Below are 57671 nucleotides of genomic sequence, written 5' to 3' on the forward strand. Positions count from 1 at the left end.
GACGGTTGAAAATGGCGCTGAAGTGATTGCTGCTGGAGCAGATCTTTGTGCTGTCATTAGCGATGTATTGGGTCGGTCTATGTCAACTGTTGGTCAACGTGTTTACGACTGGTCAGAGCTATTTGCTAAACAAGCTTAAATTTTTTACTTTTTCGAGTTGAGTGATTTTCATGAGTTTATCTCCTAAGCAAGAACAATTATTTAAACAAGCCAGTAAACATATTCCTGGTGGTGTGAATTCACCAGTACGTGCTTTTAATGGTGTAGGCGGTACGCCGGTATTTATTGAAAAAGCTCAAGGTGCCTACCTGTACGATGTAGATGGCAAACGCTATGTGGATTATGTTGGTTCATGGGGACCAATGATTTTAGGACATGCACACCCTGCGATCATTAAAGCTGTTCAAGACGCCGCTGTTGATGGTCTAAGTTTTGGTGCACCTACAGTGCATGAAACGACATTGGCAGATATTATCTGTGAAATTATGCCGTCAATTGAATTGGTACGTATGACCAACTCAGGGACAGAAGCAACAATGACTGCGATTCGTCTTGCACGTGGGTATACAGGTCGTGACAAGATTGTTAAGTTTGAGGGCTGTTACCATGGTCACTCAGACTCACTTTTAGTGAAAGCAGGTTCTGGTCTACTCACAAGTGGTGAAGGCGAGGCGACATCAGCGGGTGTTCCTGCTGATTTTGCAAAACATACTTTGACGCTTCCATACAATGATATTGCGACTTTAAAAGAATGCTTTGCTAAGTTTGGTTCCGAAATTGCGGGTGTTATTGTTGAACCTGTTGCAGGTAACATGAACTTGGTTAAACCAATTGATGGATTCTTGCAAGCCATTCGAGATGTGTGTGATGAGCATGGTTCAGTCTTCATTATTGATGAAGTGATGACTGGATTCCGTGTGGGATTAGGTGGAGCTCAAGCACACTACGGCGTTACACCTGATTTAACTACGCTAGGTAAAATTATTGGTGCAGGTCTGCCTGTAGGTGCATTTGGTGGTAAGCGGGAGGTGATGGAATGTATTGCGCCTCTAGGTAAAGTTTACCAAGCAGGAACTTTGTCAGGTAACCCGCTGGCAATGAGAGCTGGGATTGAGATGTTTAAACATCTTCGTCAACCAGGTTTCTATGAAAATCTAACTGCACAGCTCGAAAAGTTATTGGTTGGTTTACAGACTGCCGCAGATGAAGCAGGTATACCATTTAAGACTCAACAGGTTGGAGGTATGTTTGGATTGTATTTCACTGATCAAGAAGACATCACAAGCTTTGATTCAATGTTGAAATGCGATGTTGAAATGTTCCGTAAATTCTTCCATGGCATGTTGGATGAAGGTGTAAATTTAGCGCCTTCTGCTTTTGAAGCCGGCTTTATCTCAAGTGCGCATTCCGATGAAGATATTGCGTTCACTATTCAAGCAGCTAAGAATGTATTTGCGCGTTTAAAATAGAATTTTTTTGAAAATCTATTAACATAAGCCTACAGTGTAAATACTGTAGGCTTTTTTGCACGTATAAAATTCACGGACTTAAAATAGAAATGAAATTAAAACATTATTTAACTTTAGAAGACGCGGAGTTCTTACTGACGCGTGCGCAACAATATGCGATTGATAAAAAGTTGAATGTCAGTATTTCTGTTGTAGATGAAACTGGAAGTTTACTTGCAATGAAACGCATGGATGGTGCATCTCCGATGACTGCGAATTTGTCAGCTGAAAAAGCAAAATGTTCAGCTTTGAGCCGCCACCCATCTCAAATTTTTGAAGAGCTGATCAAAGATGGGCAATTGGGTTTTCTGACTGTTCACTCATTGTCGGGAATGTTAGAAGGTGCGGAACCCATTATTTATCAAGGGCAATTGGTGGGAGCCGTGGGAGTTTCAGGTGCTAAATCTTTTGAAGATGCTGAAATTGCGCTGCATGCCATTGAAGTTTTCTTGGCTTTAGCTGATTAGAGTGGCAATGTCATATTTTTATACACCACCCAAAAAAATTGAACTCAGCGCGAGTTTGGCAAAGTGGTCCATTGAAGCTGAACAATGCGTCTTGGTGGTTTTTGGATTTCAACGTTTAGCTGAATATAGCAATGACCAACATCAAGAATTATTAATTCATTTAAATCGCTTAATTAAAAAAGCGCAGGCTTTAGATATTGAAGTGATTGAAATTGAAGAGCAGCAATCATTTTCTAAAGTAGCGCAGTTGGGTGAATTACTGGCAGAAAAAAAACAACTGATTGTGTCTGGCATGATCAATTCACCTATAAAGCAACTTTTACAGCATATCATTTCGATTACTCCTCAAATTTGTGTGGTGAACGATGCTGTTCATGTAGAAACGAAGAGCCAACATTTACAGTGGATTGAGAACTGTGTAGAACAAGGTATTCATCATATGAACACCTCTGCCATGATTCGAATGCTGGAATTGAGTGCGCCGTCCTCATTTATTCTTTCTGAAAAGGGTATATTGCTGTCTATTGCTGAATACCTCGAATTCGATATTTTAGAAATTGATCCATTTCAAGATTTAAGACGCTATGGCTTAGATTCGGTCGCAATGGTGAGTTTGATTGGCTTGTGGAGAGCCAATGGCGCACATATAGATTTTGAATCATTTGGGCAAAATTGCACACTTTCTCAATTGCTTCCTATCCTGAGAAAAGACAGCTAGATGTCACAAACAAAACTTAATTCATTTGAATCGTTAGATTGATTTAATTTCTATCAGATATCGGAAAAATCGTCACTGTTTGTCCATTTCAAGATTGTAATTTATCGCTAAGCTTTCTATTATTGCCGCCTTGTTTTCACGATCTGCTAGGAATAGAAATTTGAGTCATTTTCTTCAGGAACATCTCATTCATCGTGATCAAGATTTTATGGTGATTCACAAACCAGCTGGATTACTTTCTGTTCCAGGCAAAACGCCTGACCTTCAAGATTGCGTTATCAATCGTCTTCTTCAAGAAGAACCGCGTACACTTCTTATTCATCGTTTAGATCGCGATACATCAGGCTTATTGGTATTTGGACTCAGCAAAGCAGGTCAAAAATCGATCTCGCGCCAATTTCAAGAACGTGAAACGGATAAAACTTATCAAGCACTAGTCGCGGGATGTGTAGAAGGTCAAGGAACTGTAGACATTCCTGTGATTTACGACCCATCGCGTCCGCCATTGCATATCGTAGATGCGCATCACAATAAAGCAGCGTTAACGCATTGGGAAGCAATTGAACAATTTCAAATTCAAGATCAGTGGGTGACACGCGTAAAATTAACGCCAATCACAGGTCGAGCACATCAACTTCGCGTTCACATGCAGCATTTAGGGCATCCCATCGTAGGGGATACTTTGTATGCAACACCAGCGCAACAAGCTTTGAAAGATCGACTCTGTTTGCATGCAGAGCAGTTAAGTTTCAATCATCCTGTTACTGGTGAACGACTGAATTTTCATTGTCCAGTGCCGTTCTAAAAACACATTTTTAAATCAGCATACGAATATTTTATGATCTGATCATGATGAAATCTTGGTTATGATCAATTAAATAGATCGGTGCTAAATATTGCTCACTTTTTGGTGGGCTTTATGTCAAAATATATTGCTTATAGACGTTAAATTTTGCTCAAATCATCTCCTGTTTGAGCATAAGTTTTCAGTCCTAACTTGAGATAAGGTGGAAAAATTGCAGCAGTTTGCTATTGGTCAACGTTGGTTATCAGACACAGAGACAGAGTTAGGTTTAGGGGTTTTGATTGATGTAAATGAACGATCAATTAGTATCCTCTTTCCTAAAAGTGACGAAACCCGTGTCTATGCACGTAGTAACGCACCTTTATCTCGAATTGTGTTCAATGTGAATGATGAGCTTCAAGACCAAGAGGGCATCGTCTGGAAAGTCGAATCATTAGAAGAGCGTGGTGGCGTTATTCGTTACAACGTCATTCGTCAGTTACAAGATGGTACTGATGAACGCAAATCATTAAATGAAACCCGTGTTGGCGCGACGATTCAATTGTCTAAACCACTTGATCGTTTATTGGCAAGCCAAATTGATTATAAAGAATGGTATGACCTGCGTATTGAAGCATTACAAATGCAAGCTAATATGCAAAATAGTCCATTACGTGGCATGGTGGGTGCTCGTGTTGGATTGATTCCTCACCAATTTTATATCGCGCATGAAGTAGGTAAGCGCTTTGCTCCACGTGTCTTATTGGCGGATGAAGTTGGTCTAGGTAAAACCATTGAAGCAGGTTTAATCATACACCAGCAACTTAAAACAGGACGTTCTGAACGCATCCTCGTTTTAGTACCTGATTCGCTGCAATATCAGTGGATGATTGAAATGCGTCGCCGTTTCAATTTGAATTTCTCGTTATTTGATTTAACGCGTACTGCTTCGATCAAAGAACATGATCCAGAATTGAATCCTTTCTTAACTGAACAGTGCATCATTGCGTCTGTTGATCTCATGATCGACCATGAAGATTTACGTGAGCAAGCGCTCGAAGCAGGTTTTGATTTGCTTGTGGTGGATGAAGCACATCATTTGATGTGGTCAGAAGTAGAGGGTGGTAATGACCGCTATGACCTTGTTGAAGAATTTGCTGAAAAAACTGCAGGCGTACTTTTACTGACTGCAACGCCTGAACAGTTAGGGGTCGAGTCTCATTTTGCCCGTTTACGTTTACTCGATCCGCAACGTTTTAGTTCGCTTGATCGTTTCTTAGATGAAGAGGAAAAATATCAGCAAACAGCTCAAATTGCAGAAGTGCTGATGTCGGATCAACCCCTTGAAGCTGATCATTTTCAAGCAATTGAGCAGTTACTGGGTCACAAGATTGAAGATGAGCCAGAACAGCGTTTCCGTGCAATTCATGAATTGTTAGATCGTCACGGTACGGGACGTGTACTATTCCGTAATACACGTGAAGCGATTCAAGGCTTCCCTGGTCGTGATTGTCAGCCTGCACCATTACCTGCGCCAGAAGGATGGTCGATGGATGGTAAACTTCGTGAACAAATGTGGCCAGAAGAAGCGCAATTGGACGGGGCTTGGATGGAAACTGATCCGCGTGTAACGTGGATTATGGAAATGCTCCGTACTCAGTTAAAGCATAAAAAAGTCTTACTCATTGCGCGTAGTGGGCCTGTGGTTGAAGCTTTAGAAAATGCATTACGTATCCATGCAGGGATTCGTACAGCAATGTTCCATGAAGGCATGAGTCTATTAGAGCGTGACCAAGCAGCTGCTTATTTTGCAGAAGATTCATATGGTGCTCAGATTTTATTGTGTTCAGAAATTGGTTCAGAAGGTCGTAACTTCCAGTTTGCTTCAGATTTAATCCTATTTGATTTGCCAGCGAACCCTGATGTTCTTGAACAGCGTATTGGTCGACTTGATCGTATTGGTCAAGAAAACCGTATTCAGATTCATGTGCCATATTTAGTGGGCACTGCACAAGAGCGTATGTTCCGTTGGTACAATGAAGCATTAAATATTTTCAGCAATATTTCTCCAACTGCGCAAACCTTACAAGAAAATTTTATTGTTGATCTTAAAGATTGCTTGTTGGCTGATAAAGGTCAAGCCTTTGAAGATTTGCTTGAAGCCGTGAGTGTGCAACGTGAAGCTTTAGAGCAAGAGCTACAAGCAGGACGTGATCGTTTATTGGAATACAATTCTTGTCGCCCAATGGTTGCGCAAGAAATTGTGCAAGCGCTTGAAGAGTATGATGACAATACGACTTTGCCAATGTTTATGAAACGCTTCATGGCGTCAACCAATATTGATTTTGATGAGCAAAGTAATGGCACGGTGATTATTAAGCCTACTGATCAAATGCAAGTCCAAGGTCTGACTTTGGATGAGGAAGGCATGACCGTGACGTTCTATCGTGATCAGGCTCAGATCCGTGAAGATGCGCAATACATAACGCTTGAGCATCCTTTCACTGAAAGTGTCATGGAAATGATCAATACGCAATCGTTTGGTAGTACCAATGTGGCGTTATTGAAATCTGCAGCTTTACCACAAGGTTCAGTTTTAGTTGAGGTGTGGTTCAAAGTGGATGTGATTGCACCGAAAGCATTGAACTTGCCAGCGAGTTTACCAACACAATTGATTCGTGTGTTATTAAGTGAAAAAGGCCAAGATTTATCAGCTAAAATTGCACCAGATATTTTGAAACCATACTTACATCATCTTGACGGTAATAGTTGTCGCCAAGTGGTGAAAGCACGTCGTGATGTCGTTGAACAACGTTATGCACAAGCTTTAGACATTGCAAAAGGTGCTTTGCCTGAATTAAAACAGCAAGCGAAAGAAATCTATAGCAATAAATGGCAATATGAAATTGATCGTTTAAGTTATTTGAAACAATTTAACCCAAGTATTCGCGAAGATGAAATTGCACGTTTGCAGAAGCTTCAAAAAGAAGGCTTAAGCCTTTTAGAAGGTTTAGCTGTAACGCCTGAAGCGATTCGAGTCTTGGTGGTGGTAAAGCCATAAAATAAAAAAAGCACCCTAGGGTGCTTTTTTTAGGACTGCAGAAATTGATTGAAGTCAGGTTTTCTTTTTTGTAAGAAAGCCATCACGGCTTCAATCATTTCAGGTGATGTTAAACGTTCTGCAACAACCTCAGCTTCCTGAACAATACAATTCTGAATTTGATCTTGCTCGGGTCGAATTTGTTTTTTAATAATTTTTAGCGTGGTCATTGGCAGTTGACTCATCTGTTGAGCTCGCTGCAAAGCTAATTGTTCAGGTTGCTCGCAAATCTGATTGATGATTCGACATTTTAGCGCTTCTTCCGCTGAAAATTTTCGACCTGTGAGCAATAATTCGGCAGCCATATGATAACCAGCCAACTCAGTGAAAAGAAGGCTGGTGCCACCTTCTACAGATAATCCCAAACTTACAAATGGAATTTGAAATTCTGTATCGGGGTGGGCGTATACCATGTCACAGTGAAATAGCATAGTGACGCCAACGCCTATAGTGCAGCCACGTACCGCAGCAATAATAGGTTTAGAAAATCTTGCGATCGCTTTTAGGAAGACAAAGGGTGGTGTAGCATCAGCGGCTAAACCAACATATTTTTGAGCGGCAGACATAAAATCTTTCAGATCATTTCCTGCGGTAAAATCATGTTCGTTACCCTGTAAAATCACAACATTCACTTGTTGAGATTGATCTGCTGCATCCAATATTTTTGCAATGTCATTGTACATTTCCCCAGTTAAAGCATTTTTTTGCTCGGGGTGATCAATTTTGATGGTCAGGATTCTATTCTCAATCGTGACATGAATAAAAGGGTTTAGTGAATCTAAATTTTTTAACATGGCGGCATTCCTTGTCGCAAATTAAAAAAGCTCAGTAGACACGATTGTATACTGAGCTTTTATTCGTGCCTTATTGGCATTAAAGTCGATTTAAAATTTGCTCAGCATCTGAATAATTCATGTATTTTGGTACGGCATAAATTCCATGGGCTTCAGTAAAAGCAGATTTAATCATCTCTGGGAAATCTTGCTTTTTTAAATTCGGAATCTCAGTATTGATTTTCAAATCTTTGAGTAATTGCTTTACGCTTTGAATGAATATATTTGCGGCTTGTTCATCCGAAGTGTGTGACGAGCTTAAACCAATTTTCTTCGCTGCTAGTGCTAAGCGTTTTTCTGATGCTTTACGATTAAATTCTAGAACATGAGGCAAGATAATGGCATTAGCGCGTCCGTGTGGGATTTGATATCGAGTCCCTAATTGATGCGCCAAAGCATGTACATAGCCAATTCCAGCACTATTCATTGCCAAACCAGCATAATGAGAACCGAGCGCCATTGCTTCACGTGCTGCAATATTCTGACCATCTTCAAATGCTTTTTTTAAATTCTCCATGATCAATTTCATGGCTGCACTGGCGTAATAATCTGATTGTTTGTTGGCGAATCCGCTTACCCACGATTCAATTGCATGAGTAAGGGCATCAATGCCAGTGTCAGCAGTGATAGCAGGTGGCATGCCTTTCATGATGACGGGATCTAAAGCAGTTGCTAATGGAACGACTTTGGGATCAATAACTAAGCCTTTAATATGAGTTTCACTGTCTGAAATAACTGCGGCAATGGTAACTTCAGAACCTGTACCTGCGGTGGTCGGAATCACGAACAATGGATATGCAGGTTTACGGCTTTTTAAAATTCCAAAAAGTTGTTTAGGCGATTTATGGTTTGCGGCTGCGAGCGCTAATACTTTTGCTGTATCAATCGTCGAACCACCCCCTATACCCAATACGCTATCGCATGCGGTATTTTTAAACAGTGCTAGAGATTTTTCGACAATTTCACAAGTTGGATCAGGTTTTACATCAGAGAAAATAACAACTTCAATCCCATTGTGCTGTAATTGATCTTGAATGGGTTGTATGACACCTAATTTGACCAATATTGCATCAGTCACAATCATCACTTTTTTCATGCCGAGCTGAGCAATATTGCCACACAATTGCATTGATGAATCTTCACCCGCAAATACGAGAGGATGTGATACTGGGATTGCAAGGGTGAGGGCTTTGACAGCCATGAGTTGAGTTTTTGCACGTAAAATAGTGGCAATCTGAGCCATAATGATCAATCTCTATCCATGAGTTTGATTTAGTTATAGGATAATCATTGACCAAGTACATTGGCGATAATCATCAACACATTGGTCTTAAATTACAATTTTATCAAAAATATAGCGCTATTAAACTGAGCAAAATAATGGTTGGATTTTGATCAGAATTCATGATAGAAAATAGAAAATAATTCGAAAATTTAAATCGTAAAGCTGTAGTTTTTACTCGGCAATCAGGAACTCAGGACGAGTTTAAAACGATTAAATCAGCTTTCGGTTATGAGTCATTACATAACAACAATGATGCGTTATTGGGAGTCATTACACATGGAAGTAAATCAGAACAACAACCAATTTGAGTTTTTACCGACTCATATTCACTATTTAATGTATTGGGAAAAGAAATCGCCAAACCAAGATTTCTTGGTTCAGCCTTTACCAAATGGTCAGGTGATTAAATACACTTGGGGAGAAGTGGCCAGTCAAGTCAAAAAAATGGCTGCTTATTTACAATCTTTGAATTTGCCGGGTCGTTCTCAGATTGCAATTTTTGGTAAGAATAGTGCGCATTGGATTATGGCAGATCTTGCAATTTGGATGGCAGGTCATGTGTCGGTTCCTTTATATACGACTCTCAATGGTGAAGGAACCAAATATGTTCTAGATCATAGTGAAACTAAGGCTTTGTTTATCGGTAAATTGGATGGTATTGGAGACAGTTGGAACGATGTGAAACAAATCATCCCGCAAGATATGCATTGTATTAAATTGCCATTGGCACCTGACTATAATGCGCCAACATGGGATGAAATCACTGCGAAAACAGCACCAACCAGTGAGCCTTATTTTCCAAACGAGGATGAGCTTGCGACCATTATTTATACCTCGGGCAGTACAGGTCTACCTAAGGGCGTTATGCAAAGTTATAAGACCTTGCTCTCACCTGCGAGTGAGCTGAAATCTACGTTTGGTGTTTCAGAAAAAGATCGTGCTTTATCTTACTTGCCGCTAGCTCATGTTGCAGAGCGTGTATTTATTCAATCATCCGTGATGATTTGTGGTTTTACCGTTTATTTTGCCAATTCATTAGATACATTTATTGAAGATCTTAATCGTGCAAAACCAACGATCTTCTTTTCTGTGCCACGTTTATGGACTAAATTTTATTTGGGGATTAATGAAAAAATTCCACTTAATGTACAAAACGTGTTGTTTAAAATCCCATTCTTGGGCAATAAGATTAAGCAAAAACTCTTGGCAAAATTGGGTTTGAATCATGTTCGTTATGCTTTAACGGGTTCTGCACCTTTACCCGTAGATATTATTAAATGGTATCGTAATTTGGGCTTAGAGTTGCTTGAAGTTTATGGAATGACAGAAAACTGTGGATACTCGCATATCACACGTATGGGTGAATATATGAGTGGATATGTCGGACATGTTCAAGCACGAGTAGACTGCAAGATTGATGAAAATGGTGAGATTTTAGTCAGAAGCCCAGGAACCATGTTGGGTTATTACAAAAACCCAGAAAAAACAGCTGAAGATTTGACTGAGGATGGCTATTTAAGAACAGGTGACATGGGTGAAATTGATGCGACTGGCCGTCTAAAAATTACTGGACGTGTAAAGGACATCTTTAAAACTCAGAAAGGTAAGTATGTAATGCCTGTACCAATTGAACAAAAGATTGGTAATAACCAAATGATTGAATCTGTCTGTGTTGGTGGTGCAAGCCATAAACAGCCGATCGCCTTTGTGATGTTGGCAGAAGAAATTCGCAATAAATTACAGCAAGATAATAAACGTGATGATATCGAAGCAAAATTAATTGAGTTGAAGAATGAAGTTAATGAAAAGCTTGAGTCACATGAAAAAATTGCATTCTTTGTGGTCATCATGGATTTGTGGACGATGGATAACGATATGTTGACGCCGACTATGAAGATTAAGCGTAATAAAATTGAGGCGAAGTACGAAGCCCTTATTCCAACTTGGGTTGCTCAAAATAAAGAAGTTATTTGGGAAAAGTAATAAAAAAGCCCTTCAACTGAAGGGCTTTTTTTACACTCAGTATTTATTCTTTCAGATGACGTGCGCCTTCTAAAATCATTCGGATCATCGTCATCGTTTGTTCAGCTACAACTTTTCTTTCATCGTGTGGCATGTTGATTAATTTAGCACCCATAGTGAATACTAATTGGGTAATCGCTTTAGCTGCCAATTCTGGGTGCTTGATTTTATGAGGGTTATTTTGCTCAAGACGAACAAGGTCATCCATGAGTTCTTGCTGAAAGTAATTGAGCTGTTTTTCAACCGCCTCTTTATAAGAGGCAGAACCAGTATAACCTTCACGTAACAACAGGCTTAGATTACCTTCGTCAGCATCTAACTGTTCAATAAATACTTCAACTGAACTACGCACAATACTTGAATTGCGAACTGCTTTTAAGCGAGCTTGATGCAAGATTTGACGTAAAACAATACCTGAGCGATCAATCAATTCAATGGCAAGTTCGTCGATATCTTTAAAATGTCTATAAAAACTGTTTGGCGCAATTCCTGCTTCACGGGCAACTTCGCGCAAGCTTAAAGATGCGATGCTTTTTTGAGGTCCGATAAGGTTGAGAGCAGCTTGGAATAATTCTTCTTTCGTGATTGTGGCTTTTCTTCCGACTGTACGTGCAGTTGGATGCTCCAAAATGGATGCGGATTCACTGGCATGTAGAGGAGAAAGAGTAATCGTAGAGCTGCTCATAAATATCAGAAGTTTACAGTTAGAGTTGCATTATATCGCTCTGTGTCAGGATATGGAAATCAATAGATGATATACAAGTGTCTATACAAATATATATACATGTGTATAATAATTCTAAACCCACTGTGATGAGCCCATAATGCAAGCAGTTAAGCCACCTAAAAATTTGATTAGATCCGCAGTAAATGCTGTATTTGATCCGACTGCTGCCAATTTTTGGTTGCAAAAGATCGATCCAATTTGGTCGGTGAATCAATCATTAGGCAAAATTGTTGAACGTACACAAGTTGCAAATGATACGGTCAGCTTAAAAATTGCGGTTAATCGAAAATTTCAGTTTGGTGAAGCAGGGCAACATCATCCAGTTATTGTCACGACACGAGGTCGTTGTTTTGAACGTACCTATAGTTTGACCAAAATCGACACTCAACATGTATTGTTGACTGCTAAGAAAGTCGATCAGGGTGTAGTCAGTTCTTGGATTAACGATATGGCTGAGGTAGGCGATATTGTTGAGTTTGGTGCACCCTATGGAGATATGACACTTGGAAGTGTAAATACACCTCTATTAATGCTGGCCGCAGGGAGTGGTATTACTCCAATGTACAGCTTAATCAAGGCATTATTGCAGCAAGAAAAAAAATTAGTTCAGCCAGTTAAATTGATGTACTGGGCAAAAAAAACAGAAGATTTAGCATTTCAAACAGAGTTGATTGCTTTGGCGAATCAACACTCAAATTTTAATGTTGAATTTTTTACCACTCAAGATGAAGAGGCTGATTCCCGTTTAGAGGATTCTCATTTAACGGCTATCGAATCCTTAGATCAATATACGGTTTATGCATGCGGTCCAGCAGGATTTGTGCAACTTGCTGAACAACTAACTGATAATCGTGTTCATAAATTTAAAGGTGAAGCATTTAGTGTTGAACCATTCATTAGTGATGAGACTGGTTTTGTTCAGGTCACACTTACGAAATCAAATAAGGTCGTCACGATTCCAAAGGGACAATCAATACTTGCAAGTTTAGAGCAACAAAATATTCGCCCACAGCACGGTTGCCGCATGGGGGTATGTAATAAATGTGCATGCCATAAAGCGCAAGGTGCAACTAAAAACCTCGTCAATGGTGCAGAAAATACTGAGCCTGGAAATCTGCTCAAAATCTGTATCAATTCAGCTCAGTCTGATCTCACTATCGACCTATAAGCGAGAATAATCATGAATATGCCAGTTCAAGCACAATATTTCAAAAACCCAAAAAATCGTGAACTCACTGATGCACAACTTGATGAACTCGCACGTGAACTTGATGCAATTAAGCAGGAAGTTCTTGATGATTTAGGTGAAAAAGACGAAAAGTATATTAAGCGAGTGTATGCAGCGATTCGCTACAGTTCAATCCTTGGACGTGCATGCTTATTTGCTGGCTGGTTTCCTCCAGCATGGCTTTTAGGCACAGGCTTGCTTGGTTTTGCCAAAATCATGGAAAACATGGAGTTGGGCCATAATGTGATGCATGGTCAATATGATTGGATGAACGACCCTAAATTTAAAGGGACAACTTACGAATGGGATATCGTCGGCACATCTGATGATTGGCGCCAAACCCACAACTACAAACACCATACCTATACCAATATTAAAGGTATGGATGATGATATTGGTTATGGAATTCTTCGTTTGTTCCCAGAGCAACGCTGGAAAAAAGGATATTTATTACAACCACTTTACAGTATTCCATTCTGTTTGTTATTCCAGTGGGGTGTAGCGATTCAGAACTTAGAAATTGGTAAGCGCTTAAAAGGGCGCATGACCAAAGAAGAATTTCAACAACGTTTGAACCCGATGAAAAAGAAAATGGGGAAACAGTTATTTAAAGATTATGTTTTCTTCCCACTCATCGCTGGTCCTGCAGCATTACCCGTTTTAACAGGTAATTTAGTCGCTAATGGTATTCGTAATATTTGGACATTCAGTATTATTTTCTGCGGTCATTTCACCAAAGATGTGGAAGTTTTCCCGAAGTCAGTTTTAGAAAATGAAAGCCGTGGCCATTGGTATATGCGTCAAATTCGTGGGTCTTCTAACCTCACAGGTTCAGAAGGATTCCATATTCTGACGGGGCATCTGAGTCATCAGATTGAGCATCATCTTTATCCAGATATTCCTGCTCGACGTTACCGTCAAATGGGGCCTAAAGTGAAAGCGGTGTGTGAAAAATACGGCTTGAATTACAATAATGCGAGTTTATTTAAACAATATGGTCAGGTTTTGGGACGTATTGTGAAATATGCCTTCCCATTTAAAAAGTAAGGAACAAAAAAAGCCACTTATTGAGTGGCTTTTTGAACTTTAATAGCAAACTATTTTAATTGAATTGATCCATTTGCATTGACTGTGATTGTTGATTCTCCAGCAGCCATATTTTGTGAGTCTGCAACGGGTGCACTCTCTACAACCATTGCGGCACGTGCCATGGCCAATGGTCTTGGTGAATAATTATTGGTGTTCATATTCAAGTTAACCAAGTTATAACTAGAACGATTCCAAGCTTTAGTGAGAACCTGAGCGCGCTGTTGGAAATTTTGCGTGGCTTCAGTCAATAACTCATTTTCAACCTGCTTTCGTTTTTCAGTGGAAACAGTGAAATTAATCGATTGTGTTTGAAAATCTTGTTGTAACTCGCTAATTAATTGGCTCGCTGCTTTAAAATCTTTGCTTTCAATATTCACTTCAGCGCGGCCGCGCCATTCCTTCAGTTTTGTTGAATTGTTGTTGTCATAGACAGGGTAAGTGGTCTGAGAACCTGTTTCGACCTTAACTTGGGGGTATTTTTTACTGATGTTGATGGCCTGATTCATCAATTGAGTCATTTGTGTTGAAAGTTGTGCAGGCTGTTTATTACTTTTTTCAATAAATAGAATGGCGTGCATTTCATCATTAGAGACTTGTTTAGAAGCGTCTGCTTGAAGATTAATAATATTAGTTTTAGGTTCTGTGTCAGCAAGTACCGAAAAGCTAATCCCGGTAGCTAAGATCAATAGTGGCAGTTTTAATAATTTCATTGTTATCTCTGTATCTTCACCTGATGAATATTCTACAGAATATTCTAATCTTTTTTGATGGAGAGAAAATGTGATTATTTGGTGATGAGATAGTAGCAATTGTAATATTCAACACCGATTTTACGACTTAAGTCGCCTTAACAAGGCTTTTAAAATGTATTTTAATTGAATTGTAGTTGAACAATAAAAGAATATAACTTGTCTTTGGATTAGTGCATTAATAATTTGTAATTCATGGATAATTCTATTATCAATGGTCTAATAAGTAGTATTAGAAATAGATTAAACATTCTGTATATTTAAATAATAAAATTTTAAAAACATGTAAAACAATAAGATAGTGTCTTCATTTGATAAATTATTTATAGTCTGAAACTATTGTCATAAAGAAAATAAGTATTGGCATATAGGTCAAGATTTTTCCATTCTAGCTCTCATCAGAGATGCAGGTATCTCTCTAAAAGAATTTGTCCTTTAGAAGGTTGTTTTCAAGCAATTTCCTAAGGTCAAATAGATCATCGAATGAAGTTGAAGGAAGTCTTGATGTCTAATTCTGCTGTAGTTGAATCAGTAGCACAAGCGTTACGAACTGCTGAATTATCACAAAGTGCAATCGCACCAATTCGCCCAACGTTGGGTGGTGAAGCTGCTGATGTAGATATCGCTTACGCTGTACAAGAAGTGAATACAGCGCGTGCCTTATCAGAAGGTCGTCGTTTAGTTGGGCGTAAAATCGGTTTGACATCAAAAGTGGTTCAAGCACAACTCGGTGTAGATCAACCTGACTTCGGTATGCTGTTTGCAGACATGGCTTATGGTGATGGAGAGGCGATTCCTGCAGGTCTATTGATCCAACCTAAAGTAGAAGCGGAAATTGCTTTGGTGATCAAACAAGATTTAACGAAAGAAAAACACACTTATGCTGACATTATCAGCGCGACTGATTATGCACTTCCTGCTGTTGAGGTGGTGGATAGTCGAATTGAAAACTGGAAGATCAGTTTGATTGACACTGTCGCAGATAATGCATCTTCAGCTGCATTTGTATTGGGTTCACGTCCTGTAAAACTTGATAACCTTGATCTAGTGAATTGTAAAATGATCATGACACGTGGTGAAGAAGTCGTGTCTCAAGGTGTTGGTAAGGCTTGCTTAGCAAACCCTTTAAATGCAGCTGTCTGGCTTGCTGATGAAATGGTACGTCGTGGTCGTCCATTGTTAGCTGGTGACATTATTTTAACAGGTGCATTAGGCCCTATGGTTGTAGCAAACCCAGGTGATGAATTCAAAGTTGAGATTGAAGGCTTTGGTTCAGTGACTGCTGCTTTCGCTGCTGAATAAGTCGGAATTTTGAGAGAGTACGTTAATGAAAAAGATTAAATGTGCAATGATCGGACCAGGTAACATTGGTACTGATTTGCTTTACAAACTTCAACGTAGCGAATGGTTAGAGCCAGTTTGGATGGTGGGTATCGATCCTACTTCTGAAGGTCTTGCTCGTGCTGCGAAAATGGGTTTAAAAACCACTGCAGAAGGGGTTGATGGTCTTCTTCCTCACGTCATTGAAGATGATATCAAAATTGCTTTTGATGCAACGTCTGCATATGTACATGCTGAAAACAGCCGCAAGTTAAATGAACTTGGTGTACTGATGATTGACTTAACACCTGCTGCAATTGGTCCTTTCTGTGTTCCACCTGTGAACTTAGAAGCTTTACTTGCAGAAGGTGAAGTGCCTAACGTGAATATGGTAACGTGTGGTGGTCAGGCGACAATTCCTATGGTTGCAGCAGTTTCACGTGTTCAACCTGTTGAATATGGTGAGATCATCGCGACTGTGTCTACAAAATCTGTAGGTCCTGGTACACGTAAAAACATCGACGAATTCACACGTACAACTGCGGGTGCTATTGAGAAAGTTGGTGGTGCGAAAAAAGGTAAAGCGATCATCATCATTAACCCTGCTGAGCCACCACTTATGATGCGTGACACAGTACACTGTCTTGTTGAAGGTGAGCCAGATCAAGCTGCGATCACTGAATCAGTTCACGCGATGATTAAAGAAGTGCAAAAATATGTACCAGGTTACAAACTTGTAAATGGTCCAATTTTTGATGGTAACCGTGTTTCTATCTTCTTGGAAGTAGAAGGTTTGGGTGATTTCTTGCCGAAATATGCAGGTAACCTCGACATTATGACAGCTGCAGCTGCTCGTACAGCAGAAATGTTTGCTGAACACGTATTCAACAAAGAAGAAGCTTAAGGAGCAACCGCATGTCTAAGATTATTGTTCATGATATGACTTTACGTGATGGTATGCATCCGCAGCGCCATCAAACGACTGTTGAGCAAATGATTGCAATTTCAACAGCACTTGATGATGCAGGCGTACCATTAATTGAAGTCACTCACGGTGACGGCCTTGGTGGTTCATCAGTAAACTACGGTTTTGCTGCTGCGACTGACGAAGAATACTTGTCTGCTGTTGTACCGCGTATGAAGAATGCAAAAGTTTCTGCACTTCTTCTTCCTGGTATCGGTACGGTTGACCACTTGAAAATGGCACATGAAATCGGTGTATCAACGATTCGTGTTGCAACTCACTGTACTGAAGCTGACTGTTCTGAACAGCACATCACCGCTGCGCGTAAATTAGAAATGGACACAGTGGGCTTCTTAATGTTGGCTCACATGGCATCTCCAGAGCGTCTTTTAGAAGAAGCGAAGAAGATGGTGTCTTACGGTGCAAACTGTATTTATGTGACTGACTCAGCAGGTTACATGCTTCCTCAAGATGTAATTGATCGCGTTGGACACTTACGTCAACACTTGGACCCAAGCATTGAGTTGGGTTTCCACGGTCACCACAACTTAGGTATGGGTGTATCAAATACTGTTGCTGCTGTTGAAGCAGGCGCGGTACGTGTTGACTTGGCATCTGCAGGTCTCGGTGCGGGTGCAGGTAACACACCACTTGAATTGTTCATCGCTGTTGCAAATCGTATGGGTATGGACACAGGCGTTGACTTGTTCAAAGTACAAGATGTTGCTGAAGATCTCGTGATTCCAATGATGCACAACCCAATTCGTGCAGACCGTGATGCAGCTACTTTAGGTTATGCGGGTGTTTACTCTTCATTCCTATTGTTCGCTAAACGTGCTGAAGCGAAATATGGCGTATCTGCGCGTGAAATCTTAATGGAGCTTGGTCGCCGTGGTACTGTTGGTGGTCAGGAAGACATGATTGAAGATCTAGCTTTGACTATGGCTAAAGCAAAAGAACTTAACGCATAATTTAAAAGTGATTTGAAAGAGCACTCTTAGGAGTGCTTTTTTTATGAATTTAGAAAAGATACATATAAAAAAACAATTGCGTGAGATGTTTGGGTGCTTATATTGAGTGATTTGGTGTAGAGCGTATCGTGATTGTTAAACTTAAAAACTATTAAATAAAATGGCAAAATGCTTCTGGGTTAATTTGTAAGATATTAAAATATAATAAATTATCCATAGTAAAAGTTAATTTGCTTAGTTACTGAGCTATTATTAATTGTTTATAACAATGAGAGTTTTTAAAGTATTGTTTTTCATCGGAAAAGTCTAAATTTTTTTTAGACTCTAGTCTGATTTCTTCAGAGTGCACAATTTAGCAATATGCTCATCAACGCTGATTTGAGTATAGGATGAAGCCATGCGTCATCAAAAATTATGGCTAGCAATGATTGCTGCAACAACTCTAGGGACAACTGCTGCTCACGCGAATTTTGTGGCTGATTCAAATGTTCAGCTTAAATTTAAAAATTTCTATTTAGAACGTAATTACGATACAGCACCAAATCTAGATTATGGTAACTGGACGCAAGCAATCACTTTAGATGCTAAATCGGGTTATCACGATATTGGTGCAGGCATTCAAGTGGGTGCAGACCTTTTGGCACAATATGCGGTTGGCTTAAAGTCTCAAGGCACTGTCGATGATATTCACATGCCATATGATTATGCGAACAAAAAAGTTGAAAAAGATAACGCAAAATTAGGCGCAACATTAAAAGTTAAATACGCAAAAACTGAGTTAAAAGTAGGTGATTTATTACCAATGTCACCGGTATTGTTTTTTGATCCATCACGTCAATTACTTACGACATACAGTGGTGCTTGGTTAGAATCAAAAGACATCAAAGATACTAAACTCACTTTAGCTTATATTGATGGGATTAATGCACGTTACGACAACCAATACCAAGACTTTAGCTTATTTCCAAATAATAACTTTGCCACTGCCAAAACAAATAGTGATGGCATATATATTGCGGGTGTAGATCATCAATTTACACCAGAAATTGGTGGTAGCTATTGGTATGCCGATGTAACAGACATCTATCAACAACATTATGCAGCAGCAACATTCAAGACAAACTTAACTGAGAAAACTAAGCTGGATAGCCATGTTCGCTACTTTGATAACAGTGATTCAGGCGACAAGTTATACGGTGAAATCGACAGTCAAGCGGTTTCTGTAGGTACGAAAATTAACCATGGTATGCACACGGTTCAATTGGGCTACCAACAAATGTTTGGTGACATGGGTGGTTCAGGCATGTTCCCAACATTGGGCGGTTGGGTGCCACAGCCGTATTTAGATAACTGGTCTGTTGCAAGCTTTATTCGTAAAGATGAGAAATCTTGGAGCGTTGGTTATACCTATAATTTTAAAGAAATGGGTGTCCCAGGATTATCGGCAACTGTGCGTCATTTCCAAGGTTGGAATATTGATACTACAACACCAGGTCGAGGTCGTGAGAACGAAAATAATGTGATTGTGAACTATGTTGTGCCAGAAGGTAAGTACAAAGGTCTTGGTTTCAACTACATGTTCATTGATACTAATTATAACAACATCAATGCTCCAGGCACCTTGAGTGATTTAGAAGAGCATCGTGTGGCGTTAAGTTATAGTTATAAATTCTGAAGAATGAAATTGATCTCGATATGATGAGTAAGGATTATATCGAGATCTTATTAAGTCATATTCAGAGGGTGAATATTGATTTTAAAAAAATAAGGAAAAACAGCAATTTATTTAATTGGTAAAAAGATGGATGCAATCGTAAATTTATATCAGTTGAAAGGTACAGAGCAGTTAATATAAGCCTGTAAAACTATCATTTGTAAACATCAACTGATGATTGTTTCACAAATATATGATCAGTTATAGACAGTAGAGGACTATGATGAGCACTGTGCAAATCCCAGAATACAAAACGGATTCATTCTTTGGTTTAGAAGATAAATGGATCGAAACTGCTGAAGGTGAGTTAACCCATTATCATGAAATTGGTGAAGGCACGCCTATTTTATTCCTTCATGGTTCTGGTACTGGTGTATCAGCAGCTGCTAACTGGTGGTTGAATTTACCTGCAATTGGTGAGCAAGCGCGTTGTATCGCAATTGATACCATTGGTTATGGTCAAACGGTCGTTGCACCAGGAACTCAATACGGTATCCGTGCATGGGTTGATCATGCAATTCGTACTCTTGATGCACTTGGTATTGAAAAAACATGGTTAGTAGGTAATTCGCTAGGTGGTTGGTTAGCATTCCAATTGGCACTTGATTATCCAGAGCGTGTACTCGGTATTGTTTCAATGGGTACAGGTGGTGCAAAACAAACTGCAGCCCTAAAAGCGCATGCAAACCCAGTTTTAACAGAAGAAGGTATTCGTAAGACACTTTCAATGTTCGTTGTAAATAAAGACTTAATTACAGATGAGCTGGTAAAAGTACGTTTTGATTCTGCGGCGAATGACTACGCATCTGATCGTTTAATGGATGTTGTGGGTGCGCGTGACCGTGATCGTTTCGAGTTCCCATTAGACTTTGAAAAAATGAAAGATATTACAGTTCCTGTATTATTGATTCATGGTACTCAAGATGTGGTGATTCCTGTGTCTCGTACTTGGGACATTTTAAATATCGTTCCTAATGCTGATGCACATATTTTCAGTCAGTGCGGTCACTGGTCACAAGTTGAAAAAGCAGAAGAATTTAATACGTTGATCAAAAATTATCTAGCAGTTCATGGTGTTAAATAATTTCAGATCCTAAAAAACTAAAAAGAGGATGATTTAATCATCCTCTTTTTTAAAACTGAAAATACAGAACATGTGTTTAATACGTTTAAATCTGCATATTGATAATCAATATTGAGCATTGATCTGTTTTAATTTATTAGACTTAAGTGGTAGAGCAAGTCTAGTTAGTTAATGGGTTGTTTAAAAATTAGTCTAATCTAAAGCCTGAATTCATACAATTTATGATGATATTCGTAAAACTTTATTAGACTAAAGTCTAAGACTGATGGTTGAAATAAAAAATAAAAATCACCGCTATGTTTAACGGTGATCATTAATTTGAAAAAAAATTAATTAATTACGATTAATATCAAGGTAAAAAACAGAGCTCAGTAAGTCCATAAATTTTTTGACGCCTTCTGAGTTAGTACTTTTTCTATAGCTTGCAAATAAATCGATTGAAGGTAATTCCACGTCTAGCGGTCGAATCACGGTGTTGTTCATCGTCAGTGGTGCGATATATCCAGGTAGAAAAGTACAGCCCAGGTTCATGCCAATAGAATTAATGTTAAAGAGGATATTGTCTGCAGTTTGAACAATATTTAAATTGATTTGATGGTATTTTGCAAAATCTAGAATGATCTTATTTAGGGTTTGAGATTGCTGTTCAGAAGGAATAATGAAATCGATTCCATCGAGCTCTTTTACTGGAATGCGATCGTATTTAGCGAGTGGATGATCTTTGGGGAGTAAGAAAATCAAAGGTTCTCGTAAAACAAATTGACTTTCGATTTCATCACTAAATAGATTTTGACGAGTAAAAGCGATATCAATTTCGCCTTTTTTTAACATTTTTGACTGATCGGAGTTGTTTAAGCTTAACAATTCAATCTTTAAATCCCGGTTTTGAACACGAAGATTAGGGAGAACGTAAGGAAAAATTTTCATTTCAACGACGGGAACAAAGCCGATACGTAACAATTGCTGTTTAGATTTGGCAATCTGACGAGTCATTGCGACTGCTTTGTCTGCTTGGGCTATCGTGAGGCGAGCTTGTTCAAGGAAGACTTGACCCTCCTCAGTGAGTTCTACCTTACGTTTTGTACGATAAAGCAAAGGGACGCCAATTTCATCTTCAAGATCTTTAATCTGCTGGCTCAATGATGGCTGAGCAGTATAAAGGCGCAAGGCTGCTTTGGTGAAGTTGAGTTCTTCTGCCACAGCAATGAAATATCGTAGGTGTCGTAGTTCCATAAAAAAATCATCCAAAGATTGATTCATATAATGTCTAAATATGATCAAGTGCGAGTATAGTTCACAAATGGATATTCGGTGAAGTGGGGCTGAGCATATTGAAATATCAACGTTATTATTAAAATATGGTAAAATTCACGTATTGAGCGATTGATTAATTTATCGATAAAACATCTTGATTCAAACAAAAAAAATATTTCCCCAAAACTCGTTCAAAACTCATTATCTCTGCAAAGTTGAGTCTATTAGTTTGTGTCTAATTTAGTCACAGGAGAGCTTTTCATGAGTGGGAAAATTGATGTGCGCGAAATCGATGCTTTAGTCGATGCACAAAATGGACGTATCACGCCATCTATTTATACAGATCCAGATATCTATGAACTAGAACTTGAACGTGTGTTCGGTCGTACATGGTTATTCCTTTGCCATGAAAGCCAAATTCCAAAGGCTGGTGATTTCTTCAATACCTATATGGGTGAAGATCCGATCATCGTGGTACGTCAAAAAGACGGTTCAATCAAAGCATTGTTAAACCAATGTCGTCACCGTTCAATGCGCGTGAGCTTTGCTGACTGCGGTAACACTCGTGCATTTACATGTCCATACCATGGTTGGTCTTATGGCGTAGACGGCTCTCTTAAAGATATTCCTCTTGAAGATCGTGCATTCCCTCAAGGCGCATGTAAAGAGAAGTGGAGTTTGATCGAAGTAAACCGTGTGAAGTCTTATAAAGGCTTAATCTTCGGTTGTTGGGATGAAACAACTCCAGATCTTGAAGAATACATGGGTGATATCGCTTGGTACTTAGACGGCGTATTAGATCGTCGTCCAGGTGGTACTGAGATCATCGGTGGTGTTCATAAGTGGGAAATCGAATGTAACTGGAAATTTGCGGCTGAACAGTTTGCATCTGACCAATATCATGCATTGTTCTCTCACGCATCTGCGATTCAAGTATTAGGTGCTAAACCTGATGACGAATCTACTAAGAAATTAGGTGCTGCGCAAACTGCACGTCCTGTATGGGAAACTGCGAAAGACGCAATCCAATATGGTTCACGTGGTCACGGTTCAGGCTTTTTCTTTACAGAGAAACCAGATGCAAACGTATGGGTTGATGGTGAAGTAGCAAACTATTTCCGCGAAACTTACGAAGAAGTTAAAGAGCGTCTTGGTGAAATCCGTGCGTTACGTCTTGCTGGTCACAACACGATGTTCCCAACATTGTCTTGGTTAAACGGTACAGCAACACTTCGCGTATGGCATCCACGTGGTCCAAACAAAACTGAAGTATGGGCGTTCTGTATTGCGGATGCTGAAGCGTCACAAGAAGTGAAAGAAGCGTTTGAACGTTCTGCGACACGTGCATTTGGTCCAGCTGGTTTCTTAGAGCAAGATGACTCTGAAAACTGGATCGAAATTCAAAAAGTCTTACGTGGTTACAAAGCGCGTCAAAATAAACTCATTATGGAAATGGGTCTTGGTAACGAGAAAATTCGTGAAGATGGTATCCCTGGTATCACTAACTATATTTTCTCAGAAACTGCGGCACGCGGCATGTACCGTCGTTGGGCAGACTTGCTAATCCATGAAAAATGGGAAGATGTTGAGAAAGCAGCTGACGAATATGAGAAGGAGCTTATGAAATGAGTCAAGTGAGTTTAGAACTTCACCATCAAATTAGTCAATTCCTCTATCGTGAAGCGAAATTGCTTGACGATTGGAAATTTCGCGATTGGTTAGATACGTTAGCTGAAGATATTTCTTACACGCTACGTACAACACCAAATGCTCAAACGCGTGACCGTCGTCGTTCAATTGAACCACCTACAACTTGGGTGTTCAATGATACGAAAGATCTTTTAGAGCGTCGTGTTGCTCGTCTTGAAACAGGTATGGCGTGGGCTGAAGAGCCTCCATCACGTACAACCCATATGGTGAGTAACGTGATCGTAGAAGCTACTGAAGTTGAAGGCGAATACGATGTATACGTTACATATCTTTTGTACCGTACACAAAAAGAGAAAGATGTCACGATTTACTGTGGTAAACGTCATGACAAGATCCGTAAAGTTGAAGGTGGCTTAGGCTTCCAAATTTTCAACCGTAAGATCACGCTTGATCAAGTTACCTATAACTCTCACAACCTGAGTGTATTCTTCTAATGAATAAGATTTTTGTTTGCCAAGTTGACGAATTAGACGAAGGCGAAGCGTTGAAAGTAGATTGCGGCGTTAACGGTATCGATGCGCTTGCAGTGTTTAACAATGGTGGTGAGTTCTTCGCAATGAATGACCGTTGTTCTCATGGTAATGCTTCAATGTCAGAAGGTTATCTTGAAGACGATGGCACTGTCGAATGCCCATTGCATTCAGCTCGCTTCTGTTTAAAAACCGGTCAAGCATTATGTTTACCAGCGACAGATCCAATTCAAACTTTCCCAGTGATTGTTGAAGATGGTGCGTTATACGTTGAGATGGCAGGAGAGTAATCATGGGTTGGCTTAAAGGCGAAGTTGCACTGATCACAGGTGGTGGTTCTGGTTTAGGTTGGGCTTTAGTTGAACGCTTCCTTGAAGAAGGTGCACACGTTGGTGTGTTACAACGTTCACAATCTAAAGTCGATGCTTTAAAAGAACGCTTTGGTGATCAAATTGTTGCAATCGCTGGTGATGTTGCCAACTATGAAGACAATGTCCGTGCTGTAAAAGCAACTGTTGAGCGTTTTGGTAAGCTTGATTGCTTTATTGGTAATGCAGGAATCTGGGATCACTACGCAGATATCGTCAATACTTCAGGTGAGCAACTTGATAAAGCGTTTGACGAAATCATGGGAATTAATACGAAAGCATTAATTCTAGGTGCTAAAGCTGCACTTGATGAGTTAGTAAAATCTGAAGGTTCGATAATCTTCACACTATCTAACTCAGCATTATATTCTGCGGGTGGTGGTCCAGTTTACACAGCATCTAAGCATGCTGGCGTAGGCATCATGAAGGAATTGGCGTACGAGCTTGCACCCAAAGTTCGTGTGAATGCTGTTGCGCCGTCAGGTATGAATGTAAACATTAAAGGTGCTGCATCATTAGGCCAAGAAAATCTAGGTCTTTTAGATGCGCGTGATCCTGAGAAAATCGCGCGTGGTATGCCGTTGAACTTCTTACCTGAGCCTGAAGAAATGACAGGTTCTTATGTGCTCTTGGCATCTCGTCAAAATAACCGACCTTTAACTGGTGTTCTGATCAATGCAGAATGTGGTTTGGGTATTCGTGGTCTACGTCAACCACGTGCTGGTTTCTTTGACGAATAAAATCTAGTCTAAAAAATGGACTTATCGGCAGCCTGTTCTAAGGCTGCCTTCCTTTTAAGGAGTCTCTCATGGCCGTTAAACTTATTTGTGCTTCGCACAGTCCTTTAATGGAATTTGCTTCACCTCAAGATCAGTCAAAAGAGCAAAAAGTACGTGCTGCTTTTGAACAATTATCTGCTGAAGTAAAAGCTTACGATCCAACACTGATCATTACTTTTGGTCCAGACCATTTTAACGGTTTTTTCTACGACCTTATGCCAAGTTTCTGTGTCGGTATCCGTGCTACGGCTGCTGGTGACTGGGATTACGGTAAAATTGACAATAAAATCGATGTTCCTGAAGACAAGGCTTTGGCGCTTGTGCGTCAAGTTCTAGATGAGGGTGTTGATGTTGCATACTCATATCGTATGCAGGCTGACCATGGTGTGACTCAACCATTACACTTCCTTTGTGATGGAAAACTTGATCGTTATAAAACGATTCCAATATTTATTAATGGCGCTGCCGCTCCAATGCCAACCACAAAGCGTACTATTGCTTTAGGTCGTGCGGTTGGACAATATATAAAGTCACTTAATCTTGAAAATGAGCGTGTACTTGTATTGGGTACAGGTGGTTTGTCTCATGATCCACCAACACCTCAAATGGGTTCAGTGCCACCAGAAGTTGAAGAGTTTTTAATTGCTGGCCGTAATCCAACTGAAGAAGCACGTAATGCGCGTCAAGCGAAAATTATTGCAGTTGGTCAGAAACTTGCTGCTGGAGATACATCAGTTGCAGTACCGCTGAGCCCTGAGTGGGATATCGCATTGCTTGAGAAATTTAAACAAGCAGATTTTGCTGCAATGGAAGCGATGACTGAGGCAGAAATTCGTGTCGAAGGTGGTCGTGGTGGTCAAGAAGTGCGTTGCTGGATGGCAGCATTTGCTGCACTGAGCGAAGTTGGTGAGTATGAAATGACAACTCACTGCTATGAAGATATTAGTGAGTGGATTGCGGGCTTCGGTATCGTATCTGCGGAATTAAAAGGTTAATCCCATGAGCAATGTAAACAACATCGTCATCGTTGGTGCGGGTCAAGCAGGCGCAAGTGCGATCCTTGAGCTTCGTGCAAACAAATATGAAGGTAAAATCACATTAATTGGTGATGAAACGCATCTTCCTTATGAGCGTCCACCACTGTCTAAAGACGTGATTTTAAAACCTGAAGAAACCAAGATTGAAATTTTATCTGAAGAAAAATTAGCAGATCTTGGTGTGACAGCAATTCGCGGTAATGGTGTCGTGAAAATCAACGCTGAAGCCAAAACTGTCGAACTTCAAAATGGTGATGTTGTTGCTTATGACAAATTGCTGATTGCAACTGGCGGTGCAGCACGTCGTCTTCCAAACTTCGATGCACTTGGCAAACATGTTTACACGCTGCGTAATCTTGAAGATTCACAAGCCCTTGTACCAGTGTTACAAAAAGGTCAACGTATCATCCTGATTGGTGGTGGTGTAATCGGTCTTGAGCTTGCATCATCTGCACGTTTCAAAGAATGTGAAGTCACTGTCATTGAAATGGGACCAATGGTGATGGGGCGTTCATCGCCACGCATCTTGAGTGAATTCTTGCTTGAACAGCAAAAATTGGCAGGTGTGGATGTTCGTCTTTCAACTTCAATTGCAGATTGCAAGCTTGATGGCGAAGAAATTGTGGTGACTTTAGCTGATGGCGAAGAACTTCGTGCGGATGCTGTGGTTTACGGTATCGGTATTGTGCCAAATGCACAGTTGGCAGTTGATGCTGGTCTTGACGTTGATCTCGCGATCAAAGTAAACGAAAATTGCCAAACCTCGAATGCCGATATTTATGCGGCAGGTGATGTGGCAACTCAACTTCGTGACTGTGGTAACCACCGTCGTGTTGAGACTTGGGAAAATGCCAATCTTCAAGCAGGTATCTTTGCACGCCATGTGATGGGTGTAGAACATCCTACTCCTAATCCAGCATGGTTCTGGACAGATCAGTTGGACATTAACTACCAATTCGTAGGTGATATGGCAGCAGCTGAGTGGTTAGTACGTGGTGAAATCAATCCTGAGCTACGTGCAGAATCTTCATTTGTATTGTTCGGTGTGACTGACGGTATTATTGTTGGTGGTATTACGGTAAATGCGGCTAAAGAAATGCGTCATCTTAAAAAATTGATTAGCAAACAAGCTGCATTTGAAGCAGATAAATATTTAGATCTTAGCCAAGACCTTCGTAAACTTGTGAAGTAAACTTGGTGAGATTGTGCAACAGACCTAGGGTAACTTAGGTCTGTTTTTTATGTGCCTAAGAAAATATTGATTTAATTTTGAGCAAATTATGAATTCTAGTTCCTCAAATATAATGGTCGTTGCGAGTATATATGCCTTATTGGTATTGATATGGGCTGCAACACCACTTGCCATTGTATGGAGTGTTGCAGAAATTCATCCAATGTGGGTGCTCATCATTCGATACTTTGGTGCATCTATAATTGCTTTGGCGTTGCTCAAAATGATGCGTGATCCACTCCCGTTTGATCATGTATCGCTGAAAAGTTATGTAGCTGGTAGCCTAAATTTAATAGGTGCGCAGTTATTTATCTATTTGGCAGCGAATTATTTAACGTCAGGCTTAATGGCACTGATCTTCGGATTTTCGCCATTGATTGCAGGTCTCATTGGACATCTCATCCTAAAAACACATAAGTTGTCTATTTTACAATGGAGTGGAATGGTCATTGCCGTATTAGGTCTCACATTTGTTTTTGCAGAATCTGCAGATGAGCGAGTCAATCCTTGGGGTGTGGTTTTGATGCTGATCAGTATGGTGTCGTATATCAGTTCGATTTTTTGGGTCAAACAAATTAATGCACCTTTAAGCCCCATGAGTCAGGCGTCTGGTTCATTAATCGTTTCAGCTCTAGGATCACTCTTAATCATTCCATTCATTTGGCAACAAATCCCAACCGTGCTACCAAGTACGCAAGCGATGGTGGGTTTTTTATTCACAATGATCATGTCATCAATTGTTGCGATGCTGTGCTATTTTTGGTTAATTCGCCGCTTAGCAGCGTCGACAGTGTCTTTGAGTAATGTCATGACGCCAGTCATCGCCCTAGTTTTGGGGGCATCCTTAAATAATGAAATTATTCATAATGAAGCCTTGTGGGGAATTGTCGTTGTGATGATGGGGTTGCTGATGTATTTTAATCGAGAGCTCTTGAAACTATTCTTAAAAAAATGAGTGAAAAAAGTGGTTTTAATCACACACGTACAACTACATGAATATATAAGATTCATAATGTTACAAAACTATGCTTTAGCCCAAGCTCGAATTTAGGAATACTGAAAAAGTCAGTTCAAATCAGCAAAAAAAATTGAACATTTTTTGCATAATTTGGACTGTTTTACTTTAGCTCAAGTTCAAACTTATCTAAAATAGAAGTGGTACAGTTTGAAATCTATACAAGTTATCAATTTGTCACATTAATATTTTAGAATCTGCTGGTGAAAACGATAGAAATCTATTTATTTTATTTCAAAATTCGTTATCATCGCGCCCTCTAGTTATAACTCTACACAATAGGCTAACTAGAACTCTATAAAGCACCGAGTCAAAGGACCGCAAGTCACCCGACTTATTTCTATTAACCCATATCAGAGATGGTAATTCGATATGAGCGTTTCTTCTGTAAATCCTGCACCTAATTCTACTAACGAATACTATTTGACTCGCCAAAGTCAGATGGAATCTAATGTTCGTAGCTATCCACGTAAATTGCCGTTAGCGATAGCAAAAGCACAAGGTTGCTGGGTTACTGATGTTGAAGGTACAGAGTACCTCGATTGTTTAGCTGGGGCAGGAACATTGGCTTTGGGCCATAATCATCCTGCGGTCATTCAAAGTATTCAAGACACTTTAGCGAGTGGTCTTCCATTACATACTTTGGATTTAACGACACCTTTAAAAGATGCTTTTACTGAAGCTTTACTTGCTGAATTACCGGGTGGTAAAGAAGAGTACTGCCTACAGTTCTGTGGTCCATCTGGTGCAGATGGTACAGAAGCAGCAATTAAACTTGCAAAAACATATACTGGCCGTGGCACTGTTATCAGCTTCTCTGGTGGCTACCATGGTATGACTCACGGCTCATTAGCAATGACAGGTAATTTGTCTGCTAAAAACGCTGTTAATGGTTTAATGCCAGGCGTTCAATTCATGCCGTATCCACATGAATACCGTTGCCCACTAGGTTTAGGCGGTGAAGCGGGTGTTGACGCGCTTACTTATTTCTTTGAAAACTTCATCGAAGATGTTGAAAGCGGTGTGACTAAGCCTGCTGCAGTTATCCTTGAAGCGATTCAAGGCGAGGGCGGTGTGGTTACAGCACCTGTAAAATGGTTGAAAAAAATTCGTGAAGTGACTGAAAAGCACAACATCGTTTTAATTCTTGATGAAGTACAAGCTGGTTTCGCGCGTTCAGGAAAAATGTTTGCCTTTGAACATGCGGGTATCGAACCTGATGTTGTAGTGATGTCGAAAGCAGTAGGTGGAAGCTTACCACTTGCAGTACTTGGTATTAAGCGTAAGTTTGATGCTTGGCAGCCTGCAGGTCACACGGGTACTTTCCGTGGTAACCAATTGGCTATGGGTACTGGTCTTGCTACGATCAAAACGATTAAAGAGCAAAATCTTGCGCAAAACGCACAAGAGCGCGGTGATTTCCTTCAAGCTGAATTGAAGAAATTAGCTGTAGAATTCCCATGTATCGGTAATGTACGTGGCCGCGGTTTAATGATCGGTATCGAAATCGTTGATGAGCGTAAACCTGCTGACCATATGGGTTCACTTCCTGCAGATGGTCAATTGGCTGCTGCAATCCAAGCAGCGTGTTTCAACAACAAATTGTTGTTAGAAAAGGGTGGGCGTAACGGTACAGTGATTCGTCTACTTTGCCCATTAATTATTAACCAAGCTGAATGTGAAGAAGTAATTGTGCGCTTTAAGAAAGCAATTTCTGAAGCATTAGTTGCGGTACGAGGCGCTTAATTCATGGTAGATTTTGCAGAACACCGTAAAGCTTTGCTCTGTAATGATGCTGCATCCATTGCTGACTATACGTCAGCAATGGATCAGGCAACTCAAGCAGTAGCAGCTTGGTTACAAAATGACAAAATGTACACAGGCGGTAGCATTAAAGAGCTACGCAGTGCAATTGCATTTAATCCTTCTAAAGAAGGATTGGGTGTGGAAAAGTCATTAGAGCGTATGGTTGAGCTATTCCTTAATAAGAGCTTAAAAGTACATCATCCTCATTCTTTAGCGCATTTGCATTGTCCTACTATGGTGACTAGCCAAATCGCAGAAGTACTCATTAACGCAACTAACCAATCGATGGACTCATGGGATCAAAGCCCTGCAGGTTCATTGATGGAAGTTCAGTTGATCGATTGGCTTCGTCAAAAAGTTGGTTATGGTGCAGGTCAAGCAGGTGTGTTCACCTCTGGCGGTACGCAGTCAAACTTGATGGGTGTATTGCTTGCACGTGATGCATGTATCGCGAAAAACTGGAAAGACGAAAACGGCAATCCGTGGTCTGTTCAGCGTGATGGCGTACCTGCGGAAGCGATGCGAAACGTTAAAGTCATTTGTTCTGAAAATGCTCACTTCTCTGTGCAAAAGAACATGGCGATGATGGGAATGGGCTTCCAATCTGTAGTGACTGTGCCTGTCGACGAAAATGCGCGTATGGACATGAATGCACTAGAGAAAACCATGGCACACCTTCAAAATGAAGGCAAAATTGTGGCATGTGTGGTTGCAACTGCAGGGACTACCGATGCGGGTGCAATTGATCCATTGAAGAAAGTCCGTGAAATCACCAACAAGTATGGCGCGTGGATGCATATCGATGCAGCATGGGGCGGTGCTTTAATCCTATCTAATAATCACCGTGATTTGTTAGATGGTATCGAGCTTTCTGATTCAATCACACTTGATTTCCATAAGCATTACTTCCAAACGATTTCTTGTGGTGCATTCTTACTTAAAGATGAAGCGAACTATCGCTTTATGCATTATGAAGCGGAATACTTAAACTCTGCTTATGATGAAGAGCATGGCGTACCAAACCTTGTTTCTAAATCTCTACAAACAACACGTCGTTTTGATGCGTTGAAATTGTGGATGACGATTGAAGCACTCGGTGAAGAGCTTTACGGCTCTATGATTGATCATGGTGTTACTTTAACGCGTGATGTTGCAGATTATATTAAAGCAACAGATGGTTTAGAGTTATTGGTTGAGCCACAATTTGCATCAGTCTTATTCCGTGTAATTCCTGAAGGTTACCCAACAGAATTACTCGATACACTGAACCAAAACGTTGCGGATGAATTGTTTGCACGTGGTGAAGCGAATATTGGTGTGACTAAAGTCGGTCAGGTTCAATCATTGAAAATGACAACTTTAAGTCCAGTAGCAACTTTAGACAATGTGAAGAACTTGCTTGCGCTTGTACTGGCTGAGTCTGATCGCATCAAAGCTTCAATTGCTGATGGTTCATATACGCCACCAATCGATTAATAGATTGTTTTTGAAAAAAAGCGCTCAATTGAGCGCTTTTTTGATATTCAAAATTCATAACTTTGACATATTTTTAAATCATGATTGAAGAAATCTTTATGCGGAATTAGGGGGGTAATTATTAAAGAATAAGTAGGTAATAAAAACATCAGTATTTAACCGTAATTATTATAAAACGTTGAAATATAATTAAAAAATAAATAAGCAGGTTGGTGTAATAAAAATAATAAAATCGTAATAAAGCTGTAACCTTATTGTCATATTATCAAATCAAAATGCATGTATCGAAATAAGTACAATACTTCAATAAAAAGTAGCGTACTCCAAATTTGCATAAATTGAGAGATAACATGATGCGCTTTACAAATATTGCAATTGCATTAGCACTTTCTGGGGCAGCTGTAGCAACAACCGCAAATGCAGCACGTGACACAATTCAAATTGCGGGTTCTTCTACAGTATTGCCATATGCAAGTATTGTGGCTGAAGAATTCGGTAATAACTTCCCTCAATTTAAAACACCAGTAGTTGGTTCAGGCGGTTCGTCGGGTGGTTTAAAACAATTTTGTAATGGTGTTGGCGACAATACGATCGATATTGCTAACTCATCTCGTGCAATTAAATCGAGCGAATTGGCTGAATGTAAGAAAAATGGCGTTAACCAAGTATTAGAAATTAAAATCGGTTACGACGGTATCGTATTTGCTTCAAATGCTAACAAAGCAGCTTATAAATTACGTCCACAACATGTATTTGCAGCTTTGGCAGCTGAATTGCCTTCAAACGGTAAAATGGTAAAAAACCCATATACGCGTTGGAATCAAATTGATAAATCATTACCAAATGAGCCAATCACGCTTGTAATCCCAGCATCGAATCATGGTACACGTGAAGTCTTCCAGGAGAAAATGGTGGACGCTGGTTGTGAATCGTATGCTGCTATTAAAGCTTTAGATAAAGATGGCAAAAAGAAAGCTTGCACAACGTTCCGTAAAGATGGTCGTGTTGTGGAAATTGCGGGTGACTATACAGAAACACTTGCACGCTTAAAAACTTCTCCAAGTGCTGTTGGTGTGTTTGGTTTAGGTTTCTATGATCAAAACCGTGACCGTTTACGCGTTGCAACTGTGAACAATGTGGCACCGTCTGAAAACACGATTTTAAATGGTTCTTACCCTGTATCACGCCCATTATTCTTCTATGTAAAAGGTGAACACTTGAAATCAATCAAAGGTTTAGCACAGTTTACTGAATATTTCTTAAACAAGCGTGTTTCAGGTAAAGGTTCTAAATTAGAAAAAGCGGGCTTAATTTCACTCTCTGACAAAGAGCGCGCATCAATTTTGGCAAACTTTAAAGCAGGTAAAGCTGTTAAGTAATCAAACGACAAACTAATGGCAGGAATTATCCTGCCATTGGTTTTTTCATTGAAAAAAGTTTTTTCAAACCATGAAAATTGAAAAGACAGTGGAGAATACATGAATCTGCTACTTATAGGTGTGTTACTGGCGATCATCGCCATTGCCTATCAAATCGGATTACGCAAAAGCCGTAACTTAGCAGGTCAGGGAAATAACTCTGCCGCTTTGCATTCACGTCCTGGTTACTATGGGGCATTAGTTGCGTTGTGGTGTGGTATCCCTGCATTTTTAATTTTGATTGTTTGGAACTTGGTTGAGCCAACGATCTTGGAGCAGGTGGTGCTTAATCATTTGCCACAGGATATTAAAGCAAGTCTAGATCCAGCAAGCCTAAACGTAGTTGTTGACCGTGTTCAAGCGATTGCATCCGGATTTGGTGTCAGTGATACAGCAACGTCCTATGAAGTTGCAGCTGCAGAGCAACTGAGTAAATTTTCAACTATTGGCTCTTTTGCAAAATTAGCAGTTGTCATTTGCGCTGCATTGGCAGGTTTAGTATGGGCAAAAAAAAGAATTAGCCAAGATTTTAGAGCGCGTAATCAGGTCGAGAAAGTCATCAATGTTGGCTTAGCTTTATGTTCTGGTGTCGCAATTCTTACAACACTTGGAATTGTAATGTCGATGTTTGGAGAAGCGATGCGCTTCTTCAGCTTTGTTAATCCTTTTGATTTCTTCTTTGGAACAGAGTGGAACCCGGGTTTCAGTACTTCGGGAAGTGCAGAAGGAAGCTATGGTTTACTTCCATTGTTGTGGGGTACGCTCATGGTCAGTGGGATCGCACTATTGGTTGCTGTACCAGTAGGTTTAATGATCGCGATTTATTTGGCTGAATATGCTTCTCCTCGCTTCCGTTCTTGGGCAAAACCGACCATTGAAGTTTTAGCTGGTATTCCAACGATCGTTTATGGTGTATTTGCACTCATGATTATTGGCCCATTTATTAAAACTGTAGGGGCAATGGTTGGAATTGATATCAACGCAACGAGTGCGCTCACTGCAGGTTTTGTCATGGGAATCATGATCATTCCTTTTGTGTCTTCTTTATCTGATGACATTATTACTCAAGTGCCTCGAGCATTACGTGATGGATCTTTAGGATTAGGGGCGACCAAATCTGAAACGATTCGTAAAGTGGTCATTCCAGCAGCGTTGCCTGGCATTATTGGTGCATTTTTATTGGCTGCTTCCCGTGCAATTGGCGAAACTATGATCGTAGTTCTAGCAGCTGGTAACAGTCCTCTTTTACACGCAAATCCATTAGAAGCTGTTTCGACCGTAACGATTACGATTGTTAATCAATTAACAGGTGATACTGACTTTGCAAGTCCGCAAGCATTAGTCGCTTTCGCACTAGGACTTACATTGTTTGTGATTACTTTAGGTTTGAACATTGTTGCACTTTACATCGTGCGTAAATACCGTGAGCAATACGACTAATGAGTACTTCTAATCCTAATACTCTCGAGACAGTTGATTCAGCAACAGCTGAGCAGCTTAGAGAAAAGCGTAAGAAGACTATTCAGAATTCTTTAGCTAAACGTCATCGTAAAGAAAAGACGTTCCGTTTCTTCGGTTTTTCAGCAGTGATTGCTGGCTTATTCTTCGTAGTATTGCTATTCGGTAGTATTTTAGCGAAAGGCTTGCCTGCTTTTTGGCAAAGTAGCATGAATTTGCCAATCTATTTCGATCCAAAAATTATTGAAGTTGGTCCAAAACCTGTACTGGCTGAAGGTGAGAATCCAGCTCAGTATGAAGAACGCTTTATTGAGTGGCAGACTGAAGTTGGCATGGTGGATTGGGATGCATTGATCATCAATGCAATGATCAAACAAGATCCTCAACTTGAAGCACAACGTGATGATTTAAGCTATATCTATACGAGCTCTGAAGCATATCGTATCCGTGATATGGTGATGAATGATCCAAGCTTGGTTGGTAAAACAGTCGATGTAAAAGTCCTTGCTGATGCAAATATTGATGTGTGGCTTGCAGGTAATATTGATCGTTCTTTGCCAGATGAACAGCAACAACTTAGTCCTGAGATTCGTCAAATTGCTGATGAACTCAAGGCTAAAGGTGTCATCGAAAATTCATTTAACACGAATATTTTCACGAGTCCTGACTCTCGTAGTTCACCAGCGACATCTGGTTTAGCTGGTGCATTCATGGGCTCATTGTTTATGATGTTGATTGTAATCTTTATTTCGATTCCAATCGGCGTTGCATCTGCGATCTATCTTGAAGAGTTCGCACCAAAGAACTGGATTACAGATATTGTAGAAGTCAACATCAATAATTTGGCTGCTGTTCCATCGATTGTATTTGGTTTGCTTGGTGCTGCAATTTTTATTGGTTGGATGCATTTACCATTATCTGCCCCTTTGGTGGGTGGTCTTGTGTTAAGTTTAATGACATTGCCAACGGTGATTATTACGACACGGGCTTCTTTAAAAGCCGTTCCACCTTCGATTCGCCAAGCTGCATTAGGATTGGGTGCATCAAGACTGCAAACTGTTTTTCATCACGTTCTACCTTTGGCATTACCAGGTATTTTAACAGGTGCAATTATTGGTGTGGCTCAAGCATTGGGTGAGACTGCGCCGTTGTTGTTGATTGGTATGAGTGCTTTTGTAGCCAGTGTTCCAGCAAGTCCATTTGATCAATCTACAGCGCTGCCTGTACAGATTTTCTTGTGGCAGGGTAATGAACTTCGTAACTTCTTTGAAGGTCGTACTGCTGCAGCCATTATTGTTCTCCTTGCGATGATGATTAGCTTAAATAGTTTAGCGATCTGGTTACGTAAGAAATTTGAAGTCCGTTGGTAGTCGGAGCAAAATATGAATACAGTAACTTCGCAAGTAACTCAAAATTCCTTAAAAAAGGATCAATCAGTGAATTCAGATCAAACACAATTTACATCTCAAGATGCAAATCAAAAAACGTCAACTTCGTTTGTTTCACAATTTGACACGCAAAGCGAAAATAAAAAAGAAGCAAAATCGGATGTTGTAAAACTGAGTACAACTGATGTTCATGTTTATTATGGTGAATCTGAAGCGATTAAAGGCATTGATCTTAATATTTACCAAAATGAAGTGATTGCTTTTATTGGTCCATCTGGATGTGGTAAGTCAACATTCCTACGTACTTTAAATCGTATGAACGACACGATAGATAGTTGTCGGGTAACGGGTAAAGTCATGTTGGATAATCAAGACATTTATGATCCTAATCTCGACGTAGTACTACTTCGTGCGCAAGTGGGTATGGTGTTCCAAAAGCCAAACCCATTCCCAAAATCAATTTTTGAAAACGTTGCATACGGACCTAAACTCCATGGTTTAGCACGTGACAAATATGATTTAGAAGAGATCGTTGAAAATAGTTTACGTAAAGCGGGCTTGTGGGATGAAGTTAAGGATCGTTTGAATCAGCCTGGAACTGGTTTATCAGGCGGTCAACAGCAACGTCTATGTATTGCTCGAACTATTGCAGTTTCGCCAGAAGTGATTTTAATGGACGAACCTTGTTCAGCACTTGACCCAATTGCTACGGCTAAAGTTGAAGAGTTAATCGCTGAGCTTTCAACACAATATACTATTGCAATCGTTACGCACTCAATGCAACAAGCTGCACGTGTATCAGACCGTACTGCCTATTTCCATTTAGGTGATTTGATTGAAGTGAATTCGACAGAAAAAGTATTTACTCAACCTGATCATCAATTGACTGAGGCATATATTACGGGTCGATTTGGTTAATTAAAAATTTAGAAACATAAATAAAAAGAGTCTTCGGGCTCTTTTTTTATTACAAAAATCTGTGGATGGAATAAGGTTTTTCTCTAAAATGGAATTCTTAATAAACTGATATCCACATGACAATGAAAAAAATACTTTGTTTAACAGCATTAATGACCAGTATTTTTATGTTGAGTGCTTGCTCACATACACCAAATCAAAATCAACAAGTAACCACGCAAATCAATACTTCGAATTTGATCGAACAACGTCTCATGAGTCATCTTAGTGCCTTAGAAGATATTGCAGCAGCTCATGGCGGTAATCGCGCAGTTGGAACGGATGGTGGTAAGGCAACTGCAACCTATATTATTGAAGAGGCAAAAAAAGCTGGTTTGCACGCTCAGATGTTGCCGTTTGAAAATCGTAATAAGCTCGTAGGTCAGAATATTATTATCGAAATCAAAGGTAAAAATCCTGATTTAGCTACGATAATCGGTGCACATTATGATTCTGTGACCACAGGGCCTGGGATCAATGATAATGGTACAGGTGTAGCCGTTCTATTAGAGCTATTACAACATTATTCAAAATCTGAAAATCATCCTCAAAATACAATTTACCTTGCATTTTGGGATTCTGAAGAAGATGGTATCGGAGGTTCGCAAGATTTTGTTGCTAAAATGACACCTGAACAGCTGAAGGGAATAAAGGCTTATATCAATGTTGATATGGTCGGTACAAAAAATCCGAATATTTTGGTTGCTGATGTAGATAAATCTTCATTAAAAGATTTAGAAGCCCAGTTTAAGTCTGCTGGATTATCTGAATCTGACTATAAACCAATGATTGATGGCTTAAAGTCTTTACCTAGTCATCCAGAAGATACTGCGCTTGAAGAACATTTAAAATCATTCTTTAAAGCAAAGAACTTAACGATCAAAGAAGACATCACCACTTTAACAGCAAGCGACACATCACCATTTCTAGGAAAAGTGCCGGTCACATCGATCATTTTATTTAATGAACAAGAACGTCCAGGTGCAAACGAGGGGGAGATAATTTTAGATTTTGCGCCATGTTATCACCAAGCTTGTGATACCAAGGATTTAGTTGATCCAAAATCTATGATTATGGCTCTAGAGGCGATTCAACATCTGTTAAAAGTCACCAACACTCAATAGTTGAGATGACTGAAGAATTATTTAGGCGTATCTCATTTGAATTGCATCATAGGGTGCAATTCAATTTTTTTTACTGAATAAAAAAGATTTATTCGTAAACTCGATCGAAAATATGTCTTAAAGCAGTTTTGCTATCTAGCTGAATTTTGCAATACACAGTAGAATATGCGCTCTCTTCAAGTCACATTGTGGCATGGTTCAAAAGACCATCCCGTGGAGCCAAAATCAGCATGTTTATCGTGGCCGGTGCACCAGCACACTCTTCTTTTAAGCAAACGCAACTATTAACTCGTTTACAGTCAATTAGTTCGGTTCAATCAATAGAAAGTCAATGGGTTTATTTATTCGACCAAGCGCTCAACGAGCAACAACAGCAATCAGCTTTACAGCTTCTAAATGATGGTGCGTCATTTGAATTACGCCAAGCAGCCACAGATGAGATTCAAATCTTAGTCACTCCACGCGTAGGCACAATTTCGCCGTGGTCTTCAAAAGCGACCGATATTTTCGCGAACTGCAACACACCGGTTCATCGTCTTGAACGCGGTGTTTTGTTTACTTTGAAGGGTGTAAAAGACGTTTCAAATGAAATTAAGCAAATTCTGCATGACCGAATGACAGAAAGTGTTTTCAATCAAATTGACGATGCTGCTGCTTTATTCACTGAAACTGAGCCAAAACCGCTGAACTCGATTGATATTTTAGGTCAAGGTAAAGAAGCGCTCGTAAAAGCAAACTCTGAATTTGGTTTTGCTTTATCGGATGAAGAAATTGATTACTTAACTGATGCATTTATCAAGTTAGGTCGCAATCCGCATGACATTGAACTCATGATGTTTGCACAAGCGAACTCTGAGCATTGTCGTCATAAAATCTTTGGTTCAGAATGGACAATTGATGGAGAAGTCCAACCATTGTCATTGTTCCAAATGATTAAAAATACCTATAAAGAATCACCTACAGATGTATTGTCAGCATATAAAGACAATGCTTCAGTGATTGTTGGTTTTGATACGCAACGTTTTTATCCAAAAAAAGATGAAAATGGTCATTATGTTTATAAATACAAGAGCCAAGCTGCCCACATCTTAATGAAAGTGGAAACCCACAACCATCCTACAGCGATTGCACCATTTGCAGGTGCGGCAACAGGTTCGGGCGGTGAAATCCGTGATGAAGGTGCAACAGGTCGTGGTGGTAAGCCAAAAGCAGGCTTAACAGGTTTCACTACATCTAACTTGAATATTCCAGGCTTTGAACAGCCATGGGAAGAAAACTACGGTAAACCATCTCGTATGGCATCTCCACTTCAAATTATGATTGAAGGTCCATTGGGTGGTGCTGCATTTAACAACGAATTTGGTCGTCCTGCGTTAAATGGTTACTTCCGTACATTTGAGCAAAATGTAAATGGTGATGTAAAAGGTTTCCATAAGCCAATTATGATTGCTGGTGGTTACGGTAACATCCGTCCTGACCACGTTGAAAAAGATGCGATCCAACCGGGCGATTTATTGATCGTGCTTGGTGGTCCTGCAATGCTCATCGGTCTTGGTGGTGGCGCTGCTTCTTCTGTAGATAGCGGTACAATGGGCGAAAGCTTAGACTTTGCTTCTGTACAACGTGAAAACCCTGAAATGGAACGCCGTTGCCAAGAAGTCATTGATACTTGCTGGCGTATGGAAGACCACAACCCAATCGTGTCTGTACATGACGTAGGTGCTGGTGGTATTTCAAATGCGATGCCTGAACTGGTAAATGACCACGAATTAGGTGCAAAACTTGATCTTCGTAAAGTACCATCATTGGAGCCAGGTATGGCGCCAATGGAAATTTGGTCAAATGAAGCGCAAGAGCGTTATGTATTGGCGATCCGTCCATCTTCATTAGAATTATTTGAATCTATCTGTGCGCGTGAACGTTGTCCGTTTGCCGTATTAGGTGAAGCGACTGAAGCGCGTCATTTAACGGTTGAAGATCCATTGTTTGGTAACAACCCAGTTGATGTACCAATGCAAGTGATCTTAGGTGGTACGCCACGTATGAGCCGCGCGTATGACTGTATCGAACGTCACGGTGATGACTTTGATGCTGCACAAGTGACTGATCTTAAAGATGCGATTTACCGTGTGATTAAGAACCCAACAGTTGCGTCTAAATCATTCTTAATTACCATTGGTGACCGTTCAATTACAGGTATGGTTGCACGTGACCAAATGGTTGGTCCATGGCAAGTGCCTGTAGCGGATGCTGCGGTAACAACAACAAGTTTAGTGGGCTACACAGGCGAAGCAATGGCAATGGGTGAACGTCCACCTGTAGCATTGTTAAATCCTGCGGCATCTGCACGTTTAGCAGTGGCTGAGTCAATCACCAACATCATGTCTGCAAAAATCGAGAAAATCAGCGACATTAAATTGTCTGCGAATTGGATGGCTGCAGCAGGTCAAGTAGGCGAAGACCAAGCATTATTTGAAGGTGTAAAAGCCATCGGTATGGAAATGTGTCCTGCGCTTGGCATCGCAATTCCTGTAGGTAAAGATTCTTTATCGATGCGTACGACTTGGAATGACGAAGGTGAAGATAAGTCTGTAACTTCTCCAATGTCAGGTGTGATCACAGCATTTGCACCAGTGACTGATGTGCGTAAGACATTAACACCAGAATTGAAAAACTTAGATTCAGTACTTGTACGTATTGATTTGTCTAAAGGTCAATTCCGTCTAGGTGGTTCGATCCTTGCGCAAGTGTATAAAGCAATTGGTTCTGTGACACCAGATGTAGATAGCTTCGATGACTTCAAAGCATTCTTTGCATTGGTACAAGATTGGAACAACCGTGGCTTAATTAAGGCGTATCATGACATCGGTGATGGTGGTTTAATCGCAACTGTTGCAGAGATGATGTTCGCTTCACGCTTAGGTGTGGCTTTAGAAGATCAGTCTGTAGCAAGCTTATTTGCTGAAGAAATTGGTGCGGTATTACAAATTGCTAAAGCTGATTGGGATGCACTACAAGCTGAAGTCGCAGCATCAAGCTTAAAAGATGCGATCAGTGTCGTTGGTACAGTGAATACTACTGATACGCTAACGATCAATGGTTTAACGCTAGATCGTGTTGAACTGCAACAAGCGTGGACTGAAGTGTCACATCAGATTCAACGTTTACGTGACAACGTGGAAACTGCAGATCAAGAATATAGTCTAATTGCGAATAAAGATCATAAAGGTCTTATTGCAAAAGCGACATTCGATTTGAATGAAGAAATTGAAGCACCGTATATCAATACACGTCGTCCAAATATGGCAATCTTGCGTGAGCAGGGTGTAAATGGTCATGTGGAGATGGCAGCTGCATTCGACAAAGTTGGTTTCAATACGATTGATGTCCATATGAGTGACCTACTCGCTGGTCGTGTAAGCCTTGATGAATTTGAAGGTTTAGTGGCATGTGGTGGTTTCTCTTACGGTGACGTTTTAGGCGCTGGTGGTGGTTGGGCGAAGTCAGTATTGTTCAATCCTAAACTTCGTGATCAATTTGAGAAATTCTTTAACCGTCAAGAAACATTCTCACTCGGTATCTGTAACGGTTGCCAAATGTTGTCTCAATTGGCTCCACTCATTCCAGGTGCTGAAAACTGGCCACGTTTCCATCGTAACGTATCAGAAATGTTTGAAGCGCGAGCTGTAAACGTTCGTGTTGAAAAATCTAAATCTGTACTGTTAGAAGGTATGGAAGGTTCGATTTTACCAATTGCTGTGGCGCATGGTGAAGGTCGCGTTGTTGCAGCGGACAGCTGTATTGCTGCATTGAATGCGGGTAATCAAGTGACTTTACGTTATGTCGATAGCCAAGGTAATCCAACTCAACATTACCCATTGAACCCGAATGGTTCACCTGAAGCAATTACAGGTGTTACATCTACTGATGGTCGTGCAACGATTATGATGCCTCATCCAGAGCGTAACTTCCGTGCGATTCAGCACTCTTGGAAACCTGAAGATTGGGATCAAGATGGTGCATGGTTACGTATGTTCCGTAATGCTCGTAAGTTTATTGGTTGATTAAATCAATAGATTGAAAAAGCCACCATAAGGTGGCTTTTTCATAAGTAAATTATTGTTTTGAAGATGTAGAATTGAGTTGAAAACAAATAAAGAGTTCTCAAATGCCTGGTTTAATTGAAAAAGTATTACACTTGCGTGAATTGCTAATAGCTAGGGCTACAGATAGTTAGGAAAAAGGTGCCTCAGAGGCATTTAAAGAGCTTAGAAAAGAATTGATGATAAAAAAACATTTTATGGCTATATTCCATTTATTGTTAAAGATACAAATACCTTAGATGAGTTTGAAGCGAGAATTAAATGGGATTTTAAATCTTATGTGGAACGTGAGAATTATATTTATTCAGAATTTAAAGAGTTATTGAGTGTTTTAGAAAGACGAAATACTTCTCCCTAAGATCAAGTAGTGGAGTTGAGAATTAAGTTCTGATTATGTTCATCAAATATGGCAGAAATCACTAGAGCGGAGAGTAACTGATCCTGATATTAATCAACTGTATAGATTAGTCAGTAAAAAATTAAATTTAGCGCCTTCTCAACACACAGAACAAACTTTTAAACAGATTCTTGAAAGATGTAGTACAGTGATTGAAGGCTTAGGATCATTGAGAAACTAAGTAGGGGATGCACATGGTTAGGGCAAAAAGAATTTTAAGCCTGCATCGCGTCATGCTGAATTGGCAGTCAATTTAGCTGGAACAATGTCAGTTTTTTTATTTTCAACGTGGAGCTTAAAAGAAAATAATGAATAATTTTATTAATAAAAAGCATTGTTAAATAGTATCTTAAATTTACCTTATGGAAAAATAAATGTAGATTCGCTAACATGAGCTTATTCAGCCACCATTTTGGTGGTTTTTTGTTTTTATAGACTTGGTTTCAAAATCTTTCTCCCACTGGACTTGGTTTGGTTTTTGCTTTTATATAGAGGTTAGGACAAGTGTGTTTATTGGACATATAGCTAACCATAATAAGTAAGAATTTAATGCGGTTCGTTTTTAACTCAGGTATGAGGTGACGATATGACCAAAACAATGATGATACTGAACAAACACGAGTTGAGGCAAAAAGGCTGGAAGCTATTCGCTTTTGTGGCCAGTCTTCAAATCCTATTTTTAATTGCAGGTTATTTCTTAACAGCGTAAAAAAAGCCACCTTACGGTGGCTTTCTTTAAATTCGAATTTAAAGCTCAGTTCATGAATCTTTAAGTTGATGCTGATCGAATAAATGATTACAAGCTACGACATTGTCCTTCTTTGTCCCCCTTAACGCGGTTTTGTCCGCCTTTTGGAGTTTGGCTATTTGACTCACATTTTAAATTACCATCGACCTGATTTGCAGTAACCTGAATGCTTGAACGATTTTCTTTAAGTTCAATATTGCCATCTACACGGTTATTGTGCAGTTGGATCGTTTTGCCTTTTTCAAGTTGAATATTGCCGTCAATGCTATTGTTTTTAGCCGTCACTTGACCGAAATTTCCTTTAGATTCGAGGTTACCGTCAATTGTGCTATTTAAAATAGTTACTTGCGCATTTGAATAGAGCATTACATTGCCTTTGACTGTAACTTGATCAAGCGTACATGGTTGTGTCACTTTTACATTGTCATCAATGGTTTTATTCTTAATTACACCGTTACAATTAAAGTCAGCGAGCGCTGGAACAGATAAACCTAAAAGTAGGGATGATAAAATTAACTTATTCATTTAAACTCCTTTCATTATAATATGTTCATAATTGAACCATGTCATGATATGAAAGAAATGTGACAATCCTTTGAATACTCAGCTAATTTTTTTGCTTTAATGATAATTTGTATAAATAAAACTTAATAATGACTATTTTGTTCAATAACGGAATATATCCAAACAGTCACTCACAAGTAGTGAGGCAGATTTTTATCAAAAGCCCTCTATAAGTTAATTCTACTATTTCAATAAACAATTAAATAAAGCATTTTGTAGAGTAAAATATTTTTTAAATTGTTGAATTATATGAAAAATATATTTGGAGCTTAAAAATACCTGTAAAATTAAACTGAGTAACTATTATTTAACTTTAAAACTCAATCAAGTCATCAGATTGTTCGTGGTTATAATGTTTTATAAATTTTAGATTTTAGAATAGTCACTATGAAAAAAATATTGATCTTAACAGGCTTGGCACTTATGTGCAGTCATGCTTATCCAACAAATATTACAGATGATAAACTGATGAATTTAAATTCTTTAAACTGTCAAGCGTCAGCGCAAATCTTTCAAATTTCAAATGATCTTAATGAACAAAAAAGCGTGGAATTAAGGTAAATCAGACAAACCACGAATTAAAATTAGCCCATAATATTTATAAGGATGTTTATGCTTATCAAAATTATAAAACCAAACATATGGTTCGAGATGATTTTGCTGTGAACTTTAAAAAGTATGGTGTGCGAGTCATCAAAATTGCATTTCAAGCAATTAAAACTTCAGAGAGTGAATCAGGCGCTTATTATTTTATTTTTGAAGGTCACCCATCGACTGTACTGTATCAACTTAAAAAATACTTTGGTGAAAAGTGGGAGAGTGAGCCGAGTTTTGATGAAACATCTCAAAGGAATACCAAGCTAAGCTGCGTTTATATCGGATATAAAGATTCAAATAAACGTATCCAACAAATTTTGACTACCATCATAAAGTCCTTTCTTCACTGATGCTGACATTCGTATGAAATTTCATCCAAGTTAGCAAGCCACCGTTTGGTGGCTTTTATTAGTTAAATGATCAATTGAATCTGTTTCAGAACTGCTCTCAAAGTATTTTCAAAATCAAAAGATTCATTGGTACTGTCTTGATAACGCCAAGCAACATAGCCATCTGGACGTACTAAAACAGCACCAGATTCATGAATTTCAGACTTCGCATTCCATGTACCATAGACATCACGATAATCTCTTGAACCGATTTGAATGACATCTAAATACTCAAGATTAAGCTGTTCAGCAGCTTGTTTCCAGCCTTTGCCTGAGAGGCCTGTGAGTAAGGTAAAACGACCTTTGCCCGTAATATCTAGAGTTGAAACTTTTTGACCTTTAGCATTGATGAGCCAAGTATGCGGTACTTTTGCTCCAGGGCGTGTAGTGGCTTGTAGGTAAAGTTGATCGTCTTGTTTAAATACTTCAGGTTCTGATTCAGAGATGACAGCATTTGAGCTATAACGCTGATTCAGTTCAACACCTTGAGCATTAAATTCAAAATTTTTAATTGCTAATGCATTGTAGAGTTTTGTACGTATTTCAGCGCCTTGTTCATTTTCAGCAAAAATACGCTCCAGCATTTGCTTTTGGGTTGTTACACCTTGATCAAAACCAAAAACATCTTTGAGGTGTTTATAATCAAATCGTGATTGGTTTGCTCGCGCAACAATTTGCTTACCTACAGGCGCACGTTCAACGGTATAAGAATCGAGAAGCGTAGGTTGAGACCAACCTTTAACTGCATATGCAAGTTTCCAACCGAGATTAAAGGCATCTTGCATGCAGGTGTTTGAGCCTAGACCACTTGATGGTGGGTGACGATGCACTGCATCACCACCACAGAATACACGACCTTTCGAATATTCAGTTGCCCATGTTTGGTTCACGTACCAATAAGACAATTTTTGAATTTCAACATCTTCAACATGCTCACCAACGAAAGCATCTAAACGTGCACGAACTTGCTCTGCAGTCACTTGAGGCTCGCCCTTAGAAATATCGAAGCCCCAACCCATAATCCACTCATTCCATGGGGTGATGGCACGCAATAGCCCCATACCTAAATCACCAAAACTTGCTTCAGGATTGACTATCCATTGCAAAATCGCAGGGCGGTGCTGAACATATTTAGATAAGTCCGCCTTAAAGGTCACATACACTGTACCAGCTCGCGCCATCACGCCTTCAAGTGGTAATCCCAATTGTTCGACAACTTTTGAACGTGCACCGTCCATTCCCACCAAGTATTTTGCACGTAAACTAAATTCGGTATTGGTAATATGATTGAGGAATGTTGCAGTCACGCCGTGTTCATCTTGTACGTGAGATAAATATTCAGTATTGAAGTTAAAAATAGCGCCACGCTCTGCCGCATTTTTAACGAGCAGCGCTTCCATTTTAGGTTGGATAAGATCCACTAAAGGGCATGGACTTCCTTTGATATAATCGCCATGACGCTCATCACCTGTGCCCCAAGCACTGATACGGGCAATTTCTTCGCCGACTAAACTGGTTGTGATCAGGCTTTCACCCATGTGTTCCCAAGGTGTTGCGATTTCCTTCACCTGTTCTTCGATACCTAAATCACGGAGGACTTCCATGGCACGTTGATTAGTAATATGTGCACGAGGACTGTTGGCTAACCAATTAAACTGGGTAAACAATTGAACTTTGACGCCATAATTGGCAAGGGCAAGCCCCAGAGTTGAACCAGCAGGACCAGTACCAATGACAAGAACATCAGTGTCAAAATGTTGAGACATGCTTTTTCCTAAATGAATTGAATACATGGGGAGAGTTTTTGAATTGAGTCAGTCTAGAAAAAAAGTGCAGTGATCTATAGTCGTATTCATATAAACTATCGATCTATATAAAATTCAAAGTAATGAACGTGCACTTATGCACGATGGGCTGATTGAGATATGGAATTACGACATTTACGGTATTTTATGACTGTTGCTCAAGAGCAAAGCTTTACTAAAGCTGCCGAAAAGCTCTATACCGCACAACCATCACTCAGTCAGCAAATTAAAGATCTTGAACAGGAAGTCGGTGTTACTTTATTTGATCGGACCACTCGTAAAGTCAAACTGACTGATGAGGGGGAAGCATTTTTAAAATACGCAGCTTTGACGCTGGACAATGCCAAGCAAGCTGTAGCTGCAGCTAGACAGGTCGCTCAGCAAAAGAATAATCAGATTCACATTGGATTTTTGAATGTGGCTGAACTGAAACTGATGCCTAGCATTCTGGTGCAGTTAAGAAAGAATATTCCTAATCTTAAAATTCATTTACACAGTTTGACTTGTACTGAGCAAATACAAAAACTTAGAAATGCTGAACTTGATATATGTTTTACTCGATACAAAATGGATCATTCAGATTATGAAGATATCCATATTTTGACAGAACAAATTTATTTGGTGGCTGCAGACAATCTTCATCCTTCAGAACGGACATTGAAACTACAAGAATTAAAAAATTCATCAGTCATCATGTGTGAACAAAATGCTTCACCAATTTTCTATGACAAATTAAATGTTCTAGTTCCCTTCGAAAAGATGGATGATCAAATGCTGTGGGTGACTAATGTATTACAGCATATCAATCTGATTAATTTGGGAATGGGCTTTAGTTTTGCTCCCGAATACCTCCTGAAGTTTTTAAATCATAATATCAAAATTGTGAAAACAGATGAGCAATTACCACAGCTTGGTCTATATGCGAATTATCATCGTCATTCAAACAATATTGCATTGAAAATGATTACTGAAGCCCTTATGCAAATGACAACAGAGCGGAAAAGAGTGGAAGAGGTTATTCATGCTTAAACTGATCTATTTTGTACCAGAATCACATCTAGAGTTGACGAAACAGGCAGTATTTGAAGCAGGTGCAGGCGGGATCGGTGATTATGAGCAATGCGCTTGGCAGGTCAAGGGCTTAGGTCAATTTAAACCTGTCAATGGGGCTCAACCATTTATAGGTCAAGTCGGAGAGCTTGAACAAGTTGAAGAGTGGCGTGTAGAAACTATTGTGCCTGAAGATAAAGCCATAGAAGTGGCACGTGCATTAAAAGCCAGTCATCCTTATGAAGAACCGGCTTTCGAGTTTCTTCAATTGATTGATGTTGAATAGCCTGAGCTAAACAGGCACAGATTGTTTTTGTTGAATCCGCTTACGATATTGAGAAGGGGATTCTCCTGTCCATTCCTTAAATGCTCGTGAAAAGGCAGAGATCTCTGAAAAGCCAGTTAAAAAGACCACTTCATCACTACTGATCTCGGTATTTAAGACCAAGTCACGTGCCAATTTTTTTCTAAAATCATGTAATAGTTTTTCGTAGGTCGTGCCTAAAGCTTTAAGTTGTTGGCGTATCTGACGGACTGAACAGTTTAATTGTTGGGCTATATCTTCAATACGATATTCACGGCGCTGTAGTTGTTGAGGCAGCAGTATTTGTATCTTAAAGATCAGTTCGTGACATTCAACCCATGATAGCTTCTGAATAATTGCTTGACGGTGTAAGTCAAATAATAAAGGTTCAGCATTATCTGAAGGATGGTCAAGTAAAGCGGTTGAAAATTGAATACAGCCTTGTGGCATATTGAACTTTACAGGGCTTTTCCAGGCGTGTTCAAAAGGTGATGAATCTGGTTGATGATGGGTGAGCCAAATGGCTGTGGGCTTAAATTTGCCTTTGCTAACATGATGCAAAAATGACAACACGATCGATATCACACAATGCAGATAATGAGGTGACTCATGCTCAAAGCCAAACAGATAAGCATCTTCGCCTTTGACATGTAATCCTATGTCTAAAGCTGAACTAAAATAGCGATAATGTTCTAATAAGAAAGAAAGCGCTTCACCAAATTTAGCGCTACTCATAAATACATATTCAAAAATTTGACCACGAAAAGGGGGAAGTTGTTGCCCTACGTGTAATCCAATAAGTGGATCATGACTGATACGTGCGGCATCTTGCCAAAACTGAAATTGTAGACGGTTGTCATAACGCATTTCAGGGTGGGGTTTGTGACGTGATACACCTTGAGAATCGACATTACCATAAATCTGATCGGCATTATGACCCATTTTATGTAGGGTTTCATAAACCAACCAAGGGAATAAACCCGCATCGTTGCGTAGTATCGCTGTCATTATTCTGAACCTAGCATTGAGCAAGACAGTTTAATTTAAGTGAATCAAATGCTCAGCTCTAGGTCAGAAAATGCCCCGAAAATGTGAGATCAGGACATCATGTCTAATATGCTAAAAAATTAAATTAATTGATTGGGTCGATATACTCAATATAACCTCTACCATCAATTGCTTTGCCTTTAAACTGACCTTTATATTCATAACTACCCGCATAGCCACCCGTCATGCCAAATTGGTAGTCATTATTTGAGATCGCATCAATCTGAATTAAACATTGCCCTGAATGGTCATTTACTTGCCAAGAAAGGCGTTTAGGTAATCGCATTCGAATACCATTGGGTGATGTTACGGGATCAAGGTATTCATTTACCACAGATTTCAAACCAGCTTCATAGATGCCACCATGGTCATTGACACCACGAACATAGACCCGACGTTGTAACACTAAACCAGCTCCATGCGTGTCAACAAATAGAACTTGTGTGTGCTCATCAATATTTAAAATTTGATAGGTAAAGAATTGAATTGGCAGAGGAATATTGGCTCCACGTGCATATTCATAGGTACATAGACCAGAGATCTCTGTGTTTTCACCACGAAACTCAATATGTCCTTTGTATTGGCATAAAATAGACCAATGATCGTATAAGCCACCACGAAGTTTGACAAAATGTGCGATTTTATCTGTCATGGTGAGTTCAAGCTCAAAATTAAAATCATGACCTTGACGTGATGCAATCACTTGCTTGCCATTCACATCAATAGTTAAGTCATTGGCAAATTCAAGATGTCGACCATGGCTAGAGAAATTACATTCTTGGGTAACAGAATACCCTTTGAACTGCTGATTATTGGCGACGGCTGTACCAACTAACAGGTTTGCAGTATCAAGTGGTGTTGTTTTCACGATATGAGGATTACTAAAGATTCGCACATTAGGCTGTCCAATAATCGCAATCATATTCAGAAAGTGAAAAGGTGCGACTAAGTTTGGCACCATAATTCTATAGTGTACGGTGGTGTATTTGGCTTGAGGGGTATGTGTTGGAATCTGAGGGTCTAGTGGCTGCCCATTAACTAGTGCTGATTGATCAATTGCGTTGACGATGCTTTTCGGAAGTGAAATTGGCATATCTGACAAACCTCATTGCTATTTTTATGTCTATAGCATGAAGTCTAGAAGATCACAGAGGAAAATTTTTGACAATCTATCATCGGTAGGGTGAAGTGATTTGTCAACACAAGACATCCTTAGTAAAAATATTTTGTGCTGACAGAGCTCATGGAGAGGATTAGATCACTTTAAAACAGTTATGAAAATTAGACTGTTTCAATAAAAAGTTGGCGATCAAAACGATACTGCGGGAAGAAGACACCATCTTTTGCACGTTCACCTGCGCCAATCACCATTACGACATGTTGTTGATCGTTCAGATTGAGAATATTACGAACCATAGGCTCATCGAAACCTTCCATCATGCAGCTATCAAATCCATAGGCACGCAAAGCAAGTACTAAGTTCTCACAGGCAAGAGCCGTTGTTTTAGTTGCCCAAAGTACAGCATCTGATGGTTGAAACGCTGTCACAGGAAGTTGTTTATCTAAACGACGTGCAACACCAAAAGCCACCTTTTTGAAATGACCTAAGGCATTGAAGTAACCCGTTTTATAATTCAGTGGAATATAGGTGTAATATTTTTTGACGAGTGGAGGAATCTCAGGAAATGGAAATTCTTGAATATTCAGCTTTGCCATTTCATTAATTCGATCTGTACGTGCGACACAGACAATCAATTCAGCCGCTGTGCGCGCAGCCCATTGATTTAGACACGCTTTTACAATCTTTTGTTTCTTTTCAGGATTTTGGACAACATAAAAAGTCCAAGGTTGTAAGTTAGATGAATTAGGGGCCAAGAGTGCTAAATCTAAACATTGATCGAGGATATCAGACGGTATAGGTTTTCCTGTAAACTTCCGAACAGATCGACGACTGGTCACGACCTTTTTGAAATTTTCAACATCAATGCCTTGTGGTGCAGGTTCGTAGTAGCGTTTTTTTTCAGTCGTCATGATCCATTCCTTAGATAGAGAGTATTCACCGAGTCGTGAGACTCGGATCTTTTAGCTTAATTAAATTGTGTGAAATCAGGTTTACGTTTTTGCATAAAAGCTTGTACAGCTTCCATCATTTCTGGAGAACCGACGCGCCCCATAAAGATTACTGCTTCATGATCAATCCAGGACACGATCTCATCAACATCATGTTTCATTAAGGCTTTAGATTGCACGAGAGAAGCAAGTGGTAGTGAAGCCAGTTGAGTGGCTTTTTGAGCGGCAATTGCATAAACGTCAGATTCAATACTGTTGATCAAGTTTGCAGCCAATGCTTTTTCACTGTCGAATTTATCAGCAGTTAATAAAAGTTCTGCTGCTTTCACATGACCTGCTTGACGTGCTAGTAATTTACTAGATGCGCCTTCAGGTGAAAGACCTAAGCTTACAAATGGAATTTGGAACAAAGCAGTGTTATCTGCATAAACTAAGTCACAATGCAATAAGATCGTTACGCCAATACCAATTGCGACACCACGTACCGCAGCAATCAGTGGTTTAGAAAATTTAGCAGCAGATTTTAAAAGCACAAAAGGAGGACCATCTTCTGGACGAATTTGATCTTTCATCGCCGCAGATTTCATGAAGTCTTGCATATCATTACCAGCACTGAAATCCGCATCTTCGCCACGTAAAATGACCACACGAACAGCTTGATCTTTGTCTGCTTCATCAAGGGCTTTAGCGATCCAGAGGTATAATTCGCCGTATAATGCATTTTTGGCTTTAGGACGATTAATCGCCAAGGTCAGCACACCTTCTTCTAATTTTGCATTTAAATGCTCATGAGGTTGTTGAATACAACTTAATGACATCGTACTATCCTTGCTTTCAATTAATATAGATTTTATGAAATCTATTATGTCGTATTCTGGCGAAGAGTGACATAACTGATCAGTTCATAAACGTGACTTGGCGATGAATTATAAATTTGATTATTTGGTTTATATCGGACGTTTTCAGCCTTTTCATTTGGCACATATGGAAACCATTAAAATTGCGCTGACGCATAGCCAGAACGTTATTTTAGCGCTTGGTTCTGCTCAATTAGAGCGGAATATAAAAAATCCATTTTTAGCCATTGAACGTGAACAGATGATTTTGTCTAACTTTTCTCCTGATCAACAGGCAAGAATCAAATTTGTACACGTCATTGATGTTTATAATGATGAAAAATGGCAAAAATTGGTCAAATCTTTAGTGGCGGATGTAGTACAGCCAAGTGATCAAGTCGGCTTAATAGGTCACTTTAAAGATGACTCATCCTATTACCTCAAATTTTTCCCAGAATGGGAGATGTTGGAACTAGATAGTTTAAAAGGTGCAATTTCTGCAACACCACTTCGTGAAGCATACTATCGGGGGGAAATTATGGAAAAAGAACTTCCCCACGGAACCATTCAATTTTTACAAGCGTTTCAAAATTTAGAAATTTACCAACAACTGAAAACTAAATACCAACGTCAAGACAGTACAAGTTTGAGTGAATCAATTGAATGATTGTGTTTAACACAAGAAAACCGAGGGAAATCGTGCGTACTATTACACAAATGAGTTTGGCCACAGTGCTATTGTCTGCTTCTGTTTTTGCTCAAGCGCAAACATGGACACTATCACCTAGCAGTAAGATCAGCTTTGATATCCGATCTGCAGGAATGTCGATTGTAAATGGGCAATTTCAAAAATATCAATCACAGATGAATTTTGATCCGGCACAGCCTAATCAAGGTTCAGCTAAATTTGTGATGGATGTGAATAGCCTTAAACTGAGCAAAAACTCTTTAAAGGATATGGTCTTTGGTGACAGTTTCTTTCATGCAAGCAAATATAAAACTGTGACCTTTCAAAGTAATCAAATTCGTGCTTTAGGAAATAATAAATACAAATTTGATGGACAACTCACTATGCGTGGTGTGACACGTCCAGTTTCATTTGAGACAACTTTAACTCCAAATGCATCGAATCCAAATGTGTTGAATGTGCAATCTTCAACAGTCATCAACCGTAGTGATTTTGGTATGCGCAAAGCGATTGGTGGAATTGGCGAAAAAGTGAATATCAAGCTTGAAGGGCAATGGAAAGCCAACTAAATCGATAAAAAGAAAGCAGTGATTCAATCACTGCTTTTTTAATGTCATGAGTATGTCAGTAATATGTTTGAGTTGTGGGGACTGCTGTTTCCAATGATGCCAATATAGATCAACGTCTTGTGTTGCCTCAGGCAACAAACAAATCAATTGTCCTTGATCGAGTAAGTCTTGAATTTGCAGTTCAGGCACCATGCCATAGCCTAAACCGAGTTGGATTGCATCGACAAATGACTTTGAGGAGGGGACATAATGATATGGATAACTAGATTGCGGTAATCCAAATTGATTGAGTAGAACCGTTTCATGTAAATGATCTTTATCATTAAAGATGACCGCAGGCGCACGGCGAAAGGAATCGCGATTTAGTCCGTTTTTAAACCATGCTAATTTGAATTCTGGCGTACACACCATTTGATAACGCATCGTGAACAAAAATTCTGAGTGGCAACCTGTCATGGGTTGGGATTCAGCGCTTATACATGCATTTACATAGCCTGATTCCATTAATTGATGCGTATGATCCTGATCATCTATTCGAAGTTGTATTGTGATTTTATGCTCTATTAACTTTTCAGCAATCGCAGGCAAAAGCCAAGTTTCTAATGAATCTGCATTCGTTCCAATGATAATTTTATAAAACTCAGAATTTTGACTTTTTCCCTGAATAAGCTGCAGAACATTTTCTTCTTGACGCTTTTGCCTTAATAAATGTTCAAGCAATATTTCACCTGAATGTGTCACACGACAAGGTCGTTCTCTCAGGATTAAAGTTTGCCCAATCTGCCGTTCTAATTGTTGGATTCGAAGAGTAATTGCAGCCGCAGAGAGACAAAGCTTTTTAGCAGCCAGATCAAAACTTCCAGTTTCCGCCACGGTGATAAACGCGACACAGTCTTTATAATTGAAAATCATGATTTAATAAAACTTAATGAACTTAATATTAATTTAATAATACTCAATTTAAGATTGAATTGTTCATAATCCGCCTAATGATAAATATTAGGTGTTTTATGTCTTTATTCGTACTGTTTAATGGCTTTGTAACGAGTTTAAGTTTGATTATGGCGATAGGTGCTCAGAATGCTTTTGTGCTTAAACAGGGCTTAAAAAAAGAATATGTTTTATCCATTTGCCTCATTTGTGCCTTTTCAGACTCACTTCTAATTTTGGCTGGCGTATTTGGATTTGGGAAGTTTATCTCAGGCCATCCACAAATAATGACGTATGCACAATGGGGTGGTGCTGCATTTCTAGTGGTATATGGTGCCCATCATTTTTATCAAGCATTTTCGACCAAAAAATCGATGTGTCTTGATCATCATACGGCTGTTTCATGGTTTAAAATTATTCTCTTTTGCTTGGCATTCACATGGCTGAATCCCCATGTGTATCTAGATACTGTCGTGCTTGTAGGCGCAATATCGACGCAATTTGAAGATCACTTATTATCGTTTGCCATAGGTGCGATCACGGCATCATGGTTATTTTTCTTTAGTTTGGGTTTTGGTGCGCAATATCTATCAGCTTACTTTCACAATCCCCGCGCATGGCAAGTCTTGGATATTTTGATTGCTTTAATCATGTGGTACATCGCCTATCACTTAATTATATGAATATTGATTAGATAAATTCCTCTAAAGCTTGTACGTCGATTAGATGACAACATTTAATGAACAAAAACTCACATAAAGATAATAATGAGAATCATATAATAATGATTCTCATTATTATTAATTGTTCCGAAAATGAAAAATTACAGTACCAAATTACTCTCTCAATCTGTAAGTGTTCTTATGATGAGTGGCGGTATAGCGACTATCACATGGGCAAATGATCAAAACCAACTTCCTACGATTACAACACAAGCTGAAGCGATTAATGCTTATGCAGATGGAAAATTAAGCAATGTATCTAAGTTGGGTGCTTTAGGTGAAAAAAAATTAATCGATACACCATTCACTGTAATGCAATATGAGGAGCAATTAATACGAGAAAGACAGGCATCCACCGTAGGTGATGTTTTAAAAAATGATGCCAGTATTCGACTGACGACAAATCAAGGTCATTTAAACGAAAACTTCAAAATTCGTGGTTTTGACTTAAATCATGAGGATATGAACTACAACGGATTTTATGGTATTGCACCATACGGAAAAGTGCCGACTGAATTTTTAGAATCAGTGACAGTTTTGAAAGGACCAAATGCAATTGTCGCTGGTATGGCACCGAATGGAGGCGTTGGTGGTGTGGTCATTGCCAACTCTAAACGCGCTGACCAAGACATGACAAGACTAAACACACAATACCAAGATGGCGGCTACTATCAATCAGGTATTGATGTCTCAAGACGATTTGGTGCAAACCGTGAGTTTGGTGTTCGGGTCAATGGTGCATATGGTGATGGTGAACATATCATTAATGATATGAATGATCGCCTAGTTCTTGGTTCCATCGCTGCGGATTACACCACGGATAAACTTAAAATTAATTTTGATAGTTATGCTATTAAGCAAAATCGCGATGGTGGGTCACCAACAATGGTTGCACTGGGTGGAAAAGATACAGTTAACAAAGTCATTGCACCGCCTAAAGGTGACCAAAACTATTTTCCGTGGTTAGAAGGGAATTCTGACAGTAAATTTGCTGGCTTATCAGGTGAATATCAATTTTCTCCCTATTTGAAAACCTTTGCTGGTCTAGGATATGCTGAAAAATCATATGATGGTCATTTATTCGGTACACGAATGATCGTAAAGAATGAGGACGGCGATGCCTCTTCCCAATATTACCGAGTGGGTGCAAATGAAAAAAATAAAACAGCACACATTGGGGTTGAAGGAAAATTTGATACTGCTGGAATACAGCATAATGTTGGATTGCGTGCAGATTATTTAAATAAAAAATCGGATCAACATAAAGGACGTGGAGCTCCTCCTGTAGATTTTAATACCAATCTTTATGACCCAAGTAAAGAAGGCAATATGCCTTTACAGCGTCCAGAAATTGCACCTTTAGCAGATAATAAGTACATCAGTTATACATTGACTGATCAAATTTCATTATTGAATGATCAGCTTCAATTGATTGTAGGCGCTCGTTATCAAGATATTGAAACGAATAATTTACAGACCAAAAAAAATTACCAAGAAGACCGTATTTCACCAAGTTTAGGGATCGTCGTTAAACCTTTTGGTGAAGACTTATCACTATATGCAAGCTATGTAGAAGGTTTATCAGAAGGATCGACCGTTGATAATGTCAATGATGCAAACGACAAAGTCACTTTTGCGCCGTTTGTGACGAAGCAATATGAGTTAGGTGCAAAACATCAGCATGGAACTTGGCTGAATACGCTGGCACTTTATCAAATTGAAAAACCAAGCACGATGAGCAAGTCGATTGAACCTTATACAGAAAATGGTGTAAAAATTAATCAAATTACAACAGATGGTGCTGAAACTCGATCACGCGGCATCGAGTGGTCATTTTCTGGAGCGATTACTGAAGATTTAAACCTAATGGGAAGTATGGCTTATATTGATGCAAAATATTCCAAAGCTCAAATGAATCAAGGAAATCAAGTTTTTGGTGTACCTGATTTTACTGCAACGCTTGGGGTGGATTATGATGTCCCACAACTCGAAGGATTAAATTTAAATGCCAGAGCAAGTTATGTCAGCGAACAGTATTTAAATGATACCAATACCTTGCAACTTCCAGATTATACTGTCATCGATCTAGGTGCACGTTATAAGACCAAGCTTGGTGGCGTGAATACGACGTTCTTAGCTAATGTTGATAACATTACAGATAAAAAATATTGGGAAGGTGCTTTTAACTCGAATTATGCGCTGATTGGTGGATCAAGAACTTATAAACTTGGCGTAAGCTTTGATTTCTAATTGTAGTTAAAAAAAATTATAAGTAGATGAAACCCACGTCAATCGTGGGTTTTTTTATTAGTTTTGCAAAGCTTTTAAATCTTCAAGCACTTGTTCAGCATGCCCTGCAGCTTTGACTTTACGATATTCTTTAACGAGTTTACCTTGATGAAAAATAAAAGTTGAGCGCTCAATCCCCATCACTTTTTTTCCATACATATTTTTCTCTTTAATCACATCAAAGTGTTGGCAAAGCACTTCTTCTTTATCGCTAATCAAATCGATTGTTAAAGCTTGCTTTTCGGTGAAGTTTTGATGGGCTTTTACTGAGTCTCTAGAAACACCGAAAATAGAGGTATGAAGCGCATCAAACTGATCTTTCAAACATGAAAAACCAACAGCTTGCGTTGTACACCCAGGTGTTGAATCTTTTGGATAAAAATAAATGATGAGCCAATCTGTATTCAACTCAGTTAAATTCACAGAACCTGTAGTCGTTGGGAATGTTTGATTGGGTAAACTAATCGTTTCCGTTGACATTATAATTTCCTTAAAAGTTGTCACTACAT

The 57671-nt window shown here is 39.4% G+C and carries 51 protein-coding genes (1 of these 51 only partly in view); 38 read left to right on the plus strand and 13 right to left on the minus strand.

Annotation, left to right across the window (positions count from 1 at the left end; all coding sequences use genetic code 11):
* The 6 genes from thiE to rapA all read left to right on the plus strand — a co-directional run.
* Positions 1-139: the end of a thiamine phosphate synthase gene (gene thiE / locus AC1M9L_RS03790; RefSeq protein WP_481586403.1), read on the plus strand. It extends 482 nt beyond the left edge of the window; 139 of the gene's 621 nt are visible here — the last part of the coding sequence; its start codon lies beyond the left edge, outside the window; its stop codon occupies positions 137-139.
* Between the two features lie 31 nt (positions 140-170).
* On the plus strand, positions 171-1469 hold the full coding sequence (gene hemL / locus AC1M9L_RS03795) for a glutamate-1-semialdehyde 2,1-aminomutase (RefSeq protein ID WP_481591379.1): 1299 nt from the start codon (positions 171-173) through the stop codon (positions 1467-1469).
* Between the two features lie 89 nt (positions 1470-1558).
* Positions 1559-1975 (plus strand): GlcG/HbpS family heme-binding protein, encoded by a 417-nt coding sequence (locus AC1M9L_RS03800; protein WP_035267160.1) that lies wholly within the window; start codon positions 1559-1561, stop codon positions 1973-1975.
* 7 nt (positions 1976-1982) lie between these two features.
* A complete protein-coding gene (locus AC1M9L_RS03805; protein WP_481591380.1) occupies positions 1983-2693 on the plus strand; it encodes an acyl carrier protein in 711 nt (236 codons plus the stop codon).
* A 160-nt stretch (positions 2694-2853) separates the two neighbouring features.
* Entirely contained in the window at positions 2854-3498 is a 645-nt protein-coding gene (locus tag AC1M9L_RS03810; protein ID WP_481591381.1) for an RluA family pseudouridine synthase, read from the plus strand.
* Between the two features lie 202 nt (positions 3499-3700).
* Entirely contained in the window at positions 3701-6538 is a 2838-nt protein-coding gene (rapA, locus tag AC1M9L_RS03815) for an RNA polymerase-associated protein RapA (protein ID WP_481591382.1), read from the plus strand.
* 29 nt (positions 6539-6567) lie between these two features.
* Here the strand turns inward: rapA and AC1M9L_RS03820 are convergent, their stop codons facing one another.
* Positions 6568-7371: an enoyl-CoA hydratase-related protein gene (locus tag AC1M9L_RS03820; RefSeq protein ID WP_481591383.1), complete on the minus strand. Its 804-nt coding sequence runs from the start codon at positions 7369-7371 to the stop codon at positions 6568-6570.
* Between the two features lie 79 nt (positions 7372-7450).
* The gene (locus tag AC1M9L_RS03825; protein WP_481591384.1) at positions 7451-8653 is read right to left on the minus strand and encodes an iron-containing alcohol dehydrogenase; all 1203 of its coding nucleotides are present in this window, start codon (positions 8651-8653) and stop codon (positions 7451-7453) included.
* Between the two features lie 318 nt (positions 8654-8971).
* Here AC1M9L_RS03825 and AC1M9L_RS03830 point away from each other — a divergent pair, with 318 nt between their 5' ends.
* On the plus strand, positions 8972-10678 hold the full coding sequence (locus AC1M9L_RS03830; RefSeq protein WP_481591385.1) for an AMP-binding protein: 1707 nt from the start codon (positions 8972-8974) through the stop codon (positions 10676-10678).
* A gap of 43 nt (positions 10679-10721) precedes the next feature.
* Here AC1M9L_RS03830 and fabR read toward each other — a convergent pair whose 3' ends face one another.
* Entirely contained in the window at positions 10722-11402 is a 681-nt protein-coding gene (fabR, locus tag AC1M9L_RS03835; RefSeq protein ID WP_035267148.1) for an HTH-type transcriptional repressor FabR, read from the minus strand.
* A gap of 139 nt (positions 11403-11541) precedes the next feature.
* On the opposite strand from fabR, the gene AC1M9L_RS03840 reads away from it, so the two are divergent.
* On the plus strand, positions 11542-12612 hold the full coding sequence (locus AC1M9L_RS03840; protein WP_481591386.1) for a flavin reductase family protein: 1071 nt from the start codon (positions 11542-11544) through the stop codon (positions 12610-12612).
* Positions 12613-12624: 12 nt separating this feature from the next.
* Entirely contained in the window at positions 12625-13719 is a 1095-nt protein-coding gene (locus tag AC1M9L_RS03845) for a fatty acid desaturase family protein (protein ID WP_179997864.1), read from the plus strand.
* Positions 13720-13769: 50 nt separating this feature from the next.
* On the opposite strand, the gene AC1M9L_RS03850 is transcribed toward AC1M9L_RS03845, so the two are convergent.
* Complete coding sequence (locus AC1M9L_RS03850) at positions 13770-14471, minus strand: SIMPL domain-containing protein (RefSeq protein ID WP_481591387.1); 702 nt, start codon at positions 14469-14471, stop codon at positions 13770-13772.
* Between the two features lie 543 nt (positions 14472-15014).
* Between AC1M9L_RS03850 and AC1M9L_RS03855 the strand changes: the two genes are divergently transcribed.
* The 5 genes from AC1M9L_RS03855 to AC1M9L_RS03875 all read left to right on the plus strand — a co-directional run bounded on the left by AC1M9L_RS03855 (position 15015) and on the right by AC1M9L_RS03875 (position 20563).
* Complete coding sequence (locus AC1M9L_RS03855) at positions 15015-15812, plus strand: 2-keto-4-pentenoate hydratase (protein ID WP_180028836.1); 798 nt, start codon at positions 15015-15017, stop codon at positions 15810-15812.
* A gap of 25 nt (positions 15813-15837) precedes the next feature.
* Positions 15838-16734, plus strand: coding sequence for an acetaldehyde dehydrogenase (acetylating) (locus tag AC1M9L_RS03860; protein ID WP_035267137.1), 897 nt, complete (start codon positions 15838-15840; stop codon positions 16732-16734).
* 11 nt (positions 16735-16745) lie between these two features.
* The gene (gene dmpG, locus AC1M9L_RS03865; RefSeq protein ID WP_092767099.1) at positions 16746-17765 is read left to right on the plus strand and encodes a 4-hydroxy-2-oxovalerate aldolase; all 1020 of its coding nucleotides are present in this window, start codon (positions 16746-16748) and stop codon (positions 17763-17765) included.
* Positions 17766-18162: 397 nt separating this feature from the next.
* Positions 18163-19440: an OprD family outer membrane porin gene (locus AC1M9L_RS03870; protein ID WP_481591388.1), complete on the plus strand. Its 1278-nt coding sequence runs from the start codon at positions 18163-18165 to the stop codon at positions 19438-19440.
* Positions 19441-19702: 262 nt separating this feature from the next.
* Positions 19703-20563 (plus strand): alpha/beta fold hydrolase, encoded by an 861-nt coding sequence (locus tag AC1M9L_RS03875; protein ID WP_481591389.1) that lies wholly within the window; start codon positions 19703-19705, stop codon positions 20561-20563.
* A gap of 333 nt (positions 20564-20896) precedes the next feature.
* On the opposite strand, the gene hcaR is transcribed toward AC1M9L_RS03875, so the two are convergent.
* Complete coding sequence (gene hcaR / locus AC1M9L_RS03880) at positions 20897-21796, minus strand: DNA-binding transcriptional regulator HcaR (protein WP_035267131.1); 900 nt, start codon at positions 21794-21796, stop codon at positions 20897-20899.
* Between the two features lie 282 nt (positions 21797-22078).
* On the opposite strand from hcaR, the gene hcaE reads away from it, so the two are divergent.
* From hcaE to AC1M9L_RS03965, 17 genes are all read left to right on the plus strand, one after another.
* Positions 22079-23446, plus strand: coding sequence for a 3-phenylpropionate/cinnamic acid dioxygenase subunit alpha (gene hcaE / locus AC1M9L_RS03885; protein ID WP_092767097.1), 1368 nt, complete (start codon positions 22079-22081; stop codon positions 23444-23446).
* A complete protein-coding gene (gene hcaF, locus AC1M9L_RS03890) occupies positions 23443-23961 on the plus strand; it encodes a 3-phenylpropionate/cinnamic acid dioxygenase subunit beta (RefSeq protein ID WP_035267127.1) in 519 nt (172 codons plus the stop codon). Before hcaE ends, hcaF begins: the two co-directional genes overlap by 4 nt.
* Entirely contained in the window at positions 23961-24287 is a 327-nt protein-coding gene (gene hcaC, locus AC1M9L_RS03895; protein WP_005181999.1) for a 3-phenylpropionate/cinnamic acid dioxygenase ferredoxin subunit, read from the plus strand. Before hcaF ends, hcaC begins: the two co-directional genes overlap by 1 nt.
* Before the next feature lie 2 nt (positions 24288-24289).
* Positions 24290-25105, plus strand: coding sequence for a 3-phenylpropionate-dihydrodiol/cinnamic acid-dihydrodiol dehydrogenase (gene hcaB, locus AC1M9L_RS03900; protein ID WP_035267124.1), 816 nt, complete (start codon positions 24290-24292; stop codon positions 25103-25105).
* 68 nt (positions 25106-25173) lie between these two features.
* On the plus strand, positions 25174-26139 hold the full coding sequence (locus tag AC1M9L_RS03905; RefSeq protein ID WP_481591390.1) for a 3-carboxyethylcatechol 2,3-dioxygenase: 966 nt from the start codon (positions 25174-25176) through the stop codon (positions 26137-26139).
* Positions 26140-26143: 4 nt separating this feature from the next.
* Positions 26144-27373, plus strand: coding sequence for a 3-phenylpropionate/cinnamic acid dioxygenase ferredoxin--NAD(+) reductase subunit (hcaD, locus tag AC1M9L_RS03910; RefSeq protein WP_092767094.1), 1230 nt, complete (start codon positions 26144-26146; stop codon positions 27371-27373).
* Positions 27374-27461: 88 nt separating this feature from the next.
* Positions 27462-28367, plus strand: coding sequence for a DMT family transporter (locus tag AC1M9L_RS03915; protein WP_481591391.1), 906 nt, complete (start codon positions 27462-27464; stop codon positions 28365-28367).
* Positions 28368-28799: 432 nt separating this feature from the next.
* Positions 28800-30173, plus strand: a complete 1374-nt coding sequence (locus AC1M9L_RS03920; RefSeq protein WP_481591392.1) for a diaminobutyrate--2-oxoglutarate transaminase — start codon at positions 28800-28802, stop codon at positions 30171-30173.
* 3 nt (positions 30174-30176) lie between these two features.
* Complete coding sequence (locus tag AC1M9L_RS03925) at positions 30177-31709, plus strand: pyridoxal phosphate-dependent decarboxylase family protein (RefSeq protein WP_481591393.1); 1533 nt, start codon at positions 30177-30179, stop codon at positions 31707-31709.
* Between the two features lie 353 nt (positions 31710-32062).
* Entirely contained in the window at positions 32063-33088 is a 1026-nt protein-coding gene (locus AC1M9L_RS03930) for a substrate-binding domain-containing protein (protein ID WP_481591444.1), read from the plus strand.
* A 99-nt stretch (positions 33089-33187) separates the two neighbouring features.
* Complete coding sequence (gene pstC, locus AC1M9L_RS03935) at positions 33188-34567, plus strand: phosphate ABC transporter permease subunit PstC (RefSeq protein ID WP_092767091.1); 1380 nt, start codon at positions 33188-33190, stop codon at positions 34565-34567.
* Positions 34567-35955, plus strand: coding sequence for a phosphate ABC transporter permease PstA (pstA, locus tag AC1M9L_RS03940; protein ID WP_481591394.1), 1389 nt, complete (start codon positions 34567-34569; stop codon positions 35953-35955). Before pstC ends, pstA begins: the two co-directional genes overlap by 1 nt.
* 12 nt (positions 35956-35967) lie before the next feature.
* On the plus strand, positions 35968-36891 hold the full coding sequence (pstB, locus tag AC1M9L_RS03945; RefSeq protein ID WP_035267112.1) for a phosphate ABC transporter ATP-binding protein PstB: 924 nt from the start codon (positions 35968-35970) through the stop codon (positions 36889-36891).
* A 116-nt stretch (positions 36892-37007) separates the two neighbouring features.
* Complete coding sequence (locus AC1M9L_RS03950; protein WP_481586385.1) at positions 37008-38054, plus strand: M20/M25/M40 family metallo-hydrolase; 1047 nt, start codon at positions 37008-37010, stop codon at positions 38052-38054.
* A gap of 230 nt (positions 38055-38284) precedes the next feature.
* On the plus strand, positions 38285-42118 hold the full coding sequence (purL, locus tag AC1M9L_RS03955) for a phosphoribosylformylglycinamidine synthase (protein ID WP_481591395.1): 3834 nt from the start codon (positions 38285-38287) through the stop codon (positions 42116-42118).
* Between the two features lie 494 nt (positions 42119-42612).
* Positions 42613-42735 (plus strand): abortive infection family protein, encoded by a 123-nt coding sequence (locus AC1M9L_RS03960; protein WP_481591445.1) that lies wholly within the window; start codon positions 42613-42615, stop codon positions 42733-42735.
* Positions 42736-43155: 420 nt separating this feature from the next.
* The gene (locus AC1M9L_RS03965; protein ID WP_373687177.1) at positions 43156-43263 is read left to right on the plus strand and encodes a KGW motif small protein; all 108 of its coding nucleotides are present in this window, start codon (positions 43156-43158) and stop codon (positions 43261-43263) included.
* Positions 43264-43350: 87 nt separating this feature from the next.
* Here the strand turns inward: AC1M9L_RS03965 and AC1M9L_RS03970 are convergent, their stop codons facing one another.
* Positions 43351-43827 (minus strand): hypothetical protein, encoded by a 477-nt coding sequence (locus AC1M9L_RS03970; protein ID WP_481591396.1) that lies wholly within the window; start codon positions 43825-43827, stop codon positions 43351-43353.
* 701 nt (positions 43828-44528) lie between these two features.
* Here AC1M9L_RS03970 and AC1M9L_RS03975 point away from each other — a divergent pair.
* On the plus strand, positions 44529-44813 hold the full coding sequence (locus AC1M9L_RS03975; protein WP_481591397.1) for a hypothetical protein: 285 nt from the start codon (positions 44529-44531) through the stop codon (positions 44811-44813).
* Positions 44814-44875: 62 nt separating this feature from the next.
* On the opposite strand, the gene AC1M9L_RS03980 is transcribed toward AC1M9L_RS03975, so the two are convergent.
* The gene (locus AC1M9L_RS03980; RefSeq protein ID WP_481591398.1) at positions 44876-46618 is read right to left on the minus strand and encodes an FAD-dependent monooxygenase; all 1743 of its coding nucleotides are present in this window, start codon (positions 46616-46618) and stop codon (positions 44876-44878) included.
* A gap of 159 nt (positions 46619-46777) precedes the next feature.
* Here AC1M9L_RS03980 and AC1M9L_RS03985 point away from each other — a divergent pair, with 159 nt between their 5' ends.
* Together AC1M9L_RS03985 and AC1M9L_RS03990 are read left to right on the plus strand one after the other, a co-directional pair.
* Positions 46778-47686 (plus strand): LysR family transcriptional regulator, encoded by a 909-nt coding sequence (locus AC1M9L_RS03985; protein WP_481591399.1) that lies wholly within the window; start codon positions 46778-46780, stop codon positions 47684-47686.
* Positions 47679-47993 (plus strand): NGG1p interacting factor NIF3, encoded by a 315-nt coding sequence (locus AC1M9L_RS03990; RefSeq protein WP_481591400.1) that lies wholly within the window; start codon positions 47679-47681, stop codon positions 47991-47993. Before AC1M9L_RS03985 ends, AC1M9L_RS03990 begins: the two co-directional genes overlap by 8 nt.
* Before the next feature lie 6 nt (positions 47994-47999).
* Here the strand turns inward: AC1M9L_RS03990 and AC1M9L_RS03995 are convergent, their stop codons facing one another.
* From AC1M9L_RS03995 to AC1M9L_RS04010, 4 genes are all read right to left on the minus strand, one after another.
* A complete protein-coding gene (locus AC1M9L_RS03995; protein ID WP_481591401.1) occupies positions 48000-49019 on the minus strand; it encodes a helix-turn-helix domain-containing protein in 1020 nt (339 codons plus the stop codon).
* 124 nt (positions 49020-49143) lie between these two features.
* Positions 49144-50151: a DUF6670 family protein gene (locus AC1M9L_RS04000; RefSeq protein ID WP_481591402.1), complete on the minus strand. Its 1008-nt coding sequence runs from the start codon at positions 50149-50151 to the stop codon at positions 49144-49146.
* A 188-nt stretch (positions 50152-50339) separates the two neighbouring features.
* Positions 50340-51089 (minus strand): nitroreductase family protein, encoded by a 750-nt coding sequence (locus AC1M9L_RS04005; RefSeq protein WP_481591403.1) that lies wholly within the window; start codon positions 51087-51089, stop codon positions 50340-50342.
* 56 nt (positions 51090-51145) lie between these two features.
* Positions 51146-51946, minus strand: coding sequence for an enoyl-CoA hydratase-related protein (locus tag AC1M9L_RS04010; RefSeq protein WP_481591404.1), 801 nt, complete (start codon positions 51944-51946; stop codon positions 51146-51148).
* A gap of 103 nt (positions 51947-52049) precedes the next feature.
* On the opposite strand from AC1M9L_RS04010, the gene AC1M9L_RS04015 reads away from it, so the two are divergent.
* The gene (locus tag AC1M9L_RS04015; protein WP_481591405.1) at positions 52050-52631 is read left to right on the plus strand and encodes a nicotinate-nicotinamide nucleotide adenylyltransferase; all 582 of its coding nucleotides are present in this window, start codon (positions 52050-52052) and stop codon (positions 52629-52631) included.
* 32 nt (positions 52632-52663) lie between these two features.
* Positions 52664-53221, plus strand: a complete 558-nt coding sequence (locus AC1M9L_RS04020) for a YceI family protein (RefSeq protein ID WP_481591406.1) — start codon at positions 52664-52666, stop codon at positions 53219-53221.
* A gap of 27 nt (positions 53222-53248) precedes the next feature.
* On the opposite strand, the gene AC1M9L_RS04025 is transcribed toward AC1M9L_RS04020, so the two are convergent.
* Positions 53249-54130, minus strand: a complete 882-nt coding sequence (locus AC1M9L_RS04025) for a LysR family transcriptional regulator ArgP (RefSeq protein ID WP_481591446.1) — start codon at positions 54128-54130, stop codon at positions 53249-53251.
* 101 nt (positions 54131-54231) lie between these two features.
* Between AC1M9L_RS04025 and AC1M9L_RS04030 the strand changes: the two genes are divergently transcribed.
* Both AC1M9L_RS04030 and AC1M9L_RS04035 read left to right on the plus strand, forming a co-directional pair.
* Positions 54232-54834 (plus strand): LysE/ArgO family amino acid transporter, encoded by a 603-nt coding sequence (locus AC1M9L_RS04030; protein WP_481591407.1) that lies wholly within the window; start codon positions 54232-54234, stop codon positions 54832-54834.
* A 132-nt stretch (positions 54835-54966) separates the two neighbouring features.
* Entirely contained in the window at positions 54967-57123 is a 2157-nt protein-coding gene (locus AC1M9L_RS04035) for a TonB-dependent receptor (RefSeq protein ID WP_481591408.1), read from the plus strand.
* A gap of 57 nt (positions 57124-57180) precedes the next feature.
* On the opposite strand, the gene AC1M9L_RS04040 is transcribed toward AC1M9L_RS04035, so the two are convergent.
* Positions 57181-57642: a peroxiredoxin gene (locus tag AC1M9L_RS04040; RefSeq protein ID WP_481591409.1), complete on the minus strand. Its 462-nt coding sequence runs from the start codon at positions 57640-57642 to the stop codon at positions 57181-57183.
* Positions 57643-57671 lie beyond the last annotated feature (29 nt).

The sequence above is a fragment of the Acinetobacter sp. ANC_7511 genome, from assembly GCF_056779975.1.

What these genes read in the sequence shown, in the direction of transcription:
- hemL (WP_481591379.1), top strand. Translation starts at nt 171, where the DNA reads ATGAGTTTATCTCCTAAGCAAGAACAATTATTTAAACAAGCCAGTAAA.
- AC1M9L_RS03800 (WP_035267160.1), top strand. Translation starts at nt 1,559, where the DNA reads ATGAAATTAAAACATTATTTAACTTTAGAAGACGCGGAGTTCTTACTG.
- AC1M9L_RS03805 (WP_481591380.1), top strand. Translation starts at nt 1,983, where the DNA reads ATGTCATATTTTTATACACCACCCAAAAAAATTGAACTCAGCGCGAGT.
- AC1M9L_RS03820 (WP_481591383.1), bottom strand. Translation starts at nt 7,371, where the DNA reads ATGTTAAAAAATTTAGATTCACTAAACCCTTTTATTCATGTCACGATT.
- AC1M9L_RS03825 (WP_481591384.1), bottom strand. Translation starts at nt 8,653, where the DNA reads ATGGCTCAGATTGCCACTATTTTACGTGCAAAAACTCAACTCATGGCT.
- AC1M9L_RS03830 (WP_481591385.1), top strand. Translation starts at nt 8,972, where the DNA reads ATGGAAGTAAATCAGAACAACAACCAATTTGAGTTTTTACCGACTCAT.
- fabR (WP_035267148.1), bottom strand. Translation starts at nt 11,402, where the DNA reads ATGAGCAGCTCTACGATTACTCTTTCTCCTCTACATGCCAGTGAATCC.
- AC1M9L_RS03840 (WP_481591386.1), top strand. Translation starts at nt 11,542, where the DNA reads ATGCAAGCAGTTAAGCCACCTAAAAATTTGATTAGATCCGCAGTAAAT.
- AC1M9L_RS03845 (WP_179997864.1), top strand. Translation starts at nt 12,625, where the DNA reads ATGAATATGCCAGTTCAAGCACAATATTTCAAAAACCCAAAAAATCGT.
- AC1M9L_RS03850 (WP_481591387.1), bottom strand. Translation starts at nt 14,471, where the DNA reads ATGAAATTATTAAAACTGCCACTATTGATCTTAGCTACCGGGATTAGC.
- AC1M9L_RS03855 (WP_180028836.1), top strand. Translation starts at nt 15,015, where the DNA reads ATGTCTAATTCTGCTGTAGTTGAATCAGTAGCACAAGCGTTACGAACT.
- AC1M9L_RS03860 (WP_035267137.1), top strand. Translation starts at nt 15,838, where the DNA reads ATGAAAAAGATTAAATGTGCAATGATCGGACCAGGTAACATTGGTACT.
- dmpG (WP_092767099.1), top strand. Translation starts at nt 16,746, where the DNA reads ATGTCTAAGATTATTGTTCATGATATGACTTTACGTGATGGTATGCAT.
- AC1M9L_RS03870 (WP_481591388.1), top strand. Translation starts at nt 18,163, where the DNA reads ATGCGTCATCAAAAATTATGGCTAGCAATGATTGCTGCAACAACTCTA.
- AC1M9L_RS03875 (WP_481591389.1), top strand. Translation starts at nt 19,703, where the DNA reads ATGAGCACTGTGCAAATCCCAGAATACAAAACGGATTCATTCTTTGGT.
- hcaR (WP_035267131.1), bottom strand. Translation starts at nt 21,796, where the DNA reads ATGGAACTACGACACCTACGATATTTCATTGCTGTGGCAGAAGAACTC.
- hcaE (WP_092767097.1), top strand. Translation starts at nt 22,079, where the DNA reads ATGAGTGGGAAAATTGATGTGCGCGAAATCGATGCTTTAGTCGATGCA.
- hcaF (WP_035267127.1), top strand. Translation starts at nt 23,443, where the DNA reads ATGAGTCAAGTGAGTTTAGAACTTCACCATCAAATTAGTCAATTCCTC.
- hcaC (WP_005181999.1), top strand. Translation starts at nt 23,961, where the DNA reads ATGAATAAGATTTTTGTTTGCCAAGTTGACGAATTAGACGAAGGCGAA.
- hcaB (WP_035267124.1), top strand. Translation starts at nt 24,290, where the DNA reads ATGGGTTGGCTTAAAGGCGAAGTTGCACTGATCACAGGTGGTGGTTCT.
- AC1M9L_RS03905 (WP_481591390.1), top strand. Translation starts at nt 25,174, where the DNA reads ATGGCCGTTAAACTTATTTGTGCTTCGCACAGTCCTTTAATGGAATTT.
- hcaD (WP_092767094.1), top strand. Translation starts at nt 26,144, where the DNA reads ATGAGCAATGTAAACAACATCGTCATCGTTGGTGCGGGTCAAGCAGGC.
- AC1M9L_RS03915 (WP_481591391.1), top strand. Translation starts at nt 27,462, where the DNA reads ATGAATTCTAGTTCCTCAAATATAATGGTCGTTGCGAGTATATATGCC.
- AC1M9L_RS03920 (WP_481591392.1), top strand. Translation starts at nt 28,800, where the DNA reads ATGAGCGTTTCTTCTGTAAATCCTGCACCTAATTCTACTAACGAATAC.
- AC1M9L_RS03925 (WP_481591393.1), top strand. Translation starts at nt 30,177, where the DNA reads ATGGTAGATTTTGCAGAACACCGTAAAGCTTTGCTCTGTAATGATGCT.
- AC1M9L_RS03930 (WP_481591444.1), top strand. Translation starts at nt 32,063, where the DNA reads ATGCGCTTTACAAATATTGCAATTGCATTAGCACTTTCTGGGGCAGCT.
- pstC (WP_092767091.1), top strand. Translation starts at nt 33,188, where the DNA reads ATGAATCTGCTACTTATAGGTGTGTTACTGGCGATCATCGCCATTGCC.
- pstA (WP_481591394.1), top strand. Translation starts at nt 34,567, where the DNA reads ATGAGTACTTCTAATCCTAATACTCTCGAGACAGTTGATTCAGCAACA.
- pstB (WP_035267112.1), top strand. Translation starts at nt 35,968, where the DNA reads ATGAATACAGTAACTTCGCAAGTAACTCAAAATTCCTTAAAAAAGGAT.
- AC1M9L_RS03950 (WP_481586385.1), top strand. Translation starts at nt 37,008, where the DNA reads ATGACAATGAAAAAAATACTTTGTTTAACAGCATTAATGACCAGTATT.
- purL (WP_481591395.1), top strand. Translation starts at nt 38,285, where the DNA reads ATGTTTATCGTGGCCGGTGCACCAGCACACTCTTCTTTTAAGCAAACG.
- AC1M9L_RS03965 (WP_373687177.1), top strand. Translation starts at nt 43,156, where the DNA reads ATGATACTGAACAAACACGAGTTGAGGCAAAAAGGCTGGAAGCTATTC.
- AC1M9L_RS03970 (WP_481591396.1), bottom strand. Translation starts at nt 43,827, where the DNA reads ATGAATAAGTTAATTTTATCATCCCTACTTTTAGGTTTATCTGTTCCA.
- AC1M9L_RS03980 (WP_481591398.1), bottom strand. Translation starts at nt 46,618, where the DNA reads ATGTCTCAACATTTTGACACTGATGTTCTTGTCATTGGTACTGGTCCT.
- AC1M9L_RS03985 (WP_481591399.1), top strand. Translation starts at nt 46,778, where the DNA reads ATGGAATTACGACATTTACGGTATTTTATGACTGTTGCTCAAGAGCAA.
- AC1M9L_RS03990 (WP_481591400.1), top strand. Translation starts at nt 47,679, where the DNA reads ATGCTTAAACTGATCTATTTTGTACCAGAATCACATCTAGAGTTGACG.
- AC1M9L_RS03995 (WP_481591401.1), bottom strand. Translation starts at nt 49,019, where the DNA reads ATGACAGCGATACTACGCAACGATGCGGGTTTATTCCCTTGGTTGGTT.
- AC1M9L_RS04000 (WP_481591402.1), bottom strand. Translation starts at nt 50,151, where the DNA reads ATGCCAATTTCACTTCCGAAAAGCATCGTCAACGCAATTGATCAATCA.
- AC1M9L_RS04005 (WP_481591403.1), bottom strand. Translation starts at nt 51,089, where the DNA reads ATGACGACTGAAAAAAAACGCTACTACGAACCTGCACCACAAGGCATT.
- AC1M9L_RS04010 (WP_481591404.1), bottom strand. Translation starts at nt 51,946, where the DNA reads ATGTCATTAAGTTGTATTCAACAACCTCATGAGCATTTAAATGCAAAA.
- AC1M9L_RS04015 (WP_481591405.1), top strand. Translation starts at nt 52,050, where the DNA reads ATGAATTATAAATTTGATTATTTGGTTTATATCGGACGTTTTCAGCCT.
- AC1M9L_RS04030 (WP_481591407.1), top strand. Translation starts at nt 54,232, where the DNA reads ATGTCTTTATTCGTACTGTTTAATGGCTTTGTAACGAGTTTAAGTTTG.
- AC1M9L_RS04035 (WP_481591408.1), top strand. Translation starts at nt 54,967, where the DNA reads ATGAAAAATTACAGTACCAAATTACTCTCTCAATCTGTAAGTGTTCTT.
- AC1M9L_RS04040 (WP_481591409.1), bottom strand. Translation starts at nt 57,642, where the DNA reads ATGTCAACGGAAACGATTAGTTTACCCAATCAAACATTCCCAACGACT.